Below are 57,671 nucleotides of genomic sequence, written 5' to 3'. Positions count from 1 at the left end.
GAGATGTAATCGGCATGATCATAATCGAAAACCAGTAGATCCAAGTTCTCTTTCAGCAGCTTAGGAATGTCTTTTCCATCAGAGCATTCTCCAGCAATTTTGATGTGCTTATCGTGCGAGAAGACATACTTCAGTCCCTCTCTCACCACAAAGTGGGCATCAGCTATTCCTACACGTATCTCGCTCATTATTTAGATAGATTCTAAACAAGCGCAAAGTAACGGGCTAAGGCCGAAGAAAACAAGTGGCAAACGATAATCACTGCGATGCTCCAAAAGACTCGATGCCAGCATCCAACCACTTGATGTATTTATCAATGTCCGGATCGTAAGCTGCAGGTCCGCCCAATTGATTTTCATTGTGGTCAAGTACCACATAGTAAGGCTGAGAATTGGTCCCGAAACGCGTGGCTTGCATATAACTCCATTTGTTTCCAACCGTCCGTAGCTTTTTGGTCTTCCCTCCTATTTCTACTTCAATCTGCTCTTCTTTCGGAAGATCTAATTTCTCATCAACGTAAAGTGAGATGAGCACGTAATCTTCTCGCAAGCGTTTTAAAACGCGCGGGTCGCTCCAAACCTGCTCCTCCATTTTTCGGCAATTGACGCAAGCCCAGCCAGTAAAATCAAGCATGATCGGTTTTCCTGATTCCTTCGCGTAAGCCAAACCTTCCTCGTAATCGTGGAAACACGGCAATCCGTGCGGACAATGCTCTGGCTCACCTACAATTTCACCATTGACTGTAAGAGCATTCTCGGCCACCGACATTTCTCCACCACCGCCAAATCCATTTGGGCTTTCACTATAGAAGTTCGGAGGTGGAAAACCACTGATGATCTTAAGTGGCGCGCCCCACAGACCTGGAATGAGGTAAATGGTGAAAACCAAAACCACCAATCCGAACAAGTATCGTGGAATAGAAAGATTCTTCACCGGACTATCGTGTGGAAACTTGATGAACCCGAAGAGATAAAGCGCAAGCGTTCCGAAAATAGCGATCCAAATGGTGAGGAAAAGTTCTCGCTGCAATAAACCAGCCTGCATTACGAGGTCGGCATTGCTCAAAAATTTGAATGCCAAAGCCAATTCCAAGAGACCAAGTACCACTTTCACAGAATTTAGCCATCCGCCCGATTTCGGCATCGAATTCAACCATCCAGGAAAGGCTGCAAACAAGCCAAAAGGCAATGCCAAGGCCATGCTAAAACCTGTCATTCCCATGATAGGCCCCATTACACCTCCGTTAACTGCAGCCTCAACCAACAGCGTTCCGATAATTGGTCCGGTACAGGAAAAAGATACAAGTGAAAGCGTGAAGGCCATGAAGAAGATACCTATGATTCCGCCTTTGTCTGAGGCTTGATCGGCCTTGTTGACCCATGAACTTGGCAGCGTGATCTCGAATGCTCCAAGGAACGAAATGGCGAAAACCACCAGCAGCACAAAGAAAAACAGATTGAACCAAACATTCGTGCTCAGCGCATTCAAGGCATCGGCACCAAAAGTCACTGTGACCAAAAATCCGAGAACGACATAAATGAAGACAATGAAAGCGCCATAAGTAAGCGCATTGGTGATTCCCTTTGCGCGCGTCTTGCTCTGCTTGGTGAAGAATGAAACGGTAAGCGGAATCATCGGAAAAACGCAAGGAGTCAGAAGCGCTAGTAAACCACCAAGAAAACCTGCTATGAAAATACCGATCCAAGATCTGTCAATTCCACCATCTGCTTCCGAACTGGCTTCGGCCACTGCCCCACTCAATTCAAATTCAAAATCGACTAATTCTGGTGGCAGACAACCATTCTCGTTGCATGCTGAGAATTCAATGGAACCTTTCACGCTGCTAGGCGATGAAAGCAATCTTACTTTCTGAGTGAAAACCGCTTGATCGTAGAAGTAATTCAACTGTTCTCCAATGATGCTATCATATTCTGAAATTGGCTCCGGCTGCGATGGGTCACCTGTCAATTCAGCTCCCGACAGTGGCTGAAAATTGATGACAGTGGCAGTCATCGATTCTTGACCTTTCTCATTCAATGCGTACACGTGCCAACCTTTATCAACGGTGGCCGAAAAACTCAACTCATATTCACCGTTTCCGAGGTCTTTATGACTGAAAGTCCATATGACCGGATCGAATATCTCTGGCTCGGGCGCTTGTTCTGGTTCGGCCAGCCCTTGATCTGCTGGTTTTTCAATAGGAAAATCAACACTTTTTGCCTTAGGAATTTTGAACTCGAAAGGAAGATAATCTGGCGGCAGGCAACGTTCATCGTTGCAGACCATGAATTCCAATTCTCCCTTAACTGTTGTGGCTGCTGGCGATACATTCACCTTTTGAACAAATCGAGCCTTATTCTCGAAATACTTCAACTCAATCCCAAAATTGGGATCCATTTCTTTGTGGCCTTCTCCTTCAGAAACCTTTCCGTTTAGTTTAGCAGTTCCTAGATCTTGAAAAATGAATGACGTTGGTACTGGTCCATCGCCATCGATAAACTGAGAATAGAGATGCCAACCTTTTTCGAGCGCAGCAGAAAAGATGAGGTTCGCTTCTGTTTCGCTAACCCGCTCAGCAGAAAAAGACCACTTTACAGGGTCGTATATTTGAGCGTAAGCACTTGAAAAAACAGATGCTGTGAGTAGCATCGAAAGGAAAAATCTCAACATCTTATCCACTTCTTCTATCGTTCTTAAAATTGGATTGTTCGTACAAATATCTATTCTATCACGAGTTTGTTGTGTCTTGTTTCAGACTGAGGTCAGAATTCAACCTCCTCTGAACCTTTTAAACCTAATTGTTTGCGAATTCTCCACGTTCCTAAATACATGAAGGGTGTATCGAGCGCAGCCACAATTACTTTGAACAACCATCCAGCAATGATCAGATCGGTGAATCGACTCCAATCGATGGCGCCAACGCTGCAAAGTAGTCCGACAACCAGCACCGTATCAACCAACTGAGAAGTCATGGTAGAAAAGTTATTCCGTATCCAGAGATGCTTGCCTTTGGTCATCCGTTTCCAAAAATGATAAAGACGAATATCAATGAATTGGGCTGCTAGGTATGCAGCCATTGAAGCACCAACCGAAACAGTGGTCAGTCCAAACACCTTACTGAATTCTTCATTCTGCACTGGCGACCAATCGGTAGCAGGAACCATGTCTGCCAGCGTTACTACGCCAAGCACAAAAACACTGGCAACAAGACCGGCCATTACAACGCGGTCTGCATGTCGTCTTCCATAGATCTCAGAAATAAGATCGGTAACCAAAAACGTGATCGGATACGGAAGAATACCAACTGAAATCTCGAAGGTGTAGAGTCCAAAAGGATTCCAGGTGAAGAATTTCTGAAAGATGAGATTACATGAAACAAGCGAGGCAATGAAAATTCCCGCAAGAATGAGGTAAATGAGATCGGCCTGCTTTTGTTTTTCTGCTGAAAGTTGCATGCTGCAAATTACCAACTTCCGCCAGCACCACCACCACCAAAACTTCCTCCTCCAAAGCCACCGAAGCCGCCTCCGCCACCACCAGAAAATCCACCGCTACCTCCTCGGAAAGAACCGTACGAACCTGGGTGATTGCGACTAGCCGCGTTCAAAAGCATCCAAGCTGCCCAGAAGCCCATATTGTTGACACGCGAATAATCGCGCACCTGCTTGGCTTTTATCAACCAAACAATACCGAACACCAAGACGATGAATAAAATACTTCCGATAGGCGCTGCAGCCCCATCGCCACTTCCACCTTCGCCTTTGTATTCGCCACGGGTAGCAAGAATCATGGCGTCTGCGGCTGATGCCAAACCACCGGCATAATCATCCTGTCGGAAACGCGGTTTCATTTCATTTTCAATGATGCGTTTGCACATCGCATCCGTCAACGTTGCTTCCAGTCCGTAGCCAGTGGCAATCCACATTTTGTGGTCAGCCATACTTACGAGAATGAGTGCGCCATTGTCTTTTCCGCTTCTTCCCACACCCCATTTCTCACCCAGCTCAAAAGCATAATCGCTGATCTCGTAACCATCCAGCGACTTGATAATGACGATGGCAATTTGTACGGAGCTTTCGCGATCGTAGGCAACCAGCTTTTGTTCTAGCTGACTGATTTCTGCACCAGAAAGCGTGCCTGTAAAATCGTTTACTAAGCGATTGGATCTGGCAGGAAAATTCTGAGAAAAAACCGAAAACGGAATTGCAAGTAGAAAGATGAAAAGCAAGTTTCTCATTTGATGATGATTTCGTCTGAGAGTTCGTTCACATCACCTTTCTGATAAGGGAAATGTGTGGAAAGCGCTTCGCCAGCCATCGAAATCCCCTTCTGCAAACCTTCTGCAAACTTTTCTTCTTTGAATCGAGAAAGCATCTCCGCTTTTATCTGATCCCAGAAATCAGCCGCCACTTTGGCGTTGATGCCGCCATCGCCCAAAATGGCAAATTTCCGATCGGTCATTGCCAAATAGAATAGCACACCATTTCGAAGTTCTGTCTTGTGCATTTTCAGCTCTCCGAACAAGAAAGCCGCACGGTCCATCACATCTTCCTTGCACTTGTCTTCTACATAAAGACGCACCTCGCCCGAAGTTGCCTTTTCGGCAGCTTTGATCGCCTTATCGAGTTCGGCAAGCCGTGCTTCGGTGAAGTATTCAGAAGCTTTCAAATCAGAATTCCACTTTTGGAGCTGTCTCCGCGCCTTTATCTGCTTCGAAATATTCTTTCTTTTCGAAATCGAACATGCCCGCGATCATGTTATTTGGGAATTTGCGGATGTATGTATTGTAATCCTGAGCCGCTTCGTTGAACTTCTTGCGTTCTACAGCAATACGATTTTCAGTGCCTTCCAATTGCGATTGCAATTCCAAGAAATTCTGATTCGCTTTCAATTCTGGATAACGCTCTACCACCACCATCAATTTGCTCAAAGCCGATGACAATCCATCTTGCGCAGCTTGAAATTGCTGAATGCTGTTCGCATCCAATTTCGATGCGTCCACATTCACACTCGTTGCTTTGGCGCGTGCCTCAATTACGGCAGTCAGCGTTTCCTGTTCAAAATCGGCATAGCCTTTTACCGTAGCAACCAAATTCGGGATAAGGTCTGCTCTTCGTTGGTAAACGTTTTCAACCTGTGACCACTGCGCGGTTACCGCTTCCTGTTTTTCGACAATAGTATTGTATTGACAGCTTTGAAGTCCCAATGAACCAGCAATCAATAAAAAGAAGAATAGTTTTTTCATTTTGGTTTGATGTTTAGACAAATGTAACAAGCGAGGTGGGTTTTGTTCAGAACACCAAACTGATCTTTAACACTTTTTGGGTCGAATTTGTGACTTTGAAACGGTCGTCTAGGCGCATGCCAAGCACCCAAACAATTTCGTTTTTGTAGATAAGCAACACCACTTTTTCCTTTTCAAAAACAGAAAGTTTTTGGTCGATAAAAAAGTCGCTGAGCAATTTCCAGCCCTTCATTCCCAAGGGTTTAAATCGGTCGCCCATTTGCCATTTTCGGAGTTTCAATTCCGATTGCTGGACCAATTTGGCGTCCAGCAACGCAACGTTCTTTTCCGTTTTCAGCGATGTCAATTCCAATCTATCCAACAGCTCAAACGACAACTTCAGAGTTTCGCTTTGCGAAGTAATTTCTTGAACAAGAAAATGCTCACGGTCTTTCACTATCCGATGAGAATCCGAATGAATTTCCGTACCCGAATTTGAATCCATCATTTGCAACAGTTCAAAAATCTGATCGGATGAAAATCCTTTCGGTCCCAAAAACTCCTTCATTAAAGTGAAAGGTGCTTCAGAATCTTTCAGATCATTGATGCTGATTGCTGATTCCATCACCATATCAGCTAAGTTGTGTTGAACCCACTTCTTGTAATTCGGAAGTTCGTTTTCCGCTCGTTCGCACAACGAAAGGAGCTTTTCAAACGCGTTTGAATCCGCAGCCATCAACATTGGAAGCAAGCGCAAACGGACCCAATTCCGTTGGTAATAAACGGTTGCATTTGACGAATCTTCCCGAAAAGGGATGGCGTTTTCCAAGGCAAACTTTCTGATTTCATCCTTCGTGAATCCGAGCAGCGGACGGAAATATTTTTCCCGTTTAGAAGGCATTCCTTGCAAACCTCTGAAACCTGTTCCGCGCAGCACATTCATCAGTAGCGATTCAACTCTATCGTTGGCGTGGTGCGCTAAAGCAGTTGCCACGAAACCGTGCTCGTCCATTAATTCCTGAAAGAATCTGTAGCGCTCATCTCTGGCCACCATCTGAATAGAACTATTCGAATCTTCAGCCAGTTTTTTGGTCTCAACTTGTCGTGAGTAAAACGGAACGTTTCTTTCCGCGCACCACGTTCTCACCAATTCTTCATCAGCATCTGAAGCTGAATCGCGCAGCTGATAATTGCAATGCGCCACAGCAATCGCATATCCTTGTTGATGAAGTAGAGAAACCAGCACCATTGAATCCACTCCACCACTAACGGCCACTAAAACTGGTCTTCCATCATTCAGAAAACCAAGTTTTTGCATGGATTCGAGGAGTCTACTTTGCATGATTGAGTAGCACGTTTCGCATAGCTTCTGCCTTTAGCATGCATTCTTCATATTCCTTTTCGGGATCAGAATTGATGGTGATGGCGCTTCCAGTTGGAAAAGTGACCAACTGCTTCTCTTCGTTATAGAGAATACTTCGGATGATGACGTTAAAATCAAAATCGAGCTCAGGTGTGAAATAACCGACCGCTCCAGAATACAATCCACGCGAAAAATCTTCAAACTGATCGATCAATTCCATGGCTCGGATCTTCGGTGCGCCCGTCATGGAACCCATCGGAAATGCATTGAGCAAAGCATCCAGCGGATGAACGTCATCTCGCAACTCAGCAGAAACGGTTGAGATCATTGCATTCACATGTTCAAACTCATACACACCGCACAATTCTTCCACTTTCACGCTTCCTTTTTTCGCGCTTCGCGATAGGTCGTTGCGCACCAGATCGGTGATCATCACATTCTCTGCTACTTCCTTCGCATCATTTCGTAATGCCGTTTTCTGAAGTTCGTTTTCAGCCGTTCTGCGATTGGTTCCTTTCATCGGCTGAGAGATCAACTTTCTTCCTTCCTTCATCATGAATCGCTCGGGACTAGAGCTCATCAGATACTTGCCATTATCTGCCACAAAACAGGAAAATGGAGCAGGCGATGCAAGCTGCAATTCCTGATACAATCGAAACGGATCGACCGTGGTGTTCTTAAAACCGTGTTGAACGCAGAAATTCACCTCGTAGATATCACCGAATTGAATGTGCTGCTGTAAGCTTTTAACCTTGTGGACATATTCCGATTTTGAAACGGTTTCAAGTTCATTTCCAAGGACAGAAGCTGCGTTTTGCTGATCGATTTCACCATCCAATTCATCCGAATGAGAAAAACACGTCCATCCATTTTCGCTAAAGAGAAACGCGTGCTTTGGTACAAAAAAGTGGAACATCGGAAAGCTGATACTGTCTGAGTTCTTGCTTGAAAGGTTTTCGAGCAAATTCTTGGCATCGTATCCAAAATAGCCCAAAACCAGGTCGTGTTGTTGGTTTAGCCAATTCCTCAACTTCGGAATATCAGCTTCCGATTCTCCAATTATCTCGGACTGAATTCCAGTGCCAAATAATTTCGAGAACTTAAACGAATTCTCTGATGAGGAGAATTGATGGAATTGGTTCCAATCCAAGCCGATTCTAACACTTGCTAAACTCGAAAAGTGTTTCTCCATCGAGGATTCGTCCACATCAACCCATTTCCTATCAGACCACGCCATTAACTACGAATATCGACAAACAACATAACCGGACTCAACCTCCACCGTAATAAGACGGCAATAGGAGAACGTTCCGCAAAGTTGAAATTTAAATGGCTTCAGAATTTTACCAACCAGTTCGAGTGAAAAAAGTAACTTTAGACTCGTGTTCAATTAGCTTTGAAACCAGAATTAGAAATACATCTAGTATGAAGAAATCAATTTACTCTCAGATAGGAATTCTCACTGTAATTGTAGCTTGCAGCGTTATTTCGCTGAACTCGCAGGCCCAAGGAGTCGTGAACAACGGAGCGAAGATCAACATTGCTACTGGTACCTACTTCAACATAGACAATGGCGGATTCACGAACGAATCTGGAGGTGAAGTTACCAATGCTGGAACGATGCAAGTTGATGGAACTTGGGAAAACAACGATGCTGGTGGTGTATTTGCCACGAACAATGGAGTAGTTCAATTAGACGGTGCTGCACAAGATATCACTGGTTCGGAGCCTACGGATTTCTACACAGTTGTAGTTCAAGGTACTGCCCATAAAACGTTGAATGGAGTTGATGCCAATGTTTACAACAACCTTAACCTGAATGGGAAAAGTTTGAGACTCAACACAAACACGTTGAATATCGAAACATCATCCACTGCTGCCATCACTGGAGCTGGAAAGATCATTTCTGAAACAGGTCCTGCTTCTGGCGGATATGGCGTGCTTCGTTGGAACATTGGAACCAACACTGGAAACTACACGATTCCGTTTGGAACAGATGTAGCGACACCTACTGACCTGTCATTCGGCTACAACATTACCACTGCTGGTCTACCAAGCTCTAACTACAAGACTTTTTCAACCTATGTAACCGATTCTGAGAATTCATTCACAGGAACCAACATCACGGTAAACCCATTGAATAACCAATGGACAGACCTTCCAACATCAGTAACCAACCTTACTGATGATTATATACAAGCTGCTCATTATTGGACAGTGGACCGTTTTTGGATCATTGATGCGGAAAACATTGGCGTTGGCATGAGTGGCTATGCTTCCGCGCCAAGAATTGAATATGCTTTCAAATACGCGCAAACTGAAGTAGCGGCTCCAAACCATATAGATGAGACGAAATTAGCCCCGCAACGCTGGAATCACACCTTGAACAAATGGGGCGATTGGTTGTATGGCGTTCCTGCAGTAATTACCAACCCAGCTACGAACACTACTACCGTACAAATTGCTCAAGATGGTTCAACTTGGGAGGAAGACATGTACCCAGTTTGGACACTTGTTGACAACAGTGATCCACTTCCTATTGAAATCGTTCGGTTTGCGGGTGAGTGTGCTGGCGGTTCTATTGATGTACGTTGGACGACTTGGACTGAAACAAACAACGACTTCTTCACACTTGAAAGAAGTAATAATGGAAGTGATTTCGAAATTGTAGATGTGATAGAAGGAGCTGGCAACAGCAACGAGCCGATCAGCTACAATGTGAAAGATGAAGAAGCTTACAGCGGAACTTCTTACTACCGTTTGAAAGACACTGATTTCGCAGGAAAATCGACTTATTCTGAGGTAGTTGCTGTTACCTGCGGTGATGATGTTAACGACTTCAACTTTGTGAATGCCTATGATGTTGACCAAACTGAAGTAGTTGTAGAATTTACAGGCACTGAAAATGAAGACTTCAAGATCGTTCTTTTCGATGCTAGTGGAAAGAAAATACTTGATTACGCCAACACAGCCGTGGACGGTATGAATAAAGTAAGACTTAACACAGGTGTACTTGCAAGCGGAATCTACATCGTCAACCTGTCGAACAGCACCAAAAACTTCAGCAAGCGAGTGATGCTGAAATAAAGAAGAAAATGAGTGGGAAAGTGAAAAGGGAGGACTTCGGTTCTCCCTTTTTTATTTGGAACGAATGTGATCTGCCATCGCTTTTACCCAATCAGGGTCATCGTTCAAACTTGGAACCAATTGGATCTTTTCTCCTCCGTGCTCTTCGAATATCTCTTGATATTCCACTCCGATCTCAATGAGTGTTTCGAGGCAATCGGCAACAAAGGCAGGTGAGAAGACCAGCATCTTTTTAACACCTTTCTCCGCTTTTTCTGCCACTACCTTATCCGAATATGGTTTGATCCATTTATCGTCTAAGCGAGACTGAAATGCAACGGTGTATTGATCTTCGGTCAATCCCAATCCGGCAGCAATGCGCTTGGTGGATTCGTAACAGGTGGCCTTGTAGCAAAACTGATTATCATCTGACACACCATGCTCACAATCGTGATCGGAGCATAGACCTTCATCATAGATCTTATCTAGTTGTCGAACAGGTAAACCGTGGTAGCTGAACAAGACGTGATCGTACGCAGCTACATCGAACTGTTTTCCCCGTTTCACAAATCCGTCAACATAACCTTGTAGGTCGTAAAATTGATTGACAAAAACCATTTCAGGAATGGCCCACCACTTGGATGCAATGCGCATTACCTCTTCCATGCAGGTGCCGGTAGAAGATGATGCATATTGTGGATACATCGGCACCACAATGATCTTTTTCGGATTGTTCTTTCGGATTTTCTCCAAGCCTTCTTCCACAGAAGGGCTTTGATAGCGCATAGCGATTTCCACCTGGTACTTTGGCCCCAGATCAGACTGCAATCCCTTCTTGAAATTCTCTGAATGAATAAGCAACGGAGAACCCTGATCCGTCCACATCTGTTGATAGATCTTGGCTGATTTTGGCGCGCGGAATGGAACAATGATGGCATTGACCAGAATCTTCCTTGCCAACCAAGGAATATCAATAACACGCGGGTCGTTGAGGAATTGCGAGAGGTACTTGCGCACATCGCTCACCTTTGGGGAGTCGGGTGTTCCGACATTCATGAGGAGAACTCCTATTTCTGGCTTCATGGAGATTGGAACACGTTTCTGTATCGAATGTTCCGATTACATGTGCAACGGACGATTATCCGTAGCAGCCAAACAGGCTTCTTTAATGGCTTCTGTATAGGTTGGATGAGCATGCGAAATGCGCGAAACATCCTCGGCTGAAGCACGGAATTCCATGGCTACAACCGCCTCTGCAATCATATCTGCGGCACGCGCACCGATCATGTGCACCCCTAGAATCTCATCAGTATTCTTATCTGCAAGAACTTTAACCAAACCATCCATATCCATACTGGCACGCGAACGGCCTAAGGCACGCATTGGAAAGGAACCTACCTTGTACTCAATACCAGCTTCTTTCAATTGCTCTTCTGTTTGTCCAACAGCTGCCACTTCTGGCCACGTGTAAACCACACCTGGAATAAGGTTATAGTCGATGTGCGGTTTTTGTCCAGCCATGGTTTCGGCAACGAACACGCCTTCCTCTTCGGCCTTGTGAGCAAGCATTGCTCCTTTTATTACATCGCCAATGGCGTAAATACCAGCAACTTTTGTCTGTAGATGTGCATCTACTTCTACTCGACCGCGGTCATCCGTAGCTATTCCAACTTTCTCTAATCCGAGTCCATCTGTATATGCTTTCCGTCCTACAGACACGAGGCAGTAATCTCCTTCTAAGGTGATCTCTTCTCCTTTCTTATCGTCAGCTTTGAGGGTAACGGTCTTTCCTTTGGCAGAAACGGCTTTCACCTTGTGGCTCAAGTAGAATTTCACGCCTTCTTTCTTCAATACTTTCAGCAATTCTTTGCCTAAGGTCTTATCCATGGTTGGAATGATGCTGTCCATATATTCCACAACGGAAACTTCGGCACCTAAACGGGCATAAACAGAACCGAGTTCCAAGCCGATAACGCCACCACCAACTACTATCAGATGCTTTGGAACTTCGGTAAGATTCAATGCTTCGGTAGACGTTATCACCCGCTTTTTATCGATTGTGATGAAAGGCAATGAAGATGGCTTTGAGCCAGTGGCAATAACGACTTTATCCGTATCGATGGTCTCTGATGTGCCATCTGCCTTGGTAACGTTGATCTTGTTCTTGGTTTCGAAACTTCCGAGGCCTTCATAAACATCGATCTTGTTCTTTTTCATCAAGAAGCTGATGCCATCCACATTCTGTTTCACCACATCGCTTTTGCGGGTGATCATCTGCTTGATGTTCACTTTTGGCGTAGGAATATCAATTCCGTGCTCTTTAAATGTGTGCATGGCATTATGGAAATGCTCCGATGAATCGAGCAAGGCCTTGGAAGGAATACATCCCACATTGAGGCAGGTACCTCCAAGCGTTGGATATTTCTCAATAATGGCGGTTTTCATCCCCAATTGCGCACATCTGATCGCTGCCACGTAGCCTCCTGGGCCTGAACCAATAATCGTTACATCATACTTTGCCATGCTTTGCTGTTTTTGAACGGCCGCAAAGGTATGTTTTGAAGATGAGGAATCGAAGTGATATGAGGATCAAGATGCATGGAAAGTGGCAACCAATCATTTCTACTTTTGTGGCTTCAAACAAAAGCTATGGCTGAAGACAGATATAACGGACACGATTATTACCTGATGGACGAACTCCTTACGGAAGAACACAAACTCATTCGTGAAACGGTGCGAACATGGGTGAAACAGAATGTTTCTCCGATCATTGAAGAATACGCGCAGAAAGCGGAGTTCCCTATTCATCTCTTAAAAGGTTTGGGAGAGATCGGAGCGTTCGGTCCGTACATTCCGCATGAATATGGCGGACCAGGTTTAGATCAGATCAGCTACGGCATCATCATGCAAGAATTGGAGCGTTGCGATAGCGGTTTGAGAAGCACTGCTTCTGTTCAGAGTTCGTTGGTGATGTTTCCTATCTGGAGCTACGCCACCGAAAGTCAGAAACAGAAATGGCTGCCAAAATTGGCAACGGGCGAATTACTCGGATGCTTTGGTCTTACGGAACCAGATCATGGTTCAAATCCGAATGGAATGGTCACGCATTTCAAAGATGCTGGTGATCATGTTATTCTGAACGGAGCGAAAATGTGGATCAGCAATGCACCATTCGCAGATATTGCCGTTGTGTGGGCAAAGGACGAAGAAGGCACTATCAGAGGTTTGGTTGTAGAGCGCGGAATGGAAGGTTTTACTACGCCAACAACCCACGGAAAATGGAGTCTGCGCGCATCTGCCACTGGCGAATTGGTATTTGATAACGTAAAAGTTCCAAAGGAAAATCTGTTCCCAGATATTCGAGGTCTTAAAGGCCCGTTGAGCTGTTTGAACTCAGCCCGTTACGGAATTGCTTGGGGCGCTTTAGGAGCAGCCTTGGATTGCTACGATACCGCTTTGCGTTATTCGAAAGAGCGCATCCAATTCGGAAAACCGATAGGCAGCTTCCAATTGCAACAAAAGAAATTGGCCGAAATGATCACAGAGATAACCAAAGCGCAATTGCTGGTTTGGAGATTAGGTGTGCTGAAAAACGACCATCGCGCATCGCCACAACAAATTTCCATGGCCAAACGGAATAATGTGGAAATCGCTCTGAGAACCGCTCGCGAAGCACGACAAATGTTGGGCGGAATGGGAATCACGGGCGAATACCCGATCATGCGCCACATGATGAATTTGGAAAGTGTAGTGACCTACGAAGGCACGCACGACATCCATTTGCTCATTACTGGAATGGATGTGACCGGTTTCAACGCCTTCAACTAGATCGCGTAAATTCGCAACACATATTTATCAGCAAAAAATCAATGACTCAAAAAGGAAAACTTACACCTGTGGTTCTAGCAACTGCTGTGCGTGAAAACATGAACGCGAACGGCACACTGAAAGCACAATTCAAAAATCACTTTCTAGCCAAATTCTCCGAAGAGGAATTGAATGGGATGAAAGAGGGAATTGAAGGCGAAATCCAAGGACGGAAAATGGCTGTAGTGGACGAGAAAATCAAGTTTTTGGAAGAGCTTGGATACAAGATTTCCAAATAATCCAATTCATAAAAAAAGTAACCGTAAAGCCTTCAGAAAAACCTGAAGGCTTTATTTTTATCCCATGCGCACGTTTTTCATATTTCTGTTCTCTCCTTTCCTGTGCATGGCGCAGTACAAAGGCGTTTCTTACGAACTGAGAAACGAGATCGGAACTTTCAAACTCACCTCACTCACATTCTCACATCGAATTGATAACGAAGAGGGAATTACCTACGTGACTGATAAAACAGGAAAAGACACGCTTTACAGCATGGATCAATTCCTCAACGGATTTGTTGGTTTGAGCAACGATGGGAAAACCATCGTTCACGTTCAGTCAGAAAAAAATTCGTTGCCCCTCAACAAAAGCATTCTCACTTTTTATCGGAACGGAGAAAAGTTTGATGCTGCCGAATTAGGCAAATTGATAAAATACGAATTGGATGATGCCGTAAAAAAGGAACGATTGCCCAGATCTGGCTGGCTTAGAAACGATAGTCTGCTGCACACAATGGCCAGCAATTCGTTCTACATAACGGATGATAAGGTGTTTATTTCTACGGATGGACCGCTGCTGCACGCTTTTGACGTGAATGAGATGTTCCATGTTTACACAGGAAATGGAGCCAATCATTTCATGCAGAATTATTACTCCATTCCAAACATGCCGTTCCGTTCGGAATTCAATTCATCCGAGTATTTCCCGAAAGAATTTCCCAAAACCGAAAATGGAGAGGAATTCAACACGGTTCTGGAAAAAATTCTTGGCAATGAGATCAGCATTCCAGAAGAAGCAAAATGGAGAGTTGAAATTGAATTCCTTCTGAATTCCGATGGCACTTTTTCCTCACGGAAAACAACCGTTTACAGCATAAATTCAAACAAAACAGATGCGGAAAAAAGTCAGGTTTTGAAAGATGAATTGGGAAAATTGAAATTCGAAACTTCCCTCCTACCACCAAAACATCCTTCTTGGCTGTTCAGCAATAATTTCTGGTTGAAATAATTATTCGGTTCGGATTTTCAGCGTTTGAAGCTGTGGCAGAACTCCAACGAGCGGAATAATGGAAACAAGGATAAATCCTCCGCAGATCCCGTAACACCAAACAATATTATTGGAAGCAGAAAAGAACGGCAGCGCAAACAGTGAAAGCAATAGACCACGGCTGGCAATATTGTAGATGTAAAAAATACTATTGGCCCTGCCAATGATGTTGTTTGGAATGTGATTGAACAGAAAAGTGACGCGCGTGATGCGCGTGCCGGCATTACTGAACCCGATAAGCGTAGAGAAAAGATAGAATCCGACAACGCTTTTGGAAAATGCCACAACCACGAACGAAACACCGGCCAAAAACATGAGCAAAAGAATGCTTTTGGCAGGAGCCAGATTCCTTGTTAATTTTTGGATGAGAAACCCAGCAAACAAACTTCCTAACGCAAAGTAAACCTCGCTACTAGCGTACACATCTGCGCCAGCTTCCAACTGATTATCTACGAAAATGGGAAGCAGAAATTGTACCTCGACCAGCAGCACAACAAAAATGGAATAGGTTGCCAAACCGAAGACCAGAAGTTCCTTGTTCAACGTTAGAAACTTCCAACCACGCTTAAAGCGAAGTAGGATCTTCTCCATATCGATCGGTAGTGGATTGTGATCGACATATTTAATGAAGGGAATGATGCACGCGGCAAGTGCGTACGTACTCGCATCGAGCAGGAAAATTTCCCAAATGGTCCATTGCTCAATTTCAAAGGGAAAAGAAATCTGCAGACCCATCATGTTCAAACTTCCGCCCGTTGTGCCCGAAAGCAGAATAGCGCCAAACGCGCCCGAAAGCACGTTGGTGCCCTGCCCTAAAACTTCAATCAGCGAATTGACTCTGCCGTAATCGCCTTTGGCTGCCAATTGCTGCGAAAATGCGTAGAGATTGGGATAATGGATGTTGAACCCGAAAAAGGTGAAAACAAACACAAAAGCAACTAACCAAATAGGCGCTTCCTGATGCAGTTCTCCGTACAGACCAGCACATCCAAGCACAATAAAACCAACGATGGACGCAAACCAAAAGATGTTCTTGCGTGGATAACGGTCAATAAGTGTTCCTGCAAAAAGGCTCCAAAAAATGCTGATGAACGTGGCCACGGCAAGCACTTTTCCGAACACCACAGATTGGTTGACAACCGAAGCAAAGTACCACGGAATGGAAAGCATGGTAATTCCCTGCGCAAAGCTCGAAACCACGTGTGAACTGAACAGAAGTGCGAGGGCGCGTTTGTTTTCCATCAAAAAAGTTGGGCAAAGCTAGTTTTAGTCGATGGTCAACGGTTAATAGTCAACGGAAAAAAATTGTTTAGAAATAGAGCGTGCGCTGCTGTGGTCCGTGGACTATGGTCTATCGACTTTGATAGCTATTTTTCATGCATGGATTTTGGCCCGAAAGAAGCGCTCGAGAAATTGCGGAAATACTGCGCGTATCAAGAGCGAAGCCATCACGATGTGAATCAGAAAATGTGGGACTTGAAAATCCCAGATGAATGGCGCGAAGAGATCACGCTTTCATTGATGAAAGAGAATTTCCTGAATGAGGAGCGTTTTGCCCGCACATACGCAAGAGGCAAATTCAACATCAAGAAATGGGGAAAAGTGAAGATCACCGAAGGCTTGAAAAACCACCAAGTGAGTAAAAAATGTATTCAGCTGGCACTAACGGAAATCGATGAAGACGCTTATTTGAACGTGCTGCGCGAAACCATGGATGAAAAACGGGCGAGCCTGAAGGAAAAGAATCCCTGGAAACGCAGATCGGCCATTTATCGCTTTGCCACGCAACGCGGATTTGAAGGCACATTGATCAATGAGTTCCTCAGCGACAAGTAACTTTCAGGCACCAACACTTGTCTTACATTTGCGCTTCGGGAAAATCACCCCAAAACACGAACAATTATGATCACAACAGATCAACTGAACGACCTCAAAAAAAGACTGAACGCGCTTCATGGCTACTTAGAAATAGACCGAAAGCTGCGCGAAATAGCCGAGGAAACACAGACAACATTAGCTCCTGGTTTTTGGGACGACCCTAAAAAAGCGGAGGAATTGATGAAGAAAACAAACGCCAAAAAGGAATGGACAAAGGCCTTTGAAAAAGCTACGACCGCACTCGAAGACCTGACTGTTCTTTACGAATTCAATAAAGAAGGCGAGGCTTCTGAAGAAGAAGTAACTGCGCAACAGGAATTATTCACCGATCTGCTCGAAGATCTCGAATTCAAAAACATGTTGGGCGATGAAGGTGATGAGCTGCACGCCATTTTAGAGATCAACTCTGGTGCTGGCGGAACGGAAAGTTGCGACTGGGCTGGCATGTTGATGCGTATGTACATCATGTGGGCTGAAAAGAATGGCTTCAAGGTTCTGCAGAACGATATTCAAGAAGACGATATTGCAGGAATTCGCTCGTGCTCGTTGCAGATAGAAGGTGACTATGCTTACGGAAATCTGAAAGGAGAAAACGGTGTTCATCGTTTGGTGAGAATATCTCCATTCGACAGCAACGCCCGAAGACATACGTCCTTCGCCTCCGTTTTCGTTTATCCTGTAGTGGATGATACGATCAATATCGAGATCAATCCGGCAGATATTACTTGGGACACGTTCCGATCTGGTGGTGCTGGTGGACAGAACGTAAATAAGGTGGAAACGGGTGTTCGGGTAACGCATCATCCGAGCGGTATCATCATCCGAAATACGGAAAGCAGATCGCAGGGCACGAACCGCGAAAATGCATTGCGTTTATTGAAGTCTCAACTGTATGATATTGAGCTCAGAAAGCGTTTGGAAAAACGTGCCGAGGTGGAAGGTGGAAAAATGAAAGTGGAGTTCGGAGCGCAGATCCGCAACTACGTTTTCCATCCATATAAATTGGTAAAAGACCTACGTTCAGGTATCGAAACATCTAACGTGCAAGGCGTGATGGATGGCGAGTTGAACAAGTTCATCAAAGGTTATTTGCTTCAATTCGGCAATGAAGAATCTCAGGAATGAAGTGATGAGGAGGTGAAGTAATGAAGAAGGATTGGCCGCATAAGAAGCTAGTTGCTTGGCAGGAAGCAATGGAACTTGTAAAGCTGATTTACATCTTCTCTTCTGAACTACCATCTGACGAAAAGTTCAATATCACTTCACAACTCAAACGGGCTTCGGTTTCCATTCCGCTGAATCTCGCTGAAGGAGCAGGAAGAAATTCAGACAAAGAATTTAGGCACTTCCTCCATATTGCAAGAGGTTCCTTAAGTGAAGTAAATACGGTTTTGGATCTCTGTGTTTTATTGGGCTTCTGTACAAATGACCGAATAGCACTTTTAAACGAGCAAGAACAAAAGTGTGCTGCTTTGATAAATGGACTGATCAAATCAATCGACAAAAAGCACACTTCATAACTTCACCTCTTCATCCCTTCATTACTCTAGCGTATGAAAATCTACCATAACCCGCGTTGCACCAAAAGTCGAGAAACACTTCAATTGATTCGTGATGCTGGCATTGAGCCTGAAATCGTAGACTATTTGGTTGATGTTCCTTCTGAAGCTGAATTGAAAGAATTGATTAGCCTGCTCGGTATCAAACCTTACGATTTACTCAGAAAAGGCGAAACCGATTTCAAAGACAACTTTAAAGTGAAAGAACTTTCGGACGATGAATGGATAGCTGCAATGGTGAAATATCCGAAATTGATTGAGCGACCGATTGTTGTGAAACAAAAAAAGGCCGTCTTGGGACGGCCTCCTGAAAACGTTAAAACGTTACTTTAAGTTTAAAATCAGTCGCGTGGCGCGATAAATGCAGCCAATTTTTCTCCCATTTCTGGGCTAAATCGCTCCATGAAAAGCAATGTTGCCATCAACGGAATCCAAAGTCCGAGGAAAACCAACATCCAAAAGCCCATCAACATGTACATGAATATTACTACGATACCTACGCTCATCTCTTTGAAATTTGAGCCGAAAGTAGTGTATGCTTACGAATTGGGCAAAAAGAAGTGCTCAATTAATGACCAACTTTTCAGTAAATATTCCATCCTCAGCAAAAACGGTCAAGAAGTAGACTCCTGCTCTCTCCGCATGCAAACGAAAAGTGGCGCTTTTTGAGGAATCTGACCTTAAAAGTTGTCCGAGTGAATTGCGTAATTCAAAAGTTCTTTGAGCAGCCGTTTCGAACCTAATGGCAACTTCTCCTTCCGAAGGATTAGGATAAATGGTGAAACTTGGTTTTGTTGTTTGTTCAATCCCAGTCGTCAATACGTTTAGTCTGTATTGATTGAAAAATCTCCATATCTCAACCGAAGCCGAAAAATCCTGATTGGTAACGCCAATAGAAATGACTGTTGGAGAACCTGGCCACGTATGACCTCCACCGTTTATTCTATAATGCTCCACCGTTGAACCTGCATCTCCCCCTGAGTAGACAAAATGATCGGCAGTGCAGCCGTCTAAAGCATTAACATCAGGAACGGCAGATTGAACAGCCGTTGGATTGCAGTTATTGACGCTCACCCAATAATTGACCACCGCTTCTGTACCAACAAAGGTCTGGGTAGCATCACCCAAATAAGGAACGGTTGGATCTGCTGTGCCGTGGATTTCCATTATTGGCGTTGGATGATCTAGGTTGCACGCACTCAATTCAGACTGAACCATCGTTCCTGTTACAGAGGCAATGGCTGCAATGCGACTTCCAAGGTCACAGGCCATTTTGTAGCTCATGAATCCTCCATTGCTCATACCTGTGCAATAAACACGGTTCGGGTCAATGTTGTAATCAGCAGAAATTGAATCAATCAAGGCTGAAAGGAAACCAACATCATCTGGTCCACCCGGTATTCCAAACGCATTCCAAAATTGATTCTGAGCGTTATCCATTGTTCCTTCGGGGTGAACAATGATAAAATTGGCCGTATCGGCAATGGCCTTGAAACTTCCATACACTTCCTGCTCAAATGCTTGTGAACCGTAACCATGCAAATTGATGATCAATGGAACAGCTTCTGTGCCCGTATAAATATTCGGTTGATACAAACGATAAGCACGCTGTAAACCTCCATGTGTAATAGATCCTTGAACTACTGGTTGGGCCATGGCGGATGCAACCAATATCAAGAGCGAAACAAGAGATGTAAACGTAAATTTCATGCTGGATGGAGATTAAATGAGCTACAAAACTAAGCTTATTTCAAACCTTGTTTGGTAGCGTTGTGCGAGACGGTAAATTTGCGACCATTCTTAACTAATAGTCACAACGAAATGTCAGATTTTAGAATTGAAAAAGATACCATGGGCGAAGTGCAGGTGCCTGCCGATAAATATTGGGGAGCACAGACAGAGCGTTCAAGAAACAACTTCAAAATTGGCCCAGCAGCCAGTATGCCATTGGAGGTGATCTACGGGTTTGCTTACCTGAAGAAAGCCGCAGCTCATACCAATTGCCAATTAGGTGTTCTTGATGAGAAGAAACGAGACCTGATTTCTGCCGTTTGCGATGAAATTCTTGATGGAATGCATGATGATCAATTTCCGTTGGTGATCTGGCAAACCGGATCGGGAACGCAGAGCAACATGAACGCCAACGAGGTGATTGCCAACCGTGCTCACGTAATGACTGGTGGGAAACTGGATGACAAGGACAAAGTCTTGAAGCCAAATGATGATGTGAACAAGAGTCAATCATCTAACGACACGTATCCAACCGGAATGCACATTGCCTGTTACAAGTTAATCGCTGAAAACACGATTCCAGGTGTTCAGACACTTCGTGATACGCTAAAGGCCAAATCGCTGGCATTCAAAAGCGTGGTAAAGATCGGTCGTACTCACTTGATGGATGCAACTCCGCTTACTATTGGACAAGAGTTCAGCGGCTATGTTTCTCAATTGGACCATGGATTGAAAGCACTGAACAACACCCTTGAGCATCTTTCTGAACTCGCTTTGGGAGGAACTGCTGTTGGAACGGGAATCAACACACCTGATGGTTATTCTGAACTCGTTGCTGAGAAAATTGCCGAATTCACAGGACTTCCGTTCATTACTGCTGAGAACAAGTTTGAAGCTTTGGCTGCACACGATGCGTTGGTGGAAACCCACGGAGCATTGAAACAGCTGGCTGTTTCGCTGAATAAGATCGCCAACGATATCCGAATGATGGCTTCTGGTCCACGCTCTGGAATTGGCGAATTGCTCATTCCTGCCAATGAACCAGGTTCTTCGATCATGCCTGGAAAAGTGAACCCTACGCAATGCGAAGCCTTGACCATGGTTTGCGCGCAAGTGATGGGAAACGATACAGCCGTTACCATTGCAGGAACACAGGGACATTACGAATTGAACGTGTTCAAGCCAGTCATGGCGTATAATGTTCTTCAATCTGCTCGACTTTTGGGCGATGCCTGCGTATCGTTTGATGAGCATTGCGCCCAAGGAATAGAGCCAAATCACCCACGTATTCAAGAATTGGTGAACAACAGTTTGATGTTGGTGACTGCTCTTAACACCAAGATCGGTTACTACAAAGCAGCCGAAATTGCTGGAAAAGCACACGAAGAAGGAACTACGCTGAAAGCGGCTGCGCTTTCTTTGGGTTATTTGACATCTGAAGAATATGACGAGTGGGTTGACCCACGGAAGATGATCGGTACGATCTGATAATCGAATACCTCTGATAATAACGGAAGGGGCGGACCAAATTGGCCCGCCCCTTCCTTTTCGTGACATTCGTCTTTTAGTTAGAACGCTTAACCGTAGTTCTCGCTGCACCACTTTTTACTGCAGATGAAGGAGCGCTTGCTCTAGTTGCTGGAGCTTTGGCCACTGTTGAAGTTCCTCGAGAAGAACTTACGCTTGAGGGACGAGTTCCTGAATTGCCCGCTGCAGACCGACTTGGAGTACTGCTGACGTTCGATTGAGGCTTTGCAGTTGTTCTGGTCGCTTGCGTTCTTGACACTGAACTTGCTGGCTTCGAACTCATCGAATTCTGTGCTGGCATATTCTGTCTCACTTGGCTAGTGCTTCGTGTAGAAGTCGCTGCTGTCCGTGGTTGTGTAGAAACCGGCCGATTAGAGCTAGAACTTTGAGTTTGAGCTCCAGTTCTGACTGGTGCAGATTGCACTGGTCTTGATTGGGTCGATGCTGCCTGCGGTCTGGTTGATTGTACCCGAACGTTATTTGCGTCATTCACCGGACGAGACGTTTGTGTTGCTGTTGGCCGTTGAGACACAGAAGGTGCATTACGAACCTGCGAAGGTTGAACTGCTGAACGCTCGCTTACAGAAGATCGGTTTACCGCAGGCCTTTGTTGGCTCCCTTGCGCAGTAGTCACCGTACTTCGCTCGCGTCTCACCGGAACCTCACCTCTACCAGCAGTTTGAGTATACCTAGCGTGTGCTACTCCGTGACCGCTCGGTCTGTAAGTATGACCAATGGTTGCGTAGCAAGGTCGCACATTTTGTACATAAGGTCTGTAGTAAGTATAGCGCACTGGCGTGTAGTATTGTCTGTAGGGCGTTTGTCTTACGAAACACATGTTTACAACTGGGCGTGCAAAGGCAACATAGAATGGTCGGAAAACGAAATACGGATTCCATGTGTTGATGTAGCCTGTATGGTAGGCGTAGTATCCGTATGAATTGTAGTGAACATACAATCCTCCAACTTGGCAAACCCTACGGTTGTTGTAGTTGATCATCACATCTCCGATCTGAGTTACCCTTCCGTAGTAATCATACCAGATCGGAACATTTTCAACTTGAATCACCGCTCCGAAATCATCATACTGAACGTACGGGTTGTAATTGTATCCCGAATTGAAGGTGACATTCACATATCCGTTACTTACCGTATTGGACTGCTGACCGTTGGCCAGGTAAAAGTCGAATTCACCATCTGGGTAAACGGCAAAGGTTATTCCCATCTCGTCAAAAACGAATCCGTCTGCATAACTGTTGATATAGGAATATCCATAACCGCTAGACCGGAAGGTAATTGCCAAAAGACCTACAAAGATTAGAGTGAGCTTTTTCATGATTTCCAGTTTTTGTTTAACGTTTAAGACACTTTGGTTTTATCCGTGACACACAATACCAAGACAATGCCAAACTTTTCGATCTAGGTAAAAACTACTTTTACATCATGTTCAGGCAGCTTTTGGTTTTCTTGCTGGTTATCGGGTCGGTTTCAATAGCCTCCGCTCAGAAAACCCAATTCGAATGGAAGACCTATTCCGACACCATTTTTAAACCCAGAGCTTATGTTTTAGGCGGTCTTTCCGCAGGCGTCTGGGTAGGTTCAGTGGTCGGTCTAAATCAGCTTTGGTATGTTAACGAACCACGTTCAAAATTTCACACGTTTGACGATAGCCGCGAGTGGATGCAAATGGATAAGGCGGGACACTTCTTCACCTGCTATGCCATCGGGTATTATTACATGGATCTGATGAGATGGTCTGGATTCAACCGACAGACAAGTGTTTGGGCCGGAGGTTTCATGGGTAGTTTCTACATGGCCGGAATAGAGATATTGGATGGCTTTTCGGATGCATGGGGTTTTTCACTCAGCGATTTTACCGTTAACACATGCGGATCATTTGCTGTAATTGTTCAAGAGCTGGCTTGGAACGAGCAACGGATAACGCCTAAGATGTCTTATCACCCAACGCATTATGCACAGTATCGTCCCAATTTGCTGGGCGATAGTTTTGGTTCACGTATGTTGAAGGATTACAATGGACATACCATTTGGTTTTCGGCCAACATTCATTCTTTCCTTAGAGATGAAAGCAAATTTCCGCGTTGGCTGAATGTGGCCGTTGGATTTGGTGCCGATGGCATGACCGGTGCATTCAGCAATCCGAAATTTGACGATAACGGAAATGAACTGCCAAATTTTGTGCGGCATCGGCAGATCTATCTATCCTTAGATGTTGACCTGACCAAGATCAGAACCAATAAGAAATGGTTACGAACCGTTTTCAAGGCTGTGAACCTCATCAAGTTACCGTTTCCAACGGTTGAATTCAACTCCATTCAAAGAGTTAAATTTCATGGAGTGTACTTTTAGGACATGTTCAAAGTAGGCGAAAAAGTAAGATACCTCGATGACGAAGGAGAAGGCATCATCATCAAGCTACTCGATCCCAAGACCGCCTTGGTATTGGACAGATCGGGTCTCACCATGCCTCATGCAATCAGCAAACTTGTACCTGCAGAGCGCGACCGTGTAACAGAAAAACCGAAGCCCGTGCCGGTTATCAACAAACCAGTTGTTGCTCCAATGCCTATTCCATCGGTAAAAAAAGGAGTCGAATTGCCAGAACTTTCCTTGGCTTTCATGTCAACGAACGCTGAAAAGCCAGATACGGGCGATCTTGACCTTTACTTCATCAATAATTCAAAGTACCACATCTTGGTAAATGTTGCCGCCAAGGTGGATGAGCAATGGTTCAGCCTATTTCATGGGGAAGTATTGCCGAAGAGTGAACATCTCGTTCAATCCTTGAGGCGACAAGACGTTGGTTCGGTAGGCAATCTGAACATTGATCTACTTTTTTTCGGAACAACAGGTTATGAAAACCGAAAACCGATCTCAACCATGCTCAAGATCAAATCGACCCGATTTGTGAAGGCTGGCAACTACATATTTTATGAAGGCCTTGAAAACCCAGCCATTGCTGTTCCTATTGAGGAAGAAAGAATCGTTTCAGCACCTGCATCGATTCCAAAAAATCCTCGGGCATTCAAAACTGTTCAACCTGCCTCATTGATCTTTGAGGAAGAAGTGGATCTTCACTTGGAAGCCATTATCGGCTTAGACCCGCACGATATGCCTGATCACGAAAAATTCCTGACCCAAATGCGGCATTTCGAACGGAGATTGACCCATGCCTTGACCCACAATTACATCGAGATCACTTTCATTCATGGAGTTGGCACGGGAAGGCTGAAAGAAGCCATTCGTCAAGAGTTGAAAGAATATGGATTGCACTTCCAAGATGGGCCGTTCCACAAATATGGTGTAGGCGCCACGGTGGTCAATCTAAACTTAAGCTAACTTTGCAGCGCAAATCGGCTCACCGCTGTCCCGACATGTCGGGATGGAGGAAAGTCCAGACAGCATAGAGCACCGTACCGCATGCAAATGTGGGTGTCGCGGAAGGAATTCTACGGCAACAGCAAGTGTCACAGAAAATGACCGCCCTTTGCTTGCGAAGGGTTAGGGTGAAAATGTGAGGTAAGAGCTCACGCGTTTCGGTGGTAACATCGGAATGGGACAAACCTTACGGGCTGCAAGACCAAATAGGTCGGGAATTAAGAGTTGCTCGCTCTTTCCCGATGGGTAGGTTGCATAGATAAATGGTGAGCTAAAACAGGATCTGGCTTACGGGTTTGCATAAAACGGACTCTGACGGGAAATCGTCAGAGGCCGTCCATTTTTGCCAGATCACAACTTAGCGTGGCTGCCATCGCAGTACGGTTTGCCGGCAGTTTGCTTGCAACCGCACCATGCCACTCGCTTGGCCACTGTTATCTTTTCAATGACCGGAGCAAACTCGCTGCCCTTGTGCGAACCATCGCAATACGGTTGTTTACTGCTTTTTCCGCAGGCACACCAAGCATAAACGCCCGGTTCTAGGTCTTGTACATAAGGTGCTTTTTGTGCAATCTCGGGCTTGCTCATTTCTCTTTCGTTTGGTTTGATGTTCAAACACCAATTTACATATAATGTTCGAATTTGGGATTAAGCAATAATAACGCGGCAGAATTAGGTTTTAATCTAAATTTGTTTGCACACAAACCAATATCATGAAGTCAATTTTCTTCTCCCTACTCACCCTTCTTTCCATTTCTGCCATTGCGCAACAAGAAGACCTTAACCCAACGCATTATTCTAGAAACAGCTTAGAACCTGCCTTAGAGCCGTTCTACCACGGAGTTGCCTCAGGCGATCCGCTAACTGACGCTGTCATCATTTGGACACGAATTACGCTGAACAGCACCGACCCAGTTGATGTGAATTGGCGAATGGCCACAGACACACTTTTCAGCAATGTGGTTGCAAGTGGAACTGCATCAACAGATTCTTCTGTCGATTGGACCATTAAAGTGGATGTGACCGGATTGGCTGAAGACAGCTGGTATTACTACGATTTCGAGCACAATGGTGTGCATTCGCTTATTGGAAGGACCAGAACCGCCCCAACAGGTGGTGTTGATCATCTCCGATTTGGAGTGGTTTCTTGTCAGAGCTACGAGAACGGCTACTACCACGCTTACCGAGACATGGTGAACCGTAATGATATTGACTGCATTCTTCACCTAGGCGATTATATCTACGAATATGCCACTGGCGGCTTGGGTGCTTCTATTCAAGACAGACTGGAAGAGCCTGCTACAGAGATCATCCAACTAAGTGATTACCGAACGCGCTATTCGCATTACAGATTGGATCCAGATCTGCGCGATGCGCATCAGCAATATCCATTCATCTGTGTGTGGGATGACCATGAAACTGCAAACAACTCTTATTCTGATGGTGCCGAGAACCACACAGAAGGTGCCGAAGGACTTTGGGTAGATAGAAAAGCAAACGGTATTCAGGCCAATGCCGAATGGTTGCCTGTGAGACTTCCAGATGCAAACGACCCTTCTCGCAGGTTCCGTGAATTCAGCTTTGGCGATCTGGCACACCTCAGTATGCTTGATACGCGCCTTTATGACCGCGATGAACAAGGCGCTGGAAATGCAAACGACCGCAGTCTGATGGGTTATGAACAGCGTCATTGGTTGTATGATAACCTGGTAAATGAAACGCCACAATGGAAAGTTGTTGGACAGCAGGTAATGATGGCTCCACTGACCGTTTTCAATTTTGTGGTCAATGACGACCAGTGGGACGGCTATCCTGCGGAACGCGATAGTCTTTACGAGCAATTGACATCCAATAACGTGGACAACATGGTTGTTCTTACCGGAGATATTCACACCTCTTGGGCCAACGACCTTCCTGGAGATAACTATGTGGGAAGCACTGGAGCTGGGAGTGTGGGCGTAGAGTATGTGGTAACAAGTGTTTCCACGCAAAGCAGTCCGGTTCCAATTCCTAGTAATGTGATCGGAGCCATCAATCCACACATCAAGTTTGCCGACCTATCTCAGAAAGGTTACCTGATATTGGATCTGACCGCTGCAGCTGCCCAATCTGATTGGTACTATGTATCGGACGTATCGCAACCAACATTTACTTCTGCCTTGGGAGCAAGTTGGAAAACCAACGATGGAGATAATCACTTGACGCAAGCCACAGGCGCTGCCCCAGCAGGTGTGTATCCACCATTGGCTCCGTTGTTCGAAGAAGAAGGATTGGGCGTTGAGGAATTAGCCAAATCGCCTGTTGTGATCAGCTCATACCCAAATCCATTCTTAGATCGCTTTGTGGTTCAATTCAATCTGTTTGAACAGGAAAATGTGAGCATCAAATTGACTGACATCTCTGGAAAAACCGTTTTGGAGAAAGATTTTGGCACCATGCGAGATGGGCTTCATTACTTGGAAATTGACGTTCCGGAAGTGGCTGCCGGCCTCTACGTTTTCACGCTTCAGACCCAAGGAAATGTAATAAACAGGAGGATGAGCAAGTTTGAGTAACCAAATGAGCTCGAATTCGTAAATACCATTTGGTGGAATAACTGAGGAATGGCTGAGGGAATCAATAAATATGCTTTGATCGGAGAGGAAACGGTTCTTTATGAACATGAAGGAGCCGTGGACAAGAAGGTATTGCTTGACACCCTACCAAAGATTGAAGAAATATTAGACTCACTTTCTGTTGATAGACAGAAGAAGCGCAAGATTGTCAACATTGCCATCGAAACACTGCAGAATCTGCAACTGCATTCGTTTCCATTGGATGGCAAAGCGTATGATCTTCGTCCGTTATTTCTCGTTGCCAAGGATGCAAGCAACATTACCATCACCATCGGTAATCTGATTGCGAACGAGGAATGCCCCGTGTTGGAGGACAAGCTTCTGAAGATCAATAGCCTGAATGACGAGGAGATCAAGTTCCTCTATGGCGTTATCATGAAGCAGACCGTAGTGAAATTCTCTACAAAAGGTGGCGCAGGCCTCGGACTGATTGACATGAAGAAGAAATCGGGCAATGCGCTGGATTTCTGCTTTCAACAGGTGGATGATGCCGTGAGTTACTTTAACCTGAAGATCAGCGTGCCCTGCTAATCTTTTGCAGACTTTCTCAACTCATTCACTTTCCATCCCATGTAACCGAACAACACGGTCATTAGTGGACTGATGATGTTGAAGAATGCAAATGGCAAGTACGTGCCCGTTGCCACTCCCAAAACACCCGAATGATAGGCTCCACACGTATTCCATGGAACCAAAGCTGAAGTAACGGTTCCGCTGTCTTCTAAGGTTCTACTCAGATTCTCAGGTGCGAGGCCACGTTTCTCATATTCTTTGGCAAACATTCTTCCAGGAACCACGATGGCCAGATACTGATCGGATGCGGTAACGTTGAAGACCACACAGGTGCCAGCTGTAGCGGCAATCAATGAACCCGTGGTTTGAGCCAAGTGCAAGATGGATGCTGCAATGCGCTCCAGCATGCCACTGGCTTCCATCACACCGCCAAAGGTCATGGCGCATATAATGAGCCAAATGGTCCCGAGCATGCCGTTCATTCCGCCAGAAGTAAGGAGTTCATCTGCCACAGCATTTCCAGATGTGATGGCCACATCGGTGGTCATCGCATCAATAACGGCCATATAAGCCGCCTTGCCGAAACTGCTTCCTTCGGCAGCAAGCTCCTGAATGATCTGCGGTTGAAAACCAATGGCAAACAATCCGCCTAAGATGGCACCCGCAAGCAACGCAGGCACAGCTGGAACCTTTTTCACAATAAGCACAATGACCGCAACGGGCACCAGAAACAACCACAGGCTGATGTTGAATTTAGCCGCAATGGCAGATTGAAGTGCCTCTACCCCATCCAAATTGGCCCCTGTGCCAGAAGTGAATCCCAAGACCAAAAAGATGAGTGCTGTAATGGTAATGGACGGAACTGTTGTCCACATCATGTGTCGGATGTGTGTGATCAGATCCGTTCCGGCCATAGCAGGTGCCAAGTTGGTGGTATCTGAAAGAGGCGACATCTTATCTCCGAAATAAGCACCCGAAATAATGGCTCCAGCAATCATCCCATCGCTGAAACCGAGAATACGGCCTATTCCCATCAATGCCACTCCAACAGTAGCTACTGTGGTCCACGAACTTCCTGTGGCAAGCGAAACAATGGAACAGACAATGCATGTTGCAAACAAGAATATCTTGGGATTCAATACCTCCAATCCGTAATAGATCATGCCAGGCACCACGCCACTTATAAGCCATGTTCCGGCCAAGGCACCGATCATCAGAAGGATGATGAGTGCCGGCAACGCGCTGCTGATACTACCGACCACGCCATCAAACAGGTCATCCCATTTGTGTTTGTTGCTTAAGGCCACGAAGGTTGCAACCCCGGCCGAAAGCAACAAAGCCATCTGATTGGCTCCTCCCAACGAATTATCTCCATAAAAGGCCACATTGGTTCCGAGCAATGCCACCAGAAAAACCAGCGGAATGAATGATTGTAGCAGAGATGGTTGTTTAGAATCGGTCATGTTCTTGAATGTTCGGGCAAGATAGCAAAGTTGTGTGGCGTATGTTACCGCGGCATGTTTGGCAGATCTTTACTTTTGCCCCATAAACAGATACCTATGAAATACCTTATTCCGATTTTCTCCATTTTCCTATTGGCTTCGTGCGGAAGCTTTACCAAAGAAACAACAGAGGCAAGCGATGTGGCTAGCGACAGCACAGCCTGGTATGGCGAGCCATTTGAATACACCGATGCTATTCCCGCAATGGAAGTAGCCAAGCTGATGAGCGATTCTTCGAAAAACGAATTCATTGTGCAAGGAACCATTCAGGAATGCTGCCAGAAAAAAGGCTGCTGGATGAAAGTGGATATGGGCAATGGCGAAACCATGCGCGTTACCTTCAAAGACTACGAATTCTTTGTTCCCTTGGATGCCGCTGGCAGAACCATGACCATGAAAGGCATTGCCATGTACGATACCTTGGATGTGGATTACCTGAAGCATTTGGCCGAAGATGCCAAAGCCACGCAAGAAGAAATTGATGCCATCACTCAGCCCGAACTGGCCCTCACTTTTGAGGCTACGGGAGTGGAGATCAAATAACCCGAATAAGACGATTGAAAAAAGGCGCGGTGAATGTTCACCGCGCCTTTTTCGTTTTTACGAGATGGTCTGTATTATGAGATGGCGACCTTGTAGTTGGCAACGGTGAGCGGGTCGTTGTTAGTTGCATTGAGGAAGGGTTTGAGCAGTGGCGCTCCACTGCTGCCGCCTATGAAGTTCACTTCTTCGCCCGGGTTGAGGACCTGGCCGATGGTGCAGGTTTCGGCTGCCGAATCGGTTGAACAGACGAAGAAGGGAACGGTACCGATGTTCTTGATGGAGATCTTTACTTTGGGGGCTACTCCATCCTTTATATTGACGGTGCTGCTGGCAGGTATTTCGCCAGTGAATTCGATGGTGCCGCCACCGGAGCCATGGCCTGCATTGACGATCTTACGGGCGTTGTGATAGGTGGCGTAGAATTCGGGGTCGGAGGTGATGAAGTTCTCCATGAGTTTGTCTATCTGCATTCTTGGCATCTGAATCTCCACTCTTGGCGTCTGAAACTGCACTCTTGGCGCCTGAATCTGCACTCTTGACGTCTGAATCTCCACTCTTGGCGTCTGAATTAGCACTCTTGACGTCTAAGTATCCACTCCTGACGTCTAAGTATTCACTCTTGACGTCTGAGTATCCACTCTTGGCGTCTGAATAAGCGGTCTTGGCGCCTAAGTATGCACTTCGGGCATCTGAGTGAGGACTTAACCGCTAGGAAGTAGCACTTAGCTGCTCGGAAGTCGAAAGCATCGGATATTGAAATGAATGGGAACTATGGATGGTACTAAAATGATGAATGCTTCGGAGATCAGTCAGGAGACTGATCGCACCAAATTCCGCACAAGTCATCCTACGGAAGACTTGCGCGAGCAGGGGGTGCAAGCCAGAACACATAAACGCAAGTGGATATTTACCTATGCATTACCTTTAGATACTACCAAGCATGAAACCACGCCTTTCTATAGCAGCGCTTTTTATACTAATGCTTGCTTTCTCGGCTTGCAAAAAGTCGGATAGCGAAATGGAGAAAGCTTTGGTGGGTACGTGGAGGAAAAAAAAGTGCCCCATGTACAATAATGATGACGATAATGATGCCTTTTGGTTTTACGGGACAATTAGGTTTAGAGAAAATCACTCAATGGCTCAGGATCTTTCATGGACCTTTTGTAAAGATACTTGTGAGAATCCTCCATCCGACCCGATGAAGTATTGTACCTGTACTTATCACGTGGAAGACGGCAAACTGATTATTACCCCTAATGCAGAAAACCCTCTTGGATTTGGTGATGAGACAACCGCACCATATTTAACAGGCATACCCATTAAATCGGTTACTGGCAAAATGCTCATTCTTGACTATTGGGAATCTGATGGGGTCTCAGTTGAATGTACGTGTTTTGAAAAACTTTGAAGTAAACCCCCAGCTCTCAGAAGACTTCCACAGGATGTCCCAGCTTACACGAAAACATAAAAAAGGCGCAGACCAAATGGTCTGCTCCTTTTCAATTAATGGCTGTATGAATTACTTCGACCCTTTCGAAGAATCGCTTTTACCTGGCTTGGAAATGGAGTTTCTCATGTCCGTATCTGCCTTGATGTTCTCGAATTTGTAGTAATCCATAATTCCCAAATGTCCAGCTCTGAAAGCTTCTGCCATCGCTTGCGGAATCTGAACTTCTGCCTCAATCACTTTCGCTCTTGCTTCTTGGGCTTTGGCTTTCATTTCCTGCTCCAGTGCAACGGCCATGGCTCTGCGTTCCTCGGCTTTTGCCTGCGCAATATTCTTATCGGCCTCTGCCTGATCCATCTGAAGTTCTGCCCCAATGTTCTTGCCTATGTCCACATCGGCAATATCAATGGAAAGGATCTCGAATGCCGTTCCTGAATCCAATCCTCTGGCAAGAACCACCTTCGAAATAGAATCCGGATTCTCCAACACGGCTTTGTGAGACGCAGCCGAACCTATGGATGAAACAACTCCTTCGCCAACACGGGCAAGAATGGTGTCTTCTCCAGCACCACCAACCAATTGGGCGATATTGGCACGCACCGTAATTCGTGCTTTGGCTATAAGCTGAATACCATCTTTTGCCACTGCAGTCACTGGTGGAGTATCAATCACCTTCGGATTTACTGACATCTGTACTGCTTGCAATACATCCCGTCCGGCAAGGTCAATGGCTGTGGCCATTTTAAAATCCAATGGAATGTTCGCCTTATCGGCAGAAATAAGGGCGAAGGTGACGTTCTGCACGCTTCCTCCTGCCAAGTAGTGCGCTTCCAGTGCATCACGGTTTACGGTCAGCCCTGCTTTTGTAGCGCTGATCATCGCATTCACGATAACCGTTGGCGGAACTTTTCTCAAGCGCATTCCGATCAACGCCCCAATACCTACCGGAACGCCAGAAAAGATGGCTGTGATCCACAATCCGAGTGGAACGTAATAGAAAAACAGCCATAGAATAACGACTGAGAATACAACAAGTGCAATTAAAATGGGTAACGCCATGGTTCGATTTTAAATGGTTTTTACTTTGATCTTATTCTGCTCCACTTTTACAACTTCAATGTCTTTTGCTTCATCCACAAATTCTCCGTCAGCGGTCACTTCCAACATCTTCTCTCCAAACAACGCTTTGCCCATTGGGTTCAATCGCGAAATGGTAACGCCCTTGTCTCCAACAGCAACTTGCGTGTGCATATCGGCCAAGGTGCGGCCATCAATGCTCGAATCCAAGGCCATCCTTTTCCAAGTATTTCCCTTCAAGAGTACCACAAGCGAGAGAAACACCACGGCCACACAAGCGGCCAAGGCAATATGTCCAGCTGTTGTGCCAAGGTAGGCATAGGTCAGGTAAATACCTATCGCCAACAGAATGATTCCGCCAACACCGACAATGGTGGTTCCGGGAATAAAGATGATCTCTAAAAGTATAAGCAGAATACCAAGCAGAAGAAGCGCAATGACTACTCCTGTTATCATTTGGCGATCTTCGGAATGTCTTCGATTGTTGCTGTAAGACCGAGGTTGATGATCCTGGCCCAAACGGGTTGAAGTTTGCTGAACATATCGGTCTTAACCGCACACTTTCCGCTGTAATGAATGATGAATGTGCATTGCTCGGCCTGCAATGGCTCGTGTCCGCAATATTCGATCAATGTCTCAATAACGAAGTCAAAGGTGTTGTAATCGTCATTATGGATCACCAATGTCTTAGGTGCCTGAACGAGCTGGTCAAGTTCCTGTTGGAACTCAACTTCAAGATCGAGGCTGAAAAGTGGGTCTAGGTTCATGCTTGTAAAACGAACATCGAAGGTATTACTTTCGATGACCAAATTAGCGTTTTAATCGACAAACGGAATATTCTCAACGTCCGACAACATCACAGCTTCATTTTTCAGGTAAGGAATGATTTTCACCGATTCAAATCCTTTACTGCGATAGTCATTGTAATCCATTCGGGCATCCGATAGCGTTTCATAGTAACCAGACTGCAAACTGAATTCGGGCATGGAGAATGAAATGGCCTGTTCGGGTGTCATGGTCTCGGTGATGGTCTGAGACACGCCATTGGTGCGGATCTCAAATTCCAATCTATATGATACGTTTTCACGCTTTTTCAGATCATCCTTATTAAACGGTGGGCGGATGTACTCTTCTCGGGAAGGTGCTGCCGCAACCGTTTCCAGCACATCCTGATTACGCAGATTCGATTTGATCTCTTTCAGTGATTCAGCTGTTTTTCCTGCTTCCACCCACTGGTTCTTCATGTTTTTGAGCACCGCAACCCGACCGATGTCCTCAGCACGCATGCGTTGAACCATTTTTCTCATGCTCGGGTCTTCAATCTTTTCGAAGGAAGGTTTCTGCGTGCTGTAATCTCGAAGAGCAGCCGTCATTGAATGTATCTGTCCAGTACTTGCTTCCAACCAATTCGGAGCAGCGTTGATAGAACGTGGTGGAGTTTCAGCACGTACTTCTCCTAACTCCTCTTCCCTTTCTTCTAACTGATATTGTTCTTCCACCAAAGTAGCTTCGCTCGTTTCCTCCGCGACAATCGGTGCAGGGGTTTCAACAGCTTCTGTTGGATTCAGCGATTCCGTCTCTGTCGCAACTTCAACGGTTTCTACCGTTTTAACATTTTCAGGCTCCGCTACTTCCAATTCTTTGGTTACCGCATTCACGACATCCAACTCTTCCTGAATCTGCTCATCCGTTTCCTCCGCCAATTCTGAAATCTGTGGAGTTTCGGCAATTGGTGTCACCTCTTCTTCTACAGCGGGCTCTGGTACGGTAAGGTTCACCGTTTCCTCAACTACAGATGGCGCTGGTGTTTCAACAACTTCGGCCACCGCAATTTCTGCCGGAACAGGAAGCTCTTCAACCTTGACAACTACAGCTGTCGGTTCTTTGATCCCCTCATTTTTCAGTGCTTCTTCTACTGCTGCAAACTCCTTTTCCAACTCTGCTTGCGAAACTTCTTGTTCTACAACCGCAACCACCTCAGGTTGGGCAACAACTTCTTCTTTCGCTGGAGCAACAACTTGTTTTCCTTTAGTAGCCACATTCGGCTGAGTTATCATCTCCTCATTCTCGGCAGACAACAACTCCTTATTCATTTCATCATCGTACATCACATCCAGCGCATCTCTATCCTGCGCCATTTGCTGTCTCAACAACTGTTCTTTTTCCACGGCAATTTTCTGATGCTCGGCAAGAATTTCTCTATCCGCGGCAATCTTCGCCTCCAAAACTGGATCAAAATCCTTGCTTACAGCAGGCACTTCAATTGGATCCAATGGCCGCAGTGTGTAGTCCTTTTCAGCCTGAGCAGCTGCATCAGTCTTCATTCGCTGCTCAATTTCATTCAGTGCAGCCAAGTATTCCTGTGGATCTGCATTGCTTTTCAAAGCCACCGATTCGAGTTCACCATCAAGCGCTTGTTCTGCACCCGTGCTGTTATCCGTGTTAGCCGCCACACTAGTGGTTTCCATACCTCCAGTTGCTGATGAATCAGCTGCCTGCTTAACTGCTAGAGCCGCTTCTTTCTTCTCAGCTTTTAACGCATCTCGTTGTTTGTTTTCGGCTGCTACCAAGGCCTCTTGCTCTTTTTGTTGCGCCTCCAATTTGGCTATTGTCTGCAAGAAAAGTTCCGATTCTGACACCACTTTCACATCGGTCAACTCGGTTTCGGGAGCTTCCTTAGAAATGGTCTGCGGCTGTTCATCTGCTGCTATCTCATTCGATTTTTTGCTTTCAGCTTTTGTTGCCTCAAGCTCTTTAGCCTGCGCACCAGCTGCTTCCGATTCCTTTTGTTTGGCTACCAATTCCTGTTCCTTCAGCAATTCCGCCTCTCTCAATTTCATTTCCTCCAAGATCTGACTGAGCGAAGCATCCTCTTCCATCACTTCCGAAGTGCTTGCCACAGCTGGCTCAATCAACGAATCACGCATTGCCTGTTGTTTGGCCAATTCCACCTCACGGTCAATTTGTGCCAAACGCTCTTTCTCCGCTGCAAGCGCCTCAGTTCGCTCGCGCTCCATCCTCAACGAATCTTCCTTCGCTTGTTCAAGTTCCTTTTTCTCATTTGCTAAAGCGACTGACTTCTCAAGTTCAGCCAAACGTTCTTTTTCTGCCAACAACATCGCTTGCCGCTGATTCTCCACTTCAATGGAATCTTGTCTAGCTTTCAATTTAATTGCTTCTGAATCTTTTTCTGCTTCCAACTTGCGTTGATTGGCCAAAGCCACTTCGCGCTGCATCTCTTCTAGCTTTTGCTTTTCAGCTAACATGAGTTTTTCGCGTAAGAGCTCAGCTGCAATTGAATCCTTTTTCGCCTGTTCTGCTTTCGCTAACTCAGCTTGCTTGGCTGCTTCTTCAGCTTCTTGCTGTTGTTTTAATGCCAACTCTTCCGCTTGCTTGGTGGCCTCCAATTTGGCCTGTTCTGCTTTCGCCAACTTAGCTTGCTTGGCTGCTTCTTCAGCTTCTTGCTGTTGTTTCAGCGCCAATTCTTCTGCTTGCTTGATGGCCTCCAATTTGGCCTGTTCTGCTTTCGCCAACTCAGCTTGTTTAGCAGCTACTTCTTCTGCTTCTTGCTGTTGTTTCAACGCCAATTCTTCCGCTTGCTTGGTGGCTTCTAATTTGGCCTGTTCTGCTTTCGCCAACTCAGCTTGCTTGGCTGCTGCTTCAGCTTCTTGCTGTTGCTTCAGCGCCAATTCTTCTGCCTGCTTGGTGGCCTCCAATTTGGCCTGTTCTGCTTTCGCCAACTCAGATTGTTTGGCTGCTTCTTCTGCCTCTTGCTGTTGTTTCAGAGCCAATTCTTCTGCTTGCTTGGTGGCCTCCAATTTGGCCTGTTCTGTTTTCGCCAACTCAGCTTGTCTGGCTGCTTCTTCTGCCTCTTGCTGTTGTTTCAGAGCCAATTCTTCCGCTTGCTTGGTGGCTTCCTGCTGTGCTTTTTCCTTCGCCAACACATCATTTTGAGCTTTAGCAGCAGCTGTCTTTTCTTTTGCTCTCGCTGCCAGAAGTTCAGATGCATCTGGCATTGCAATCATCTTCTCTTCAACTTCTTGCAGTGGTCTGGTTTCCGCAAACTTCACAGAATCTGGATTTCCAGTTGCATCGAAGAAATTCGTTAGGGTAACCGTTCCTTTTTCTCCTATGGCATCGTAGACAATGCTCTGCTTTAATGCCTCTGTCGATTCTGTTACTGGCACATCAAGATCAAACTTAAACCCGTCCGCTTCGCGTGGCCCAACATCCATCGTGTAATCGTTCTGAGGAGGTAGTATCAGAAGGTACTTTCCAGTCACTTTGTGTGTTCTGTACTTTCCAACCACTTCATTGGTAATTGGATCCAGAACGGTCAAAGCAGCATAATTGTAGACAGAATCTGTCTTATCTTCAAACGAACCCTCCAAGACCGAAACCTCTACTTGTCCTGGATCATGAAGTAGGGTTTTCAGCACTCGAAGCTTACCCTCTTCCACATTCCTTTCCGTTGTAAAAAACGCCACTTTTCCATCTGGATCACTAACATACAGGAAGTCATCGAACGGAGAATTGATAGGATACTGTAGGTTCAGTGGAGTTGACCAGTTGTTTGTGCCAGCATCGAATTTTGAACTGAATACATCATAACCACCCATGGTATTATGTCCTTGCGAAGCGAAATAAAGCGTCTGCGAATCTTCATCGTAAAAGGCATAATCCTCATCATACTTGGTATTGATGGTACTTGGCAGCCGCTGTGGCAAGGCCAATTCTCCGTTCGGGAGACGGTTTACCCGATACAGATCTTTTCCATTCGCTCCATCTTCGCCATAGCTGGCGTATACCAAAGTTTGACTGTTGGTTGGAGTATAAACAACCGTTCCTGTAAGGTTCTTCTCGTCAAACTTCGTCTTGAAATTAGGTGGCAAGGGAATAACCTTGCCTTTCAATTTCCGGAAATCGTAAGGCCGATAGAATTCACTGGCAAGAACCTCTTTGTCCATGGCAGGTTCAAAATCGATGGCATCGTTGTATAGTATCTTGCCATTTCTGCATTCTTGAATGCTTCGGTCCAGGTCAACATTTGGCTTACTGAACCCTGCAGTTTTTCCCTTTTCGTATGATTTTATAGCATCATCAAAACGATAATTGAGCTGATAAGCCTTTCCCAAAAAGTAATGCGCTTCTGGATTCACTCCCTTTGAACTTGCCCCACCTTCGATGTACGGTAACGGTTTTAGCGGATCTGCTTCGGTAAAAAGGATACAAACGCCAAATCGATAATTGTAGTTCGGATTAAGCGCGTCTTTACTCAACAATTGCGAGAAGAGCGGTTTGGCATTCGCAAATTCGTTGTTGTCAAAAAATGCGTTAGCCGCCTTTTCCAGTTCCTCCTGACTGTCAAAACTAACTTGCCCAAAACCTTGCAAGGCAAGAAGAAACAATAAGATGTGAAATAGTAAGCGTGCTTTTAACACCATGGATTTACCCGTTTTTCGGGTTATTTTCGGCAATTCATTCAAGCTCCCAAAAATATTCGTTTTTAAGGAATGGTCAACGGAAAGAACCACGAGTTTACAGAGGCTTACAAACATTCAAAAGTCAATTTCTCCATACGTCTCACAAGATGCGTGCTTTTGGTGCTTTCCATAAGCGTTTCGCAGGTTTTTAGCGTCTGTGCCCAAACGGTTGCAGTTGGGTTGATGTATCACAGTTCCATAACCAGCTTGCTGTTCTCGCCATCCGCCAGTAAGTATGTTTTGATGAATGACAAAAGCGACACACTTTACGTGTTCAAATCGGATGATGCCATTTCGATGACGGTCCTCGGAGAACGACTATTGGTCAAATCTCCGTACGGACTGAATGACACCGTTGCCAGTTTGAAAATTCTTGGGGAAGGAAATTCCCCGAATTTCCGAGTGCGTTTCAACAACGAAAACCGTGACCATTCCTATTTCGATGACCTGATGGTAATGGTGAAAAACGGTAATCTGACAGTTGTGAACCAAGTTGGAATTGAGCCATATGTGGCACGGGTGGTGCAGGCTGAGGTTGGGTATGGAGCCAATGAAGAGTACTACAAGATTCAGAGCATTATTTGTAGAACATACGCGGTTCGGAATTTGGAACGGCATGCAGCTGATGGATTTGACCTTTGCGATAACGAGCATTGTCAAGTTTATTCTGGATTGAAAACAGCCACGAATGAAGTGATGAAGGCAACCTCTGCCACCAGCGGACTGGTAATGGTTGACCCGAAAAATGAATTCATTCTAAGTGCGTTTCATGCCAATTGTGGCGGACAAACAGCCAACTCAGAAGATGTTTGGAAAGAATCCCGCTCGTATCTTACATCGGTAACGGACACATTCTGTACGCAAAGCCGCAGCGCCACTTGGGACAAAAGCATGCCTATGGAAGAACTGATTGCTCAACTAGGTTTTGAGGCAACTGCTGTAGATTCTAGCGGATGGAGTTTCCTTCAACCAGAGAGAGAAAAATACTTTACACTGTATCAAGATTCAATTGAAATGTCCAAAATGCGGAGGCTGCTGCAATTGCGTTCCACCAATTTCGACCTAAAGGTGGAAAACGGAAAGGCAGAATTCACCGGTCGCGGATACGGACATGGTGTAGGTCTTTGCCAACAGGGCGCCATGAAAATGGCAGAAAGTGGCTACACCTACAGTCAGATCCTTGGATATTACTACAAGGGAGTGAGTTTGGTGCCGCTAAGCTCGCTTCAACTCGGAAAGTAATCTTCTGACATTCGTTTGGCATCGGCAATAAACTGCCGAAACTCCTGCCTGAATTCCGTTTCGTATTCCAGGTAAACATCCAAAGCCAAATGCATTTGGGTATCGTTTGCAGAGCGCCTGTCCAATCCTTGCAACGATTTCAGCAAGCCCCATTCAAACTGATAGTTGTAGAGCCAATTCTGCGTTTTCATGTAAGGAAAATAGCGTTGAACTGAATCAGGAAAATGGATTTTCTGCGCTTCCAGCCGCTGATAGATCGATTCCGTGAAATCATCCAATGCTGCATCATGAAATTCGGCCCAGTTGCTCGCTAGCACATGGTCATACACCACATCAATCACCACCGAAGCGTACCTCGATTGTGTTTGGCGAAACCGGTCAACTCCTTGCTTAACGAGGGTATGATTGTCGGTAAAGGCATCAATTGCGCGATGGAACCGAATTCCTTCCGCAACCTTTCCTGCATAGTTTTTCTCCGGATTGCCTTTCACCGAGTCGGCAATGAAATTTCCTAGCAGAATTTCGTCATCGCTGGGAGTAAGAAATATGTGTCCGAGGAAATTCACCGAACACCAAATTTAGACAAAAGGAAAGGGAGCTAAGGGTTTGATCGTTAGATCTCGCGGCTTAACTCCCTCGGGAAAAAGTGGAATGTCTGCTATAAAGACGTGGGGGTTTCTGTTCGGTTGTCTGAGGGTTGCTAGATTTGTTGAAATAATTTCCATTAAAATGAAAAAAAGTCTCTTTTTGCTTGCTTTCGTGCTCGTTTCAATCAGTATGCATGCGCAAAAAATAAGCCTTTCGCCACTCGAAACGGTACAGGTTAAGGAATCGAATGTTTTTTGGAAGGCTGAATTAGACTCAAATTCAGCACTCACCATCATCAACAGTTCAAGCATCGCCATCATGAATGCTTCTTTCCCGAAAGAAAAGAACGTGACGAAATCCATCAGCTTTAAGCTACGGAATGGCGATGACCAAGGAAGAACGGTAAACGGAACGGTAACTGGGGTGGTAGATTGGAACGGACAACAGCTTTACACGGTCGAACTGGAAATCGGAATCAATCTTTCTTCGCGATGGGAATACCGCAAAGTGAATTGCGTGCTTGCCGATCTGACAGATCACGAACACAAACTGATCATTGGCAAAAACTGGCTGGGCGATGATATTGAAGTGAAATGATCACAATTCATCTCAAAACGGTAATTGGACGGATATTTTGAACCGCTTATCGCTTTCGTTCGTTGCTGTTCGGCAGATTCCGTAAACTTGTTCTCATTAAATGGACATGCTCAGATTCATAGCAGCCACTATAGCTGCCTGGCTCATCTTCACCCTTGGTGGAGTGCTTTGGCACGAGGTCATTTTTGAAGCGTGGTACAACGAGTGGGTGTTTGGAATTGAGCGGATGCAAATGCCAGTTGCATACTTTCTCATAACACACGCCATGCGAGCTCTGGTGTTTGTTTATGTATACCACATGCTATACAAAGGTGGAAACCCGTTCGGAAAAGGTCTGAAATTCGGTTTTCTGATGGGAATCCTTACAGGCTTGACAGTCACCAGCTATTATGGAGATTTCAACATCACTTCTCCTGGTTGGGCATTGCTCGAATTCGTTTACAATATCGTCCGCGCCATATTTGTGGGAGTTACCACTGCGCTCATTATCGGGGAACGCCAACGCGAACCGATTCCTTAGTTTACCCTGATCATTACAAAAAAGCCCGAACTGAAATCAGTTCGGGCTTTCTATTATTCATTTGTTCTTTCTGAGGGTCATTCAACGTACTCCTTGAATTCGAAATCCATTCCCACTGTGCGTGCAAACACATGACCAAGATCTAGGATGTCGATGTCATCTTCTTCGTAATACCACAGAACGTCAACTGCGTTTCCAGCATCTTTGATCTCCTTCAACTTCTTCAGAATATCCGAAATGGATTTTGAAGAAGGCGTATTAAAGTATTCCAACTTGAAGGTAAATTCAGTCTTTGCATTAGGGCTAGCCGCATAGCTATCCAACCACTCTAAAACCGGGACATAAAATCCCTTTGCATTCAACGGAAACGACCTTCCTGAAACTTCAAACTTATTGCCAGTAGCATCTAGCGTTACGTGCGGAGTCTCCTTTGTCGGCTCCAGCACAAGTGCTTTTATTTCTCCCATTCGCCTATGGATTACGTGTTTCGGCCGTGGTCAGACAGCTTAGAAACAGATTAATGAATTTCAATACGGTTTTACAAATCTAAAAGTTGCAGCCATTAATGTATTCCGTGCATTTTCTTCTTGATCATTGGTGTCAGTAGGATCAGCACCAAGCCTGCTCCAATCGGTAAACCAGTGTATATCAGGAAGAAAGTGGACATTGAATACATCTCCGTGATCTTATCAATCAAACTGCCTGTCCAACCAGCAAGATAGTTGGCAACTGCTGATGCAAGGAACCACACACCGAACATCAGACCAACCAAGCGTGCTGGTGCTAATTTACTGACGTAGGAAAGACCTACAGGAGAAAGTGTCAATTCTCCCATTGTATGAAGGAAATATGCAAGGATAAGCCAAGCCATGCTAACAGAGGCAGTAGCTGCTCCTGATGGGATTGAAGCGGAACCGAAGGCTAAAACGCCAAAACCAAGTCCAAGAAGAATTAGTCCCATGGCAAATTTGATGGATGCTGATGGGTTCAACTTGCTTTCCCATATCTTAGAGAAGATTGGTGCGCAAGCAATAATGAAGAATGAATTGAGAATCCCGAACCAAGATGCTGGAACTTCGCTAGCTTCTTGGTTGAATTCATTTTGAATCATCCATAGCGCCACACCCCAAATGATAACGAAACTGCTCCCAAGGAATATGTTCGACAGCGCGTAGCTTTTGAATGTTTGACGGAAAAGCGAAATCAAAACATAGGTCACGATTGCCATCGGGGCAACCGTAAGGATGGTATTGAACCAACGGAAGGTGTTGGCTGCATCGCCTGTAAGAACACGGTTGGTATAATCTTTGGCGAAAATGGTCATGGATCCACCAGCCTGTTCAAAAGCCATCCAGAAGAAAATGGTGAAGAGTGAAAGGATTCCAATTACCATCAAGCGGTCGCGCTCCACGTTTGCAGGTACGTTTTCTTCTTTGTCCACGTCAATTTTCACGTGACCTTGCATTTGGGAAGGTTCTAAGTGTTCATCCTTCTGAGGCTTTAGCCCAATATTTCCAAAAATGCCTTGTGCAAAATAGAACTGAAGCATTCCTAGGAACATAAAGATTCCGGCCAGACCGAATCCAAAGCTCCAACCTACTTTTTCGCCAATATAACCGCACAACAAAATTCCGAGGAAAGCACCAGCATTGATACCCATATAGAAGATGGTATAAGCTCCATCCTTCTTATCACTGTTACGCGGATATAGATTTCCAACAATGGAAGAAATGTTCGGTTTGAAAGCACCGTTACCGATGATCAGAAGGATCAAACCGAGGTAGAAGGTGAATTCCGTTTCAAATGCCATGGAAGCGTGACCACAGGTCATAAGAAAGGCGCCAAGCAAAACGGCTTTTCTAAATCCGAGGACCTTATCTGCCAGCAGCCCGCCTAAAATGGGCGTGAGATACACCAAGCCAGTATACATGGCATAAAGTTCCAGCGCATCCTCGCGCTCCCAAGCCCAACCACCTTCATCTAGCCCACTTACAAGGAAAAGTACGAGCAAAGCGCGCATTCCGTAGTAACTGAAACGCTCCCACATTTCGGTGAAGAAGAGAATGAACAGTCCTGCCGGATGTCCGAATAATTGTTGCTGTTGGGTTGATGTCATTGATTAGGTTGATTTGAAGCGCGTTGAAAGTAGGGATTTTCTGTCGTAGGCGTAAGGATTTACGCCCTCAAGACCTGTGAAGGGCGTAAATCCTTACGCCACTACAGGTTCTTCTTGATGAAGTCGGTCATTTTTGTGAAGAGATGCAAGCGGGCGTTGTTCCCGTAAATACCGTGATTCCTGTCTGGATAGATGTACATATCGAACTGCTTGTTCGCTTCTATCAACGCTTCGGTCATTTCTACCGAGTTCTGAAAATGCACGTTATCATCTCCCGTTCCGTGAATGAGGAGATAAGCTCCTTTCATCTTATCTACATGATTGATGGGCGAATTATCATCATAACCTTTGGCGTTTTCCTGCGGAGTGCGCATATAGCGTTCGGTATAGATGGAATCGTAGAATCGCCAGTTGGTAACAGGCGCTACGGCAATGGCCATCGAATAGAAGTCGGCTCCTTTGGTAAGCGCCAACGAACTCATGTAGCCACCATAGCTCCATCCGTACATACCAATGCGCGTAGGATCTACATAACCGCGCGACCCAAGGTATTTGGCCGTTTCGATGTAGTCTTCCACTTCAAGTTTACCAAGTTGCTTGTAGGTGCAATTTTTGAAATCGCGGCCTCGGTTTCCTGTTCCGCGATTATCTACCGAAACAATGATGTAGCCTTGCTGCGCCAGCATCATCTCCCACATCTGTGTTTTTGATCCCCAAGAATCATTGACGGTGTTGCTTCCTGGTCCGCCATAGATGGAAACGAGCACGGGGTATTTACGCGATGGGTCAAAATCGGTCGGTTTGATCATCCATGCATTGAGCGAAGTGCCATGTGAAGGTGTGAAGGAGAAGAATTCTTTCGTAGGCACCTTAAGTGCTGCCAGTTTAGACTTAAGCGCAGCGTTGTCTTTCAGCACGCGTATCTGTTTGCCCTTTTCATTCAGTAGAGAGATGAATGGAGGCGTATTTGCATCCGAATGGGTGTTGATGAAATACTCGAAGGTGTTGCTGAAGCTCGGTTCGTTCTGCCCTTTATTGGGGGTCAATTTGCGTTTGAAATTTCCGTTGAGCGAAGCAGCATACACATGGCGTTGTGTTGGTCCTTCTTCCGAAGATTGATAGAAGAAGTTCTTGCCCTTCGCATCGATACCGTAAAAGGCGTTCACATCCCAGGTTCCAGAAGTGAGTTGCACCTTTTGGGCACCGGTCACGTCATAGAGGTAGAGATGATTGTAGCCGTCCTTTTCGCTGCTCCAAATGAATTCTTGGGCATTATCCAAAAAAGTAAGGTTGTCTGTAATGTCTATGTAGGTTTCTGAAGCTTCGCTCAGCACCACGCGGGTTTTTCCTTTCACGGCATCAGCAAAAAGAAGCTCCAATCTGTTCTGCAAGCGATTCATTCGTTGTACAGAAAGTGTGGATGGATCTTTGGTCCATTTGATGCGCGGAATGTAAATGTCATCGCGGTCGCCAATGTCCACTTTCACATTCATATCGCGGTCTATGTGATAAATGAAGATGGCCACTTTTGAATTCGCCTCGCCTGCCTTCGGATATTTGAAGCGCTCTTCGGTAGGATAGAGTTTACCCTCGTATTTGGTCATCGAGAATTCCTTCACGTCCGTTTCGTTGAACTCATAATAGGCGATGAAACGACCATCGGGCGACCACTGAAACGCTTTGGTGAAGGCAAACTCCTCTTCATAAACCCAATCGCTCATTCCGTTGATGATCTCGTTCCATTTACCTGTGGTGGTTATCTGTTTAGTGGTCTTCGCATCCAGATCTTCCACAAAAAGGTTGTTGTCGAATACATACGCCACCTGATTGGAAACAGGCGAAAACGTGGCATGATAGACATGCTTTCCTCCAGCAATCTCGCGGAGCTTCTTGTCTGTGCGGTCAAATGCGTAATACTTGTAGCTGGATGAATGGCGATAGAGCTGCTCCTCTTCTGTGGCAAGCAACAGCTTTGTTTCGCTCTGGTTGAACTCGTAATCTTCGATGGCAATGAGCGCATCGTTCCATCTAAGCTCGGAAGCAAGCACGATGGCTTCTACCGAGTCGCCCGTTTCGTAGCTGTATTTGACAACGCTACTTTTTTGAAGCGTGGTGTAATGCGTGCCGTCATTCAACGAACGGATACCATACACACCTTCTGTGCGATAGGTGCCATTATTCCAAATATCTTCTAGCGTAATGCTAGATTGGGCCCAAAGCTGACCCGTGTTGAAAATGATGAGAAAAACTAAGGCAATCCGTATCAATTGTTGCGGCATAAGGAGGTTACTTTTGCGTTAATCGATCAAATCTAAACAATACATGACATACGGTAAGATCACCCCCGAATTGCTGGAACAGCTGAAAAGCGTTGTTGGAGCTGCCAATTTCTTTGTTGATGAAGAAACTCTGAAGATCCATGCATCGGACGAAACGGAAGATCACGTGTATATGCCGCAGGTGGTGGTGATGCCCGATGCTGCCGAAGAAGTGGCTGCTGTTCTGATGCTTTGTAATGAACATGTAATACCTGTAACAGCACGTGGTGGTGGAACAGGATTGAGCGGAGGAGCATTACCGATAAAAGGCGGTGTGGTGGTGGCCATGAAACGCTTCAACCGCATCATCGACATTGATGAATTGAACTTACAGGCCACGGTAGAACCTGGTGTGATAACGGAGGTTTTTCAGAATGCAGTGAAGGAGAAAGGATTGTTCTACCCGCCTGACCCAAGTAGCAAGGGAAGTTGCTTTCTGGGCGGAAATCTGGCCGAAAATGCAGGAGGACCAAAGGCGGTGAAGTATGGCGTTACGCGCGATTATGTCATCAACATGCAAGTGGCGCTGGTTACGGGAGAAGTGATATGGACGGCTGCCAATGTGCTGAAGAATTCGACCGGATATAACCTGACGCAACTGATGTGCGGCAGCGAAGGAACACTGGGCGTTATTACCCGCATTGTTTTTAAACTGCGGCCTTTGCCTAAGAAGGATGTGACGCTACTGGTGCCTTTCACCAGTTCGGAGGAAGCTTGCCGCGCCATTTCGGGTATTTACAAGGCAGGATTGACGCCTTCGGGCATGGAATTCATGGAGCGCGATGCCATTGTGCTGGCCATGAAATATGTGGATGAAGTGCTGAGCAAGCCTGTTTCCATCGACCTGCCCGATCATATCCACGCGCATCTGATCATTGAGCTGGATGGGAATGATGAAGATGTGCTGATGGGCGAAGCGGAGAAGATCGTGGAGGTGTTGGAGAACTACGAAACGGGCGAAATCTACTTTGCGCAAACTGCTGAGGAAAAAGACGGCCTATGGCGCTTGCGCAGGAACGTTTCTCCGGGTGTAAACTCCTACTCATTGACCAAATCGGAAGATGTGGTGGTGCCGCGTGGCAATCTGCCCAAGTTGGTAACGGCCATCAAAGAAATTGGCAACCGCATCGGTTTCCGTTCGGTGTGCTACGGCCATGTGGGCGATGGAAACCTCCACGTGAACATCATGAAGGAACAACTTTCGGATGCCTATTGGGATAAGGAAGTGAACGAGGGCATTGCCGACATCTTCAAAGCGGTGGTTGAATTGGGTGGAACGCTTTCGGGCGAGCACGGCATTGGCATTGCCAAGCGACCTTACATGCATTTGGCCATGGCCGAAAAGAACCTCGACCTCATGCGAGGCATTAAAGCGGTGTTTGACCCGAAGGGCATCCTGAATCCGGAGAAGATATTTTGAGCGTTTTGAGTGATGTGCGATAAGCGAAGAGTAACGAGAAAGACACAAAAAAGGGCGGCATCTGTTGATGTCGCCCTTCACATTTCGGCTCGTTTCATTCAGGGCGTGGGGTCAGTAGGTTCCGAAGGCGTAGTGCTACTGCTCTTATTCACCACAAATCCATAATCTCCCAAGTGCTGTTCCTTACCTCTGAAATTACCCAGAAGGATGTCTCTTGAGCGTGACACATAATTGAGCACCGTACCCAGCGTATTGCTGTTCTGATCTTTCCGATGCCCAAGCAGCGTGTCGCGGTCTTCGGTGGCCGTTTCGGCATCTTTTCGCAACTTCTTCGCTTCTGCGTTCTTCTTTTTACTGACCAGAACCAGTTGTTCAAACTCGGCCATGTCTAAACCCGCAATGGGGCTATTGGCTGGATCTTCGTTGTGCTTCAGAACAATCCCTTCGCCCAGCTCAATGAGCTCTTCAGGATTACGGGGAATCACCACCCGTGCTGTTTTCTTAGCCATTTCTTTACAGTTTTTAGTGAGTGTTTCCAGGATGGCAAACCCTGTCGGAGACTTTCTCCTTTCCTTAAAAACATTGGCCGATACGACTTTATTTTTCGCCAATTGAAAAAAAGTGTGAAATTGTTATTCTTCACAAGCAAACAGTTGAATTTCAGAGCTTTGAAATTCAACTTTAGGAATCAGCAGCGCTAAAAACAAGCTCTGAAGTGCAAGTGTTGGATTTAACTCTTCTACTGTTGAAATCAACTATGCTACTTTGCTATTAAACAGTCCTTCTATTGAAATGAACTATCCTCCTGAAGAATTCAACACTTGAGGTGTTGGATTGGACGGGGCTGCTTTCGTGTTCTGAAGTGCTGCTGTAGAACTCAACAATAGTGGTGTAGAGCTTTGCGGCAGGAGTGTTGAGCTGTGATGTTGGGGTGGGGAGGTTTGAAATCGTGCTGTTGATCCGTACAACACGAGTGTAGAACCTTGGACGCGGGGTTGAAAAGATCGATGGCGGTTTGCAGGATGAACACTGGTTAAATTCAATGCGAACAATTGAAAACTGATGGAGTTCTTATCAGTTGAGAAATGATTCCAAATACCTGTGTTAGTGAATAATTACACAGACGATATAAATGGTATTGCTGGAAATCATAAATTCGTAACCATTGTATAAGGTTAAACTACTTGGTTATGAATGAATATTTAACGCTATCCGAAGCTTCCAAACTAATTGGAAAAAGCAAAGAAACTCTAAGAAGGTGGGACAGAGAAGGAAAGCTTTTGGCTGTGCGCGAACCGATAAGTAATTATCGAGTGTATAAACGAGAACAGGTTGAAACCTTGTTCGCGGATTTTCTAGATGAAGAAATTGATGACGTAATAACCAACTACGTTGAGGCAAACAGAGACTACTCTGTCTTAGAGCTTTTTGCTGGGGCTGGAGGTTTAGCTGTCGGGTTGGAAAGGGCAGGCTTAAAATGTGTGGCGCTAAATGAAATCGATAAATGGGCTTGCCAAACTTTAAGAAAAAACCGTCCAGCATGGAGGGTGCTTGAAGGAGATATCAAAGCGTTTGATTTTTCAGAATATTACGATAAAATCGATGTGGTTACTGGTGGGTTTCCATGTCAAGCTTTTAGCTACGCAGGAAAAAAACTTGGTCTTGCTGATGCAAGAGGAACCTTATTCTATGAATTTGCTCGAGTTGTCAAAGAAGTAAACCCACCTATTTGTATCGGTGAAAATGTCCGTGGTCTGCTAAGCCATGAGAATGGGAGAACATTGAAGGGAATGATTTCAATTTTAGACGAAATTGGCTACAATGTCGTTCCTGTTCAAGTGTTGAAAGCAATAAATTATAGAGTGCCACAAAAACGTGAACGACTGATTTTGGTAGGCGTAAGAAAAGATATTGACATTCGATATGAATATCCAAAACCCCATCAGAAAGTTTACACTCTACATGATGCCTTGAAGAAAGGAGTATTGTTTGAGTCAAATGTTCCAATGTCAACGGGCGCAAAATACCCCCAAAGCAAACGAGAAGTATTAGACCTAGTACCTCAAAAAGGTTATTGGCGAGACCTCCCGCTTGAAATTCAAAAGGAATTTATGGGAGGCAGTTTTTATTTGGGCGGTGGGAAAACTGGTATTGCTAGGCGAATTGGTTGGGATGAACCTTGTCTAACACTTACTTGTAGTCCTGCTCAAAAACAGACCGAAAGATGCCATCCCGATGAAACTAGACCGTTCACTGTGCGTGAGTATGCACGAATTCAAACCTTTCCTGATGAATGGAAATTTGAGGGCTCAATGGCGCAGCAATACAAACAAATTGGCAATGCAGTTCCTGTAAATTTGGGAACAGAAGTTGGTTATTCCGTTGTTAATTTTTTGAACCAGTATTATTCAAAAATGGTAGATTGTCATTGATACTTTGCTTCAATTTCTTTGGCTAAGGCTTGAATTGTTTGCTCAACAACTCTACTTGCATCAACTTCCAACGCCACTTCACCAATTGCATCAATCAACTCGAAGTAAAAGTCCTCCTTGCCAGTAAGTCGATGCCAGAAATCTTTACCTACAATTACTGGATAGGTATTACTGATCTTCTTGTAATGCGAGCTAAGCTCCGCTTCTTCGCCATAAACCACTCCAACAATCATGTCATCAATTCCAACAACTAAATTATTCGTTCTCGCCAAAGCCCGAACACCATTGAAATGATTCATTATTGTTGTTACGTCATCACGATTAATCGTATTTGGACCAGCCTTTAGTTGACAATATTTTTTCCGACCGTCAATTGCATCAACAAACTCAACATCAATACCTTGAGTTGTTGATCCTAAACCTTGAAACAGAGAACTTATAAGACTCTGAATTTTCATTCCAAATGATGTAGTTATGGATGAACCTAAAATTCTCGGAAGAACTAATGCTCGCGCAATACTTTCTGGATTATCGTTGCCCGTTAGGAAGTTAGCCAAATACTTAAACAAGAACGGATTCACGTTATACTCCGATAACTTACTAGCACGTTTACATGCGCCATCGATATGGCTTTGAACAATTTCATTTCTGAAAAAGATCTTCGCATTATTGATTATTGCAACTCTCTGATTATTGTCCATCACATCGTTTTCATCAGTCAAAGTTAGCTATCTCGATAATTGATGCAACAGAAAGCAGACGATTGGGATTTCATCTTCTTAAATCAGCTTATTGCTGCTGGGTTCAATTTAATCCGACCTCCGCATTTTTCCCTTTCTCGTCTCCCCCCTTTTTAACACTCCTTACCATTTCCATGTCACCATTGTTGGCGTGGTGAAATAGATTTGTTCCTTTGAAAAGTAAAGCATCAACCACGCAAACGATACGTATATGAACAAACTGGTTATCCAAAATCTATCGAAGACCTACCCGAACGGGGTAAAGGCCTTGGATAATGTTTCCATTGAAATTGAGAACGGCATGTTCGGGCTTTTGGGGCCGAACGGTGCGGGCAAGTCATCGCTGATGCGCACCTTGGCCACGCTGCAAGAAGCAGACGGTGGAACGGCTACGCTGAACGAAATTGACATTTTCAATGACCCGAATGAACTACGCAAGGTGCTGGGTTATCTGCCGCAGGAATTCGGGGTTTATCCGCGGATAACAGCCGAACAATTGCTGGACCATATTGCCATTCTGAAGGGCATTTCGAAATCATCGGAACGGAAAGAATTGGTGAATTACCTTTTGGATAAGGTGAACTTATACGAGAATCGGAATAAGAGCGTAAAAGGCTTTTCGGGCGGAATGAAGCAGCGTGTGGGTATTGCGCAGGCGCTTATTGGAAGCCCGAAGTTGATCATTGTAGATGAACCGACCGCTGGTTTGGATCCAGGCGAACGCAACCGTTTTTACAACCTGCTGGCCGATGTGGGCAAGGATGTGATCGTGATCCTATCGACCCATATTGTGGATGATGTGCGCGAACTCTGCACCAAAATGGCCATTATGAATGGCGGTAAATTGGTGTTTCATGGTGCACCACAAACGGCCATTGACGAACTGGACGGCAAGGTTTACCAGAAAGTGGTGGAACGCGAAGAATTGGAAAGCTATGCTGCCAACTATGCGGTGATATCGAACAAGATGGTGGGCGGAAAACCCTTCATCCATGTGTTCAGCGAAACGGATCCGCAGAACGGTTTTGAACCGGTGAAACCGAATTTGGAAGATGTGTTCTTCTCGAAGATAAACACAGGCAACGTTCTCGTTTAAGCCGCTAAAGACAGATCCATGTTCAAAGATTTCTTTTTAGCCGAGTTGCGCTATGCCCTTCGGCAACCGATGATCTACATTTTCCTGAGTCTGATGGCCTTGCTGGTTTTTGGAGCAACGGCCAGCGACAATGTGATGATAGGCGGATCGGTGGGAAACGTGCTGAAGAATGCACCGCACATCATTACGGTATTCACTTCGGTGATGACCATTTTCGGGCTGTTGATTGCTGCGGCTTATTTCAATAATGCTGCATTGAAAGACCACAATAATCAGTTTAACGAGATCCTGTTCAGTACCCCGTTGAGCCGCTCGGGCTATTTCTTCGGGCGCTTTTTCGGAGCGCTTGTCCTTTCCACCATTCCGATGTTGGGCGTGTATCTGGGCGTTTTCCTCGGAAGCGTGCTCGGGACTGCTTTCGGTTGGGTAGATGCCGACCGTTTCGGGCCGTTTTACTTCGAAACCTTCGTAAACAATTACCTGCTGTTCATTCTGCCCAACATGTTCTTTGCGGGCAGTATTGTGTACGCCTTGGCTCAGAAATGGAAAAGCACGGTCATCTCGTTTGTGGGTGCTTTGGTCATCATCATTGCTTACATCATTTCAGGCACGTTGATGTCTGACATAGACAATGAAACGCTTGGGGCACTCACCGATTCGTTCGGGATCCGTGCTTATTCGCTGTACGCCAAATACTACACGCCAATTGAAAAGAACACGCTGAGCCCAACACTTTCGGGCATTCTGCTGCTGAACCGTTTGCTGTGGATTGCGGTGGGTTCGGTCATATTAGGTGTTTCTTATTGGGGCTTCTCCTTTATGGAAAAGAACAAGAAGGTGAAAGCTCCGAAAGCGGAAAAGGCTTCGGCCCAAGCAACCTTGGCCAAACCGAAAGTGCAGCCGGTGTTCAGTGAAAATGCGGGCTGGTCGCAGTTCAGAAGTTTCTTTTACACCAACGTATTGAGCATTTCGAAAAGCGTCACGTTTAAGATTCTTTTCCTTTTCAGCATCATCATTCTGTTGGCCAATTTGGCGGGCGGTTTCGAGTATTACGGACTGCAATCGTATCCGCTTACCTACAAAATGATGGATCTGATCAGCGAAGCTTCAGGCATTTTCATCATCATTATTCTAGTGTTTTTCAGTGGAGAATTGGTTTGGCGAGACCGCGATTCGAAGATTCACGAAGTGATTGACGCCACGCCTCATGGTTCGGCCATTTCGCTGGCAGCAAAGATGCTTTCGCTGATTACGCTAACTACGGTGCTGCACCTGTTTTTCATTCTGTGCGGCATCATTTATCAATTGGCAAACGGCTACACACGCATCGAATTGTCGGTTTATCTCATCGATTTCTTCTCTTCCTCCTTTCCCATTTACGTGATCTGGAGCGCGGTGATGATCATGATACAAGTATTGGCAAACAACAAGTATGTAGGGTATTTCGTGTCCATCCTCATCCTGTTCTTATGGAATTTTGTATTGATGGCATTGGATATCCAAAGCAATATGCTCTCAATTGGTGCTGGACCATCCACCATGTACTCCGATATGAACGGCTTCGGTTCGGGCATGGTTGGCAATTTGTGGTTCAATCTCTATTGGTTCTTTTTTGCGCTCATCTGCATCATGATCGCTGCGGCCCTTTGGACTCGCGGAGCAGCAGGTACGTTCAAAGAGCGCGTGATGCACGCCAGCAGGAAAATGAGCAAGGGCGCCAAAACGCTGACTGCCGTATTTGTGGTGGCTTGGTTGGGCGTGGCAGGCTTCGTTTATTACAACACGCAGGTGTTGAATGAATACAAAACGTCTGATGAACTGGAATTGCTTACTGCTGAGTTTGAGAAGAAATACAAGAAGTATGAGCACGTTGGGTTGCCGAAGGTGAAGAACGTGAAATACAACATCGACATCTTCCCGTACGAACGAACGGTGCACGTAAAGGCTGATATGATTCTGAAGAATGAGACCGATTCTCCGATCGATTCTTTGCATTTCAACATCGACAAGACCTGGAATCCGCAGTTCGATCTTCCGAATGCTACGTTGGTTTACGAAGACAAGGAACTTGGTTGGATGATCTATCAGCTGAGTCCGGCACTGCTTCCGGGTGATAGCATGCTGGCGCACATTCAGACCGATTATATCCCGAAAGGATTTGAAAACGAAACGAGCACGACCAGCGTAATTGAGAATGGAACGTTCCTCAATAACTTCCAGATTCTTCCTTCGCTTGGTTACAATCCAGACAGCGAATTGAGCGACAAGAACGCACGTAAAAAGTACGGGCTGCCGCAAAAAGACCGCATGCCTGAGTTGGATGCCAATTGCAGCGATGTCTGTCAATCGAATTACTTGACCAACGGAAGAGCCGATTTCATCAATGTGGAAACCATCATTTCCACAGCTGGCGATCAGATTGCCATCTCTCCGGGAACCTTGGTAAAGGAATGGCAGGAGAATGGCCGCAACTACTATCACTATGTGGTGGATCATCCTTCGCAGAATTTCTATTCGTTCATTTCTGCCAGATATGAAGTAGCGCGGAAGAAATGGAATGGCATTGATCTGGAAGTGTATTACGATGCCAAGCACAGCGTCAACATTGATATGATGCTGGCCGCGATGGAACGTTCGTTGAGCTACTACACCGAGCACTTCGGGCCGTATTACCACAAGCAATGCCGCATTATTGAGTTTCCGCGCTACGCCACGTTTGCACAGGCATTTCCGGGAACAATGCCATATTCTGAGGCCTTTGGTTTCGTAATCAACTTAGAAGATGAAGGCGACAATAACGTGATTGATGCCGTGATTGCGCACGAAATGGCGCATCAGTGGTGGGCACATCAAGTAGTAGGCGCCAACATGCAGGGCGGAACGATGATGAGCGAAAGCTTTGCCGAATATTCATCGCTTATGACCATGAAAAACGCGAACAGCGACCCGATGAAAATGCGGGAATTCCTGAAATACAACCACGAGCGTTATTTAGGTGGGAGAGGTCAGGAAATAGACAAAGAAGTTCCGTTGTATAAGGTCGAAAATCAGCCGCACATCCATTACGGAAAAGGAAGTCTCATCCTTTTTGCCTTGCAGGATTATATTGGCGAAGACAAGGTGAATTTGGCCATGCGAAACTACTTGGATGAGTTTAAATATGTAGGCCCGCCCTACTCTTCTTCGTTGGATTTCCTCAAGCATTTGGAACCTCAAGTGCCAGATACCTTGAAGTACCTGATCAACGACTGGTTCAAGGAGATCACGCTTTACGATAATCGCATGAAGGAAGCGAGTTACAAGAAGTTGGATAACGGCAAGTATGAACTGACGATGAAGATCGAATCGGTAAAAATGAGGGCCGATACCATGGGTAACGAGACCAAATTCCCGATGAACGATTGGGTGGATATCGGTGTGCTTGATGGCGATGAAGAGCAGTTGATCTATCAGGAACGCGTGAAGATCGATCAGCCAGAAATGACGTTTACCGTCACATTGGATACGATTCCGGCCAAAGCGGCCATCGACCCACGTAGGTTATTGATTGACCGTGTGTTTGACGACAACATCAAGGTTGTGTCGGTTGAATAGCTTAGCACAATCTGCGATAAAAGAAAACGCCCCAACGATGAATTTGTTGGGGCGTTTTTGTTTTAGTAATGAAAACAGAGAATCAATCTCTACTTCCCATGTAACGCATAACGTAATAAAGGAGCGTAGTGATAGAAGCCAAGGCAGCAACGATGTAGGTTCTACCGGCCCAATTCAGCGCAGTGGTAGCTGCTTCGTGTTCCTTGCCGCGTGTGATGTTGCTGTTGTTCAACCAAACCAGCGCTCGGTTACTTGCGTCCATTTCTACAGGAAGCGTAATCACTGAGAATAGCGTGATGGCCGTTTGGAAAATTATGATCAGCAGTAACATCTCTTTATAAAGATTGGCAACAAAGGCCAAGATGAACATGGCGATGTAAACGAAGTTCAAAGCACGTGAACTGAAATTGACGATTGGTACCAAGGTAGAACGCATTTGCAGCCAAGGATATTCAACGGCATGCTGCACCGCGTGGCCGCATTCGTGAGCGGCAACAGCTGCTGCAGAAACGTTTCTTCCAGAATAAACTTCAGGGCTCAGGTTCACCGTTTTGTTGGCCGGATTGTAGTGGTCGGTCAACTTACCGGGTACGCTTTCTATCTTCACATCATAGATGTTATTATCACGAAGCATCTTCTCTGCCACCTGCGCTCCGGTCATTCCAGAACTCAAGGGCATCTTCGAATATTCTTCAAATACAGACTTCAAGCGTCTGCTTACGGCAAATCCGATGATCGCGAATACGATCACGAGACCTAAGAGGATGGGATCAAATCCAAACATGGTGTTTCTTTTTTAGTGTTTTAGTTGTGTTGCGGTAGTCAATTGCTGTACCACTTAATGTGGCACAAAGCTATAACCACTAATTGACATAATTGTGCGCTGCCATCTGTTAAATATTCAGTATAAATCGGAAACAATGACAGGCGTAAAGCTCTGAAAGCGCCATTATGACAGCAAAGTGATCCTTTTCGGGCACTGGCACAGAATTCGAAAAGTGGATGGAAACGATAACCTTAAAAAACAACATATCATGACACTCGTAAAAGTTAGAAAACCGAACAGTACGTTTCCATCCATCTTCGATGAATTTTGGAAAGAATGGCCAGGAACCAACAACACAACCGAATGGGTTCCAGCGGCCAACATTAAGGAAGAAGAAACCAAGTATCACGTAGAGCTTTCTGCTCCAGGCTACAAGAAAGAGAACATCAATGTGGCTGTAGAAGATGACACCTTGACCATTTCTGGAGAGGTTAAAGTTGAGAACGAAGAGACAAAAGAGAACTACGTGAAACGTGAGTTCAGAAGCGGAAACTTCAAGCGAAGTTTCAACCTGAACGGAATGGTGGATGTAGATAAGATTGATGCTAAGTACGAAGACGGCATCTTGAGAATCGACCTTCCGAAAGTGGCGAATGAGGTGAAGAAACTCAAGGAGATCAAAGTGGGATAATTCCCCTCTCCTTTCTCTATATCGTCAGCACGGGCCGCACATTTTGCGGCCCGTTGTGTTATCAATAAGTCACATCAAGCAATAGCTATTTCAGATAATTAGCTTTGCTTCAAATTATTGAAGATGACAAAGACGCGACCTCTGATACTTGCCGTGAATGATGATGGAATAACTGCACCGGGCATTCAGGCGATGGTGGCAGCTGCGCAGGAACTGGCTGAAGTGGTTGTGGTAGCGCCAGACAGTCCACAGAGCGGAATGGGACACGCCATCACGTTAAACAAACCTTTGCGTTTAGATAAAGTGGAATATCACGGAGAAAGCATTGGCTACCAATGCAGCGGAACGCCTGTTGATTGTGTGAAGATCGCGATTGACAAGATCCTACACCGAAAGCCTGATCTTGTGATTTCGGGCATCAATCATGGAGCGAATCACTCCATCAATGTGATCTACAGTGGAACCATGTCGGCAGCAATGGAAGGTGCGATTGAGGGAATTCCATCCGTAGGATTTTCACTTCTGAATTACGCGTTGGATGCTGATTTTACAGCATCGAAGCATTTTGTGAAGATGATCATCAAGAACATGCTTCATTTTGGAATGCCAACTGGAACGCTGCTGAATGTGAACATTCCGGATTTACCATTAGATCAGATAAAAGGTGTGAAGATCTGCCGACAGGCAAATGCCAAATGGGAAGAAGAATTTGACGAACGCCTCGATCCGCACGGACGTAAATACTATTGGCTAACAGGTGCGTTTGCAAACTATGATAAAGGCGCTGATACCGATGTTTGGGCGCTCAACAATGGCTATGTTTCTGCTGTTCCGGTTCAGTTTGATCTGACCGCACACCACGCCATGCCTCGTTTGAATGATTGGGATCTGGGATGAACACTAAGTTGACCGTCATTGCGAGCGAAGCGCGGCAATCTCTAGTTAAAAGATTGCTTCAGTCGTTCCTCCTTCGCAATGACGAACTAAACAGAAAATGAAAAAAGACAGCACCATATTAGGATTGATCATTGGATTCATCGCTCCACTGATTGTAATGCTAGGTTTTTGGAAGTTTCAGTTCGGACACACTAGCCTGAACGGGTTTTACGAAGTGATGGTTGAAAGCAACAATCTACCAGGATTGATTTCAATCGGACTACTAGGAAACTTAGGAGCTTTCTTCCTTTTCTACCGTTTGAAATTGGATGTTTCGGCTCGCGGAGTGATCATGGCCACGTTTCTTTACGGTTTCGTCATCGTCATTTTGAAGTTCTTCATTCTATGAAGTTTTTTGTCATAGCTGGTGAGGCTTCGGGCGATATGCACGGAGCCAATCTTGTGAAGGCTATTAAGCAGATTGCGCCCAATGCGCATTTTGAAGGCTTTGGCGGGCAGCGATTGGAAGCTGAAGGAATGAAGGTGATTCGTCCTTTGGAAAAGCTCAACTTCATGGGCTTTTTGGAGGTGGTTCAGAACCTTGGAACCGTTCGA

At 45.5% G+C, this 57,671-nt stretch carries 55 protein-coding genes and 1 other RNA gene (2 of these 56 cut by a window edge); 28 read left to right on the top strand and 28 right to left on the bottom strand.

Features of this window, described 5'->3' with window-relative positions; genetic code table 11:
• The 8 genes from K9J17_03905 to K9J17_03870 form a co-directional block, all read right to left on the bottom strand.
• Positions 1-188: the 5' end (the start) of a response regulator transcription factor gene (locus tag K9J17_03905; GenBank protein ID MCF8275857.1), read on the bottom strand. 448 nt of this gene lie to the left of the window's left edge; the window shows 188 of its 636 coding nt (coding positions 1-188); it begins with the start codon at positions 186-188; the stop codon falls past the left edge of the window.
• Positions 189-258: 70 nt separating this feature from the next.
• A complete protein-coding gene (locus K9J17_03900; protein MCF8275856.1) occupies positions 259-2,670 on the bottom strand; it encodes a thioredoxin family protein in 2,412 nt (803 codons plus the stop codon).
• A gap of 92 nt (positions 2,671-2,762) precedes the next feature.
• A complete protein-coding gene (locus K9J17_03895) occupies positions 2,763-3,455 on the bottom strand; it encodes a queuosine precursor transporter (protein ID MCF8275855.1) in 693 nt (230 codons plus the stop codon).
• 8 nt (positions 3,456-3,463) lie between these two features.
• Complete coding sequence (locus K9J17_03890; protein ID MCF8275854.1) at positions 3,464-4,237, bottom strand: TPM domain-containing protein; 774 nt, start codon at positions 4,235-4,237, stop codon at positions 3,464-3,466.
• A complete protein-coding gene (locus K9J17_03885; GenBank protein MCF8275853.1) occupies positions 4,234-4,668 on the bottom strand; it encodes a TPM domain-containing protein in 435 nt (144 codons plus the stop codon). Before K9J17_03885 ends, K9J17_03890 begins: the two co-directional genes overlap by 4 nt.
• Before the next feature lies 1 nt (position 4,669).
• Positions 4,670-5,245, bottom strand: a complete 576-nt coding sequence (locus K9J17_03880) for a LemA family protein (protein ID MCF8275852.1) — start codon at positions 5,243-5,245, stop codon at positions 4,670-4,672.
• A 46-nt stretch (positions 5,246-5,291) separates the two neighbouring features.
• Positions 5,292-6,566 (bottom strand): tRNA lysidine(34) synthetase TilS, encoded by a 1,275-nt coding sequence (gene tilS, locus K9J17_03875; protein MCF8275851.1) that lies wholly within the window; start codon positions 6,564-6,566, stop codon positions 5,292-5,294.
• On the bottom strand, positions 6,556-7,779 hold the full coding sequence (locus tag K9J17_03870; GenBank protein ID MCF8275850.1) for an anthranilate synthase component I family protein: 1,224 nt from the start codon (positions 7,777-7,779) through the stop codon (positions 6,556-6,558). Before K9J17_03870 ends, tilS begins: the two co-directional genes overlap by 11 nt.
• Positions 7,780-8,012: 233 nt before the next feature.
• Here K9J17_03870 and K9J17_03865 point away from each other — a divergent pair, with 233 nt between their 5' ends.
• Positions 8,013-9,674 (top strand): T9SS type A sorting domain-containing protein, encoded by a 1,662-nt coding sequence (locus K9J17_03865; protein MCF8275849.1) that lies wholly within the window; start codon positions 8,013-8,015, stop codon positions 9,672-9,674.
• Positions 9,675-9,725: 51 nt separating this feature from the next.
• On the opposite strand, the gene hemH is transcribed toward K9J17_03865, so the two are convergent.
• Positions 9,726-10,736, bottom strand: coding sequence for a ferrochelatase (gene hemH, locus K9J17_03860; GenBank protein ID MCF8275848.1), 1,011 nt, complete (start codon positions 10,734-10,736; stop codon positions 9,726-9,728).
• A 36-nt stretch (positions 10,737-10,772) separates the two neighbouring features.
• Positions 10,773-12,176, bottom strand: coding sequence for a dihydrolipoyl dehydrogenase (gene lpdA / locus K9J17_03855; GenBank protein MCF8275847.1), 1,404 nt, complete (start codon positions 12,174-12,176; stop codon positions 10,773-10,775).
• Between the two features lie 126 nt (positions 12,177-12,302).
• On the opposite strand from lpdA, the gene K9J17_03850 reads away from it, so the two are divergent.
• From K9J17_03850 to K9J17_03840, 3 genes are all read left to right on the top strand, one after another.
• On the top strand, positions 12,303-13,481 hold the full coding sequence (locus K9J17_03850; protein MCF8275846.1) for an acyl-CoA dehydrogenase family protein: 1,179 nt from the start codon (positions 12,303-12,305) through the stop codon (positions 13,479-13,481).
• Between the two features lie 41 nt (positions 13,482-13,522).
• On the top strand, positions 13,523-13,759 hold the full coding sequence (locus tag K9J17_03845; GenBank protein ID MCF8275845.1) for a hypothetical protein: 237 nt from the start codon (positions 13,523-13,525) through the stop codon (positions 13,757-13,759).
• Between the two features lie 64 nt (positions 13,760-13,823).
• Positions 13,824-14,747 carry a hypothetical protein gene (locus K9J17_03840; GenBank protein ID MCF8275844.1) on the top strand — a complete coding sequence of 308 codons (924 nt, stop codon included), beginning with the start codon at positions 13,824-13,826 and terminating at the stop codon, positions 14,745-14,747.
• On the opposite strand, the gene K9J17_03835 is transcribed toward K9J17_03840, so the two are convergent.
• Positions 14,748-16,028, bottom strand: coding sequence for an MFS transporter (locus tag K9J17_03835; GenBank protein ID MCF8275843.1), 1,281 nt, complete (start codon positions 16,026-16,028; stop codon positions 14,748-14,750). It abuts the gene before it with no gap.
• Positions 16,029-16,091: 63 nt separating this feature from the next.
• Between K9J17_03835 and K9J17_03830 the strand changes: the two genes are divergently transcribed.
• The 4 genes from K9J17_03830 to arsC all read left to right on the top strand — a co-directional run bounded on the left by K9J17_03830 (position 16,092) and on the right by arsC (position 18,556).
• Positions 16,092-16,622 carry a RecX family transcriptional regulator gene (locus K9J17_03830; GenBank protein ID MCF8275842.1) on the top strand — a complete coding sequence of 177 codons (531 nt, stop codon included), beginning with the start codon at positions 16,092-16,094 and terminating at the stop codon, positions 16,620-16,622.
• A 66-nt stretch (positions 16,623-16,688) separates the two neighbouring features.
• Positions 16,689-17,789 carry a peptide chain release factor 2 gene (gene prfB / locus K9J17_03825; GenBank protein ID MCF8275841.1) on the top strand — a complete coding sequence of 367 codons (1,101 nt, stop codon included), beginning with the start codon at positions 16,689-16,691 and terminating at the stop codon, positions 17,787-17,789.
• Between the two features lie 20 nt (positions 17,790-17,809).
• Positions 17,810-18,184: a four helix bundle protein gene (locus K9J17_03820; GenBank protein ID MCF8275840.1), complete on the top strand. Its 375-nt coding sequence runs from the start codon at positions 17,810-17,812 to the stop codon at positions 18,182-18,184.
• 33 nt (positions 18,185-18,217) lie between these two features.
• Positions 18,218-18,556 (top strand): arsenate reductase (glutaredoxin), encoded by a 339-nt coding sequence (arsC, locus tag K9J17_03815; protein ID MCF8275839.1) that lies wholly within the window; start codon positions 18,218-18,220, stop codon positions 18,554-18,556.
• An 8-nt stretch (positions 18,557-18,564) separates the two neighbouring features.
• Here the strand turns inward: arsC and K9J17_03810 are convergent, their stop codons facing one another.
• Together K9J17_03810 and K9J17_03805 are read right to left on the bottom strand one after the other, a co-directional pair.
• The gene (locus tag K9J17_03810) at positions 18,565-18,729 is read right to left on the bottom strand and encodes a hypothetical protein (protein MCF8275838.1); all 165 of its coding nucleotides are present in this window, start codon (positions 18,727-18,729) and stop codon (positions 18,565-18,567) included.
• Positions 18,730-18,787: 58 nt separating this feature from the next.
• Positions 18,788-19,933: a T9SS type A sorting domain-containing protein gene (locus K9J17_03805; protein ID MCF8275837.1), complete on the bottom strand. Its 1,146-nt coding sequence runs from the start codon at positions 19,931-19,933 to the stop codon at positions 18,788-18,790.
• Between the two features lie 111 nt (positions 19,934-20,044).
• Here K9J17_03805 and fumC point away from each other — a divergent pair, with 111 nt between their 5' ends.
• The gene (fumC, locus tag K9J17_03800; protein ID MCF8275836.1) at positions 20,045-21,442 is read left to right on the top strand and encodes a class II fumarate hydratase; all 1,398 of its coding nucleotides are present in this window, start codon (positions 20,045-20,047) and stop codon (positions 21,440-21,442) included.
• A gap of 76 nt (positions 21,443-21,518) precedes the next feature.
• On the opposite strand, the gene K9J17_03795 is transcribed toward fumC, so the two are convergent.
• Positions 21,519-22,817: a hypothetical protein gene (locus K9J17_03795; protein ID MCF8275835.1), complete on the bottom strand. Its 1,299-nt coding sequence runs from the start codon at positions 22,815-22,817 to the stop codon at positions 21,519-21,521.
• Positions 22,818-22,924: 107 nt separating this feature from the next.
• Between K9J17_03795 and K9J17_03790 the strand changes: the two genes are divergently transcribed.
• The 3 genes from K9J17_03790 to rnpB all read left to right on the top strand — a co-directional run bounded on the left by K9J17_03790 (position 22,925) and on the right by rnpB (position 25,187).
• Entirely contained in the window at positions 22,925-23,851 is a 927-nt protein-coding gene (locus K9J17_03790) for a YfiM family protein (protein MCF8275834.1), read from the top strand.
• 3 nt (positions 23,852-23,854) lie between these two features.
• Complete coding sequence (locus K9J17_03785; GenBank protein ID MCF8275833.1) at positions 23,855-24,841, top strand: DUF2027 domain-containing protein; 987 nt, start codon at positions 23,855-23,857, stop codon at positions 24,839-24,841.
• Positions 24,842-24,847: 6 nt separating this feature from the next.
• An RNA gene (gene rnpB, locus K9J17_03780) (RNase P RNA component class A) lies at positions 24,848-25,187 on the top strand.
• Positions 25,188-25,231: 44 nt separating this feature from the next.
• On the opposite strand, the gene K9J17_03775 is transcribed toward rnpB, so the two are convergent.
• A complete protein-coding gene (locus K9J17_03775; protein ID MCF8275832.1) occupies positions 25,232-25,468 on the bottom strand; it encodes a CDGSH iron-sulfur domain-containing protein in 237 nt (78 codons plus the stop codon).
• Positions 25,469-25,593: 125 nt separating this feature from the next.
• On the opposite strand from K9J17_03775, the gene K9J17_03770 reads away from it, so the two are divergent.
• Together K9J17_03770 and K9J17_03765 are read left to right on the top strand one after the other, a co-directional pair.
• Positions 25,594-27,435, top strand: a complete 1,842-nt coding sequence (locus tag K9J17_03770; GenBank protein MCF8275831.1) for an alkaline phosphatase D family protein — start codon at positions 25,594-25,596, stop codon at positions 27,433-27,435.
• 48 nt (positions 27,436-27,483) lie between these two features.
• The gene (locus K9J17_03765; GenBank protein ID MCF8275830.1) at positions 27,484-28,026 is read left to right on the top strand and encodes a DUF6272 family protein; all 543 of its coding nucleotides are present in this window, start codon (positions 27,484-27,486) and stop codon (positions 28,024-28,026) included.
• Here the strand turns inward: K9J17_03765 and nhaC are convergent.
• Positions 28,023-29,471, bottom strand: a complete 1,449-nt coding sequence (gene nhaC, locus K9J17_03760; protein MCF8275829.1) for a Na+/H+ antiporter NhaC — start codon at positions 29,469-29,471, stop codon at positions 28,023-28,025. The two genes, K9J17_03765 and nhaC, sit on opposite strands and share 4 nt — an antisense overlap.
• 96 nt (positions 29,472-29,567) lie before the next feature.
• Between nhaC and K9J17_03755 the strand changes: the two genes are divergently transcribed.
• Positions 29,568-30,053 carry a DUF4920 domain-containing protein gene (locus K9J17_03755; protein ID MCF8275828.1) on the top strand — a complete coding sequence of 162 codons (486 nt, stop codon included), beginning with the start codon at positions 29,568-29,570 and terminating at the stop codon, positions 30,051-30,053.
• A gap of 74 nt (positions 30,054-30,127) precedes the next feature.
• On the opposite strand, the gene K9J17_03750 is transcribed toward K9J17_03755, so the two are convergent.
• Complete coding sequence (locus K9J17_03750; GenBank protein ID MCF8275827.1) at positions 30,128-30,607, bottom strand: hypothetical protein; 480 nt, start codon at positions 30,605-30,607, stop codon at positions 30,128-30,130.
• A gap of 208 nt (positions 30,608-30,815) precedes the next feature.
• Between K9J17_03750 and K9J17_03745 the strand changes: the two genes are divergently transcribed.
• Together K9J17_03745 and K9J17_03740 are read left to right on the top strand one after the other, a co-directional pair.
• Positions 30,816-31,067, top strand: a complete 252-nt coding sequence (locus tag K9J17_03745) for a hypothetical protein (protein MCF8275826.1) — start codon at positions 30,816-30,818, stop codon at positions 31,065-31,067.
• 4 nt (positions 31,068-31,071) lie between these two features.
• On the top strand, positions 31,072-31,461 hold the full coding sequence (locus K9J17_03740) for a hypothetical protein (protein ID MCF8275825.1): 390 nt from the start codon (positions 31,072-31,074) through the stop codon (positions 31,459-31,461).
• Positions 31,462-31,572: 111 nt separating this feature from the next.
• On the opposite strand, the gene floA is transcribed toward K9J17_03740, so the two are convergent.
• The 4 genes from floA to K9J17_03720 are packed head-to-tail and all read right to left on the bottom strand — an operon-like array spanning position 31,573 to position 38,021.
• Positions 31,573-32,559 (bottom strand): flotillin-like protein FloA, encoded by a 987-nt coding sequence (floA, locus tag K9J17_03735; protein MCF8275824.1) that lies wholly within the window; start codon positions 32,557-32,559, stop codon positions 31,573-31,575.
• 9 nt (positions 32,560-32,568) lie between these two features.
• Positions 32,569-33,033: a hypothetical protein gene (locus K9J17_03730; GenBank protein ID MCF8275823.1), complete on the bottom strand. Its 465-nt coding sequence runs from the start codon at positions 33,031-33,033 to the stop codon at positions 32,569-32,571.
• Complete coding sequence (locus K9J17_03725) at positions 33,030-33,344, bottom strand: ATP-dependent Clp protease adaptor ClpS (protein MCF8275822.1); 315 nt, start codon at positions 33,342-33,344, stop codon at positions 33,030-33,032. Before K9J17_03725 ends, K9J17_03730 begins: the two co-directional genes overlap by 4 nt.
• A 51-nt stretch (positions 33,345-33,395) precedes the next feature.
• Positions 33,396-38,021 (bottom strand): hypothetical protein, encoded by a 4,626-nt coding sequence (locus tag K9J17_03720; GenBank protein ID MCF8275821.1) that lies wholly within the window; start codon positions 38,019-38,021, stop codon positions 33,396-33,398.
• 69 nt (positions 38,022-38,090) lie between these two features.
• On the opposite strand from K9J17_03720, the gene K9J17_03715 reads away from it, so the two are divergent.
• Positions 38,091-39,302, top strand: coding sequence for a SpoIID/LytB domain-containing protein (locus K9J17_03715; protein ID MCF8275820.1), 1,212 nt, complete (start codon positions 38,091-38,093; stop codon positions 39,300-39,302).
• Here the strand turns inward: K9J17_03715 and K9J17_03710 are convergent.
• Complete coding sequence (locus K9J17_03710) at positions 39,287-39,868, bottom strand: ACP phosphodiesterase (protein MCF8275819.1); 582 nt, start codon at positions 39,866-39,868, stop codon at positions 39,287-39,289. The genes K9J17_03715 and K9J17_03710 overlap by 16 nt on opposite strands.
• Before the next feature lie 163 nt (positions 39,869-40,031).
• Here K9J17_03710 and K9J17_03705 point away from each other — a divergent pair, with 163 nt between their 5' ends.
• Positions 40,032-40,487 carry a hypothetical protein gene (locus K9J17_03705; GenBank protein ID MCF8275818.1) on the top strand — a complete coding sequence of 152 codons (456 nt, stop codon included), beginning with the start codon at positions 40,032-40,034 and terminating at the stop codon, positions 40,485-40,487.
• Positions 40,488-40,593: 106 nt separating this feature from the next.
• The gene (locus tag K9J17_03700; protein ID MCF8275817.1) at positions 40,594-41,007 is read left to right on the top strand and encodes a hypothetical protein; all 414 of its coding nucleotides are present in this window, start codon (positions 40,594-40,596) and stop codon (positions 41,005-41,007) included.
• 77 nt (positions 41,008-41,084) lie between these two features.
• On the opposite strand, the gene K9J17_03695 is transcribed toward K9J17_03700, so the two are convergent.
• The 3 genes from K9J17_03695 to K9J17_03685 all read right to left on the bottom strand — a co-directional run bounded on the left by K9J17_03695 (position 41,085) and on the right by K9J17_03685 (position 45,402).
• Positions 41,085-41,474: a DUF1987 domain-containing protein gene (locus K9J17_03695; protein MCF8275816.1), complete on the bottom strand. Its 390-nt coding sequence runs from the start codon at positions 41,472-41,474 to the stop codon at positions 41,085-41,087.
• A 95-nt stretch (positions 41,475-41,569) separates the two neighbouring features.
• Positions 41,570-43,123 (bottom strand): peptide MFS transporter, encoded by a 1,554-nt coding sequence (locus tag K9J17_03690; protein MCF8275815.1) that lies wholly within the window; start codon positions 43,121-43,123, stop codon positions 41,570-41,572.
• 101 nt (positions 43,124-43,224) lie between these two features.
• The gene (locus K9J17_03685) at positions 43,225-45,402 is read right to left on the bottom strand and encodes a S9 family peptidase (protein MCF8275814.1); all 2,178 of its coding nucleotides are present in this window, start codon (positions 45,400-45,402) and stop codon (positions 43,225-43,227) included.
• 43 nt (positions 45,403-45,445) lie between these two features.
• Between K9J17_03685 and K9J17_03680 the strand changes: the two genes are divergently transcribed.
• A complete protein-coding gene (locus K9J17_03680; protein MCF8275813.1) occupies positions 45,446-46,861 on the top strand; it encodes an FAD-binding protein in 1,416 nt (471 codons plus the stop codon).
• 98 nt (positions 46,862-46,959) lie between these two features.
• Here the strand turns inward: K9J17_03680 and K9J17_03675 are convergent, their stop codons facing one another.
• A complete protein-coding gene (locus tag K9J17_03675) occupies positions 46,960-47,370 on the bottom strand; it encodes a hypothetical protein (protein MCF8275812.1) in 411 nt (136 codons plus the stop codon).
• A 675-nt stretch (positions 47,371-48,045) separates the two neighbouring features.
• Between K9J17_03675 and dcm the strand changes: the two genes are divergently transcribed.
• Entirely contained in the window at positions 48,046-49,293 is a 1,248-nt protein-coding gene (dcm, locus tag K9J17_03670; GenBank protein MCF8275811.1) for a DNA (cytosine-5-)-methyltransferase, read from the top strand.
• Here the strand turns inward: dcm and K9J17_03665 are convergent.
• Positions 49,287-49,994 (bottom strand): restriction endonuclease, encoded by a 708-nt coding sequence (locus K9J17_03665; protein MCF8275810.1) that lies wholly within the window; start codon positions 49,992-49,994, stop codon positions 49,287-49,289. The two genes, dcm and K9J17_03665, sit on opposite strands and share 7 nt — an antisense overlap.
• Positions 49,995-50,244: 250 nt before the next feature.
• On the opposite strand from K9J17_03665, the gene K9J17_03660 reads away from it, so the two are divergent.
• Positions 50,245-51,129, top strand: coding sequence for an ABC transporter ATP-binding protein (locus K9J17_03660; GenBank protein MCF8275809.1), 885 nt, complete (start codon positions 50,245-50,247; stop codon positions 51,127-51,129).
• Between the two features lie 18 nt (positions 51,130-51,147).
• The gene (locus K9J17_03655; protein MCF8275808.1) at positions 51,148-54,723 is read left to right on the top strand and encodes a hypothetical protein; all 3,576 of its coding nucleotides are present in this window, start codon (positions 51,148-51,150) and stop codon (positions 54,721-54,723) included.
• Positions 54,724-54,805: 82 nt separating this feature from the next.
• Here K9J17_03655 and K9J17_03650 read toward each other — a convergent pair whose 3' ends face one another.
• Complete coding sequence (locus tag K9J17_03650) at positions 54,806-55,507, bottom strand: zinc metallopeptidase (GenBank protein MCF8275807.1); 702 nt, start codon at positions 55,505-55,507, stop codon at positions 54,806-54,808.
• A gap of 250 nt (positions 55,508-55,757) precedes the next feature.
• On the opposite strand from K9J17_03650, the gene K9J17_03645 reads away from it, so the two are divergent.
• From K9J17_03645 to lpxB, 4 genes are all read left to right on the top strand, one after another.
• Complete coding sequence (locus tag K9J17_03645; protein ID MCF8275806.1) at positions 55,758-56,180, top strand: Hsp20/alpha crystallin family protein; 423 nt, start codon at positions 55,758-55,760, stop codon at positions 56,178-56,180.
• 123 nt (positions 56,181-56,303) lie between these two features.
• Positions 56,304-57,077, top strand: a complete 774-nt coding sequence (gene surE, locus K9J17_03640) for a 5'/3'-nucleotidase SurE (protein ID MCF8275805.1) — start codon at positions 56,304-56,306, stop codon at positions 57,075-57,077.
• Between the two features lie 97 nt (positions 57,078-57,174).
• The gene (locus tag K9J17_03635) at positions 57,175-57,465 is read left to right on the top strand and encodes a hypothetical protein (GenBank protein ID MCF8275804.1); all 291 of its coding nucleotides are present in this window, start codon (positions 57,175-57,177) and stop codon (positions 57,463-57,465) included.
• Positions 57,462-57,671 carry the start of a lipid-A-disaccharide synthase gene (gene lpxB, locus K9J17_03630; GenBank protein MCF8275803.1) on the top strand. Its footprint extends 876 nt past the window's final position, so the window shows 210 of its 1,086 coding nt (coding positions 1-210); the start codon lies at positions 57,462-57,464; its stop codon lies off the right edge, out of view. The genes K9J17_03635 and lpxB overlap by 4 nt, the downstream gene beginning before the upstream one ends.

Source organism: Flavobacteriales bacterium (assembly GCA_021739695.1).
In the GTDB taxonomy this organism is placed as follows: Bacteria; Bacteroidota; Bacteroidia; order UBA10329; family UBA10329; genus UBA10329.
Note: the sequence above shows the minus strand (reverse complement) of the source record. Positions and strands in the feature narration are given on the sequence as shown.

Bases quoted from the DNA above. Each gene is read 5' to 3' on its own strand.
- K9J17_03900 (MCF8275856.1), bottom strand. From the start codon at position 2,670: ATGTTGAGATTTTTCCTTTCGATGCTACTCACAGCATCTGTTTTTTCA.
- K9J17_03895 (MCF8275855.1), bottom strand. From the start codon at position 3,455: ATGCAACTTTCAGCAGAAAAACAAAAGCAGGCCGATCTCATTTACCTC.
- K9J17_03890 (MCF8275854.1), bottom strand. From the start codon at position 4,237: ATGAGAAACTTGCTTTTCATCTTTCTACTTGCAATTCCGTTTTCGGTT.
- K9J17_03880 (MCF8275852.1), bottom strand. From the start codon at position 5,245: ATGAAAAAACTATTCTTCTTTTTATTGATTGCTGGTTCATTGGGACTT.
- tilS (MCF8275851.1), bottom strand. From the start codon at position 6,566: ATGCAAAGTAGACTCCTCGAATCCATGCAAAAACTTGGTTTTCTGAAT.
- K9J17_03870 (MCF8275850.1), bottom strand. From the start codon at position 7,779: ATGGAGAAACACTTTTCGAGTTTAGCAAGTGTTAGAATCGGCTTGGAT.
- K9J17_03865 (MCF8275849.1), top strand. From the start codon at position 8,013: ATGAAGAAATCAATTTACTCTCAGATAGGAATTCTCACTGTAATTGTA.
- hemH (MCF8275848.1), bottom strand. From the start codon at position 10,736: ATGAAGCCAGAAATAGGAGTTCTCCTCATGAATGTCGGAACACCCGAC.
- lpdA (MCF8275847.1), bottom strand. From the start codon at position 12,176: ATGGCAAAGTATGATGTAACGATTATTGGTTCAGGCCCAGGAGGCTAC.
- K9J17_03850 (MCF8275846.1), top strand. From the start codon at position 12,303: ATGGCTGAAGACAGATATAACGGACACGATTATTACCTGATGGACGAA.
- K9J17_03845 (MCF8275845.1), top strand. From the start codon at position 13,523: ATGACTCAAAAAGGAAAACTTACACCTGTGGTTCTAGCAACTGCTGTG.
- K9J17_03840 (MCF8275844.1), top strand. From the start codon at position 13,824: ATGCGCACGTTTTTCATATTTCTGTTCTCTCCTTTCCTGTGCATGGCG.
- K9J17_03835 (MCF8275843.1), bottom strand. From the start codon at position 16,028: ATGGAAAACAAACGCGCCCTCGCACTTCTGTTCAGTTCACACGTGGTT.
- prfB (MCF8275841.1), top strand. From the start codon at position 16,689: ATGATCACAACAGATCAACTGAACGACCTCAAAAAAAGACTGAACGCG.
- K9J17_03820 (MCF8275840.1), top strand. From the start codon at position 17,810: ATGAAGAAGGATTGGCCGCATAAGAAGCTAGTTGCTTGGCAGGAAGCA.
- arsC (MCF8275839.1), top strand. From the start codon at position 18,218: ATGAAAATCTACCATAACCCGCGTTGCACCAAAAGTCGAGAAACACTT.
- K9J17_03810 (MCF8275838.1), bottom strand. From the start codon at position 18,729: ATGAGCGTAGGTATCGTAGTAATATTCATGTACATGTTGATGGGCTTT.
- K9J17_03805 (MCF8275837.1), bottom strand. From the start codon at position 19,933: ATGAAATTTACGTTTACATCTCTTGTTTCGCTCTTGATATTGGTTGCA.
- fumC (MCF8275836.1), top strand. From the start codon at position 20,045: ATGTCAGATTTTAGAATTGAAAAAGATACCATGGGCGAAGTGCAGGTG.
- K9J17_03795 (MCF8275835.1), bottom strand. From the start codon at position 22,817: ATGAAAAAGCTCACTCTAATCTTTGTAGGTCTTTTGGCAATTACCTTC.
- K9J17_03790 (MCF8275834.1), top strand. From the start codon at position 22,925: ATGTTCAGGCAGCTTTTGGTTTTCTTGCTGGTTATCGGGTCGGTTTCA.
- K9J17_03785 (MCF8275833.1), top strand. From the start codon at position 23,855: ATGTTCAAAGTAGGCGAAAAAGTAAGATACCTCGATGACGAAGGAGAA.
- K9J17_03775 (MCF8275832.1), bottom strand. From the start codon at position 25,468: ATGAGCAAGCCCGAGATTGCACAAAAAGCACCTTATGTACAAGACCTA.
- K9J17_03770 (MCF8275831.1), top strand. From the start codon at position 25,594: ATGAAGTCAATTTTCTTCTCCCTACTCACCCTTCTTTCCATTTCTGCC.
- K9J17_03765 (MCF8275830.1), top strand. From the start codon at position 27,484: ATGGCTGAGGGAATCAATAAATATGCTTTGATCGGAGAGGAAACGGTT.
- nhaC (MCF8275829.1), bottom strand. From the start codon at position 29,471: ATGACCGATTCTAAACAACCATCTCTGCTACAATCATTCATTCCGCTG.
- K9J17_03755 (MCF8275828.1), top strand. From the start codon at position 29,568: ATGAAATACCTTATTCCGATTTTCTCCATTTTCCTATTGGCTTCGTGC.
- K9J17_03745 (MCF8275826.1), top strand. From the start codon at position 30,816: ATGGGAACTATGGATGGTACTAAAATGATGAATGCTTCGGAGATCAGT.
- K9J17_03740 (MCF8275825.1), top strand. From the start codon at position 31,072: ATGGAGAAAGCTTTGGTGGGTACGTGGAGGAAAAAAAAGTGCCCCATG.
- floA (MCF8275824.1), bottom strand. From the start codon at position 32,559: ATGGCGTTACCCATTTTAATTGCACTTGTTGTATTCTCAGTCGTTATT.
- K9J17_03730 (MCF8275823.1), bottom strand. From the start codon at position 33,033: ATGATAACAGGAGTAGTCATTGCGCTTCTTCTGCTTGGTATTCTGCTT.
- K9J17_03725 (MCF8275822.1), bottom strand. From the start codon at position 33,344: ATGAACCTAGACCCACTTTTCAGCCTCGATCTTGAAGTTGAGTTCCAA.
- K9J17_03720 (MCF8275821.1), bottom strand. From the start codon at position 38,021: ATGGTGTTAAAAGCACGCTTACTATTTCACATCTTATTGTTTCTTCTT.
- K9J17_03715 (MCF8275820.1), top strand. From the start codon at position 38,091: ATGGTCAACGGAAAGAACCACGAGTTTACAGAGGCTTACAAACATTCA.
- K9J17_03705 (MCF8275818.1), top strand. From the start codon at position 40,032: ATGAAAAAAAGTCTCTTTTTGCTTGCTTTCGTGCTCGTTTCAATCAGT.
- K9J17_03700 (MCF8275817.1), top strand. From the start codon at position 40,594: ATGCTCAGATTCATAGCAGCCACTATAGCTGCCTGGCTCATCTTCACC.
- K9J17_03695 (MCF8275816.1), bottom strand. From the start codon at position 41,474: ATGGGAGAAATAAAAGCACTTGTGCTGGAGCCGACAAAGGAGACTCCG.
- K9J17_03690 (MCF8275815.1), bottom strand. From the start codon at position 43,123: ATGACATCAACCCAACAGCAACAATTATTCGGACATCCGGCAGGACTG.
- K9J17_03685 (MCF8275814.1), bottom strand. From the start codon at position 45,402: ATGCCGCAACAATTGATACGGATTGCCTTAGTTTTTCTCATCATTTTC.
- K9J17_03680 (MCF8275813.1), top strand. From the start codon at position 45,446: ATGACATACGGTAAGATCACCCCCGAATTGCTGGAACAGCTGAAAAGC.
- K9J17_03675 (MCF8275812.1), bottom strand. From the start codon at position 47,370: ATGGCTAAGAAAACAGCACGGGTGGTGATTCCCCGTAATCCTGAAGAG.
- K9J17_03665 (MCF8275810.1), bottom strand. From the start codon at position 49,994: ATGGACAATAATCAGAGAGTTGCAATAATCAATAATGCGAAGATCTTT.
- K9J17_03660 (MCF8275809.1), top strand. From the start codon at position 50,245: ATGAACAAACTGGTTATCCAAAATCTATCGAAGACCTACCCGAACGGG.
- K9J17_03655 (MCF8275808.1), top strand. From the start codon at position 51,148: ATGTTCAAAGATTTCTTTTTAGCCGAGTTGCGCTATGCCCTTCGGCAA.
- K9J17_03650 (MCF8275807.1), bottom strand. From the start codon at position 55,507: ATGTTTGGATTTGATCCCATCCTCTTAGGTCTCGTGATCGTATTCGCG.
- K9J17_03645 (MCF8275806.1), top strand. From the start codon at position 55,758: ATGACACTCGTAAAAGTTAGAAAACCGAACAGTACGTTTCCATCCATC.
- surE (MCF8275805.1), top strand. From the start codon at position 56,304: ATGACAAAGACGCGACCTCTGATACTTGCCGTGAATGATGATGGAATA.
- K9J17_03635 (MCF8275804.1), top strand. From the start codon at position 57,175: ATGAAAAAAGACAGCACCATATTAGGATTGATCATTGGATTCATCGCT.